General features: G+C 70.4%; 45 protein-coding genes and 1 riboswitch. Of the genes, 27 read left to right on the top strand and 18 right to left on the bottom strand.

What is annotated here, in order from left to right; all coding sequences use genetic code 11:
- Positions 1-44 precede the first annotated feature (44 nt).
- Positions 45-1175: a phosphoserine transaminase gene (gene serC / locus L0H79_RS01250; RefSeq protein ID WP_301482715.1), complete on the bottom strand. Its 1131-nt coding sequence runs from the start codon at positions 1173-1175 to the stop codon at positions 45-47.
- Positions 1176-1425: 250 nt separating this feature from the next.
- Positions 1426-2316 carry a hypothetical protein gene (locus L0H79_RS01245; protein WP_301482714.1) on the bottom strand — a complete coding sequence of 297 codons (891 nt, stop codon included), beginning with the start codon at positions 2314-2316 and terminating at the stop codon, positions 1426-1428.
- Between the two features lie 212 nt (positions 2317-2528).
- On the opposite strand from L0H79_RS01245, the gene L0H79_RS01240 reads away from it, so the two are divergent.
- Entirely contained in the window at positions 2529-3155 is a 627-nt protein-coding gene (locus L0H79_RS01240) for a pentapeptide repeat-containing protein (protein ID WP_301482713.1), read from the top strand.
- A gap of 15 nt (positions 3156-3170) precedes the next feature.
- On the opposite strand, the gene L0H79_RS01235 is transcribed toward L0H79_RS01240, so the two are convergent.
- A complete protein-coding gene (locus L0H79_RS01235) occupies positions 3171-3560 on the bottom strand; it encodes a hypothetical protein (RefSeq protein WP_301482712.1) in 390 nt (129 codons plus the stop codon).
- A 142-nt stretch (positions 3561-3702) separates the two neighbouring features.
- Here L0H79_RS01235 and pdxH point away from each other — a divergent pair, with 142 nt between their 5' ends.
- From pdxH to L0H79_RS01215, 4 genes are all read left to right on the top strand, one after another.
- On the top strand, positions 3703-4374 hold the full coding sequence (pdxH, locus tag L0H79_RS01230; RefSeq protein WP_367652419.1) for a pyridoxamine 5'-phosphate oxidase: 672 nt from the start codon (positions 3703-3705) through the stop codon (positions 4372-4374).
- A gap of 387 nt (positions 4375-4761) precedes the next feature.
- The gene (locus tag L0H79_RS01225; RefSeq protein WP_301482711.1) at positions 4762-5475 is read left to right on the top strand and encodes a metal-dependent transcriptional regulator; all 714 of its coding nucleotides are present in this window, start codon (positions 4762-4764) and stop codon (positions 5473-5475) included.
- 155 nt (positions 5476-5630) lie between these two features.
- Positions 5631-5820, top strand: a riboswitch (cyclic di-AMP (ydaO/yuaA leader).
- A gap of 1 nt (position 5821) precedes the next feature.
- Positions 5822-6697: a C40 family peptidase gene (locus tag L0H79_RS01220; protein WP_301482710.1), complete on the top strand. Its 876-nt coding sequence runs from the start codon at positions 5822-5824 to the stop codon at positions 6695-6697.
- A gap of 80 nt (positions 6698-6777) precedes the next feature.
- A complete protein-coding gene (locus tag L0H79_RS01215; protein WP_301482709.1) occupies positions 6778-7455 on the top strand; it encodes a DsbA family protein in 678 nt (225 codons plus the stop codon).
- 136 nt (positions 7456-7591) lie between these two features.
- On the opposite strand, the gene L0H79_RS01210 is transcribed toward L0H79_RS01215, so the two are convergent.
- From L0H79_RS01210 to L0H79_RS01200, 3 genes are read right to left on the bottom strand one after another with little or no spacing between them, the layout of a single operon-like run.
- The gene (locus L0H79_RS01210) at positions 7592-8647 is read right to left on the bottom strand and encodes an NAD(P)-dependent alcohol dehydrogenase (protein ID WP_301482708.1); all 1056 of its coding nucleotides are present in this window, start codon (positions 8645-8647) and stop codon (positions 7592-7594) included.
- 37 nt (positions 8648-8684) lie between these two features.
- Positions 8685-10142 carry a xylulokinase gene (gene xylB, locus L0H79_RS01205; protein WP_301482707.1) on the bottom strand — a complete coding sequence of 486 codons (1458 nt, stop codon included), beginning with the start codon at positions 10140-10142 and terminating at the stop codon, positions 8685-8687.
- Entirely contained in the window at positions 10135-10797 is a 663-nt protein-coding gene (locus L0H79_RS01200) for an SIS domain-containing protein (protein WP_301482706.1), read from the bottom strand. Before L0H79_RS01200 ends, xylB begins: the two co-directional genes overlap by 8 nt.
- Positions 10798-10991: 194 nt before the next feature.
- On the opposite strand from L0H79_RS01200, the gene L0H79_RS01195 reads away from it, so the two are divergent.
- Positions 10992-11942 carry a sugar-binding transcriptional regulator gene (locus L0H79_RS01195; RefSeq protein ID WP_301482705.1) on the top strand — a complete coding sequence of 317 codons (951 nt, stop codon included), beginning with the start codon at positions 10992-10994 and terminating at the stop codon, positions 11940-11942.
- A 14-nt stretch (positions 11943-11956) separates the two neighbouring features.
- Here L0H79_RS01195 and ctlX read toward each other — a convergent pair whose 3' ends face one another.
- Positions 11957-12985 carry a citrulline utilization hydrolase CtlX gene (gene ctlX / locus L0H79_RS01190; RefSeq protein ID WP_301482704.1) on the bottom strand — a complete coding sequence of 343 codons (1029 nt, stop codon included), beginning with the start codon at positions 12983-12985 and terminating at the stop codon, positions 11957-11959.
- A 2-nt stretch (positions 12986-12987) separates the two neighbouring features.
- Entirely contained in the window at positions 12988-14016 is a 1029-nt protein-coding gene (locus L0H79_RS01185) for an ornithine cyclodeaminase (RefSeq protein WP_301482703.1), read from the bottom strand.
- A 136-nt stretch (positions 14017-14152) separates the two neighbouring features.
- Between L0H79_RS01185 and L0H79_RS01180 the strand changes: the two genes are divergently transcribed.
- Entirely contained in the window at positions 14153-14584 is a 432-nt protein-coding gene (locus L0H79_RS01180; protein WP_301482702.1) for an Lrp/AsnC family transcriptional regulator, read from the top strand.
- A 51-nt stretch (positions 14585-14635) separates the two neighbouring features.
- On the opposite strand, the gene L0H79_RS01175 is transcribed toward L0H79_RS01180, so the two are convergent.
- Positions 14636-15256 (bottom strand): TetR/AcrR family transcriptional regulator, encoded by a 621-nt coding sequence (locus L0H79_RS01175; RefSeq protein ID WP_301482701.1) that lies wholly within the window; start codon positions 15254-15256, stop codon positions 14636-14638.
- A gap of 148 nt (positions 15257-15404) precedes the next feature.
- Here L0H79_RS01175 and L0H79_RS01170 point away from each other — a divergent pair, with 148 nt between their 5' ends.
- From L0H79_RS01170 to L0H79_RS01155, 4 genes are all read left to right on the top strand, one after another.
- Positions 15405-16745, top strand: a complete 1341-nt coding sequence (locus L0H79_RS01170; protein WP_301482716.1) for an ABC transporter substrate-binding protein — start codon at positions 15405-15407, stop codon at positions 16743-16745.
- Positions 16742-17665 (top strand): carbohydrate ABC transporter permease, encoded by a 924-nt coding sequence (locus tag L0H79_RS01165; RefSeq protein WP_301482700.1) that lies wholly within the window; start codon positions 16742-16744, stop codon positions 17663-17665. Before L0H79_RS01170 ends, L0H79_RS01165 begins: the two co-directional genes overlap by 4 nt.
- Positions 17662-18579 (top strand): carbohydrate ABC transporter permease, encoded by a 918-nt coding sequence (locus L0H79_RS01160; protein ID WP_301482699.1) that lies wholly within the window; start codon positions 17662-17664, stop codon positions 18577-18579. Before L0H79_RS01165 ends, L0H79_RS01160 begins: the two co-directional genes overlap by 4 nt.
- Before the next feature lie 92 nt (positions 18580-18671).
- Complete coding sequence (locus L0H79_RS01155; protein WP_301482698.1) at positions 18672-21821, top strand: glycoside hydrolase family 2 TIM barrel-domain containing protein; 3150 nt, start codon at positions 18672-18674, stop codon at positions 21819-21821.
- Positions 21822-21838: 17 nt separating this feature from the next.
- On the opposite strand, the gene arsM is transcribed toward L0H79_RS01155, so the two are convergent.
- Positions 21839-22600, bottom strand: coding sequence for an arsenite methyltransferase (gene arsM, locus L0H79_RS01150; RefSeq protein ID WP_301482697.1), 762 nt, complete (start codon positions 22598-22600; stop codon positions 21839-21841).
- Positions 22601-22714: 114 nt separating this feature from the next.
- Here arsM and L0H79_RS01145 point away from each other — a divergent pair, with 114 nt between their 5' ends.
- From L0H79_RS01145 to L0H79_RS01120, 6 genes are all read left to right on the top strand, one after another.
- The gene (locus tag L0H79_RS01145) at positions 22715-23023 is read left to right on the top strand and encodes a helix-turn-helix transcriptional regulator (RefSeq protein WP_301482696.1); all 309 of its coding nucleotides are present in this window, start codon (positions 22715-22717) and stop codon (positions 23021-23023) included.
- A gap of 166 nt (positions 23024-23189) precedes the next feature.
- Positions 23190-24620 (top strand): aminopeptidase P family protein, encoded by a 1431-nt coding sequence (locus tag L0H79_RS01140; protein WP_301482695.1) that lies wholly within the window; start codon positions 23190-23192, stop codon positions 24618-24620.
- 38 nt (positions 24621-24658) lie between these two features.
- Complete coding sequence (locus L0H79_RS01135) at positions 24659-25651, top strand: AMP-binding protein (RefSeq protein WP_301482694.1); 993 nt, start codon at positions 24659-24661, stop codon at positions 25649-25651.
- Positions 25648-26790 (top strand): thiolase family protein, encoded by a 1143-nt coding sequence (locus L0H79_RS01130; protein ID WP_301482693.1) that lies wholly within the window; start codon positions 25648-25650, stop codon positions 26788-26790. The genes L0H79_RS01135 and L0H79_RS01130 overlap by 4 nt, the downstream gene beginning before the upstream one ends.
- Positions 26781-27479, top strand: a complete 699-nt coding sequence (locus tag L0H79_RS01125) for an energy-coupling factor ABC transporter ATP-binding protein (protein WP_301482692.1) — start codon at positions 26781-26783, stop codon at positions 27477-27479. Before L0H79_RS01130 ends, L0H79_RS01125 begins: the two co-directional genes overlap by 10 nt.
- Positions 27476-28078, top strand: coding sequence for an energy-coupling factor transporter transmembrane protein EcfT (locus L0H79_RS01120; protein WP_301482691.1), 603 nt, complete (start codon positions 27476-27478; stop codon positions 28076-28078). Before L0H79_RS01125 ends, L0H79_RS01120 begins: the two co-directional genes overlap by 4 nt.
- A 128-nt stretch (positions 28079-28206) precedes the next feature.
- On the opposite strand, the gene L0H79_RS01115 is transcribed toward L0H79_RS01120, so the two are convergent.
- Both L0H79_RS01115 and pruA read right to left on the bottom strand, forming a co-directional pair.
- On the bottom strand, positions 28207-28800 hold the full coding sequence (locus L0H79_RS01115; protein WP_301482690.1) for a biotin transporter BioY: 594 nt from the start codon (positions 28798-28800) through the stop codon (positions 28207-28209).
- Positions 28801-28979: 179 nt separating this feature from the next.
- The gene (pruA, locus tag L0H79_RS01110) at positions 28980-30611 is read right to left on the bottom strand and encodes an L-glutamate gamma-semialdehyde dehydrogenase (protein ID WP_301482689.1); all 1632 of its coding nucleotides are present in this window, start codon (positions 30609-30611) and stop codon (positions 28980-28982) included.
- A 231-nt stretch (positions 30612-30842) separates the two neighbouring features.
- Between pruA and L0H79_RS01105 the strand changes: the two genes are divergently transcribed.
- The gene (locus L0H79_RS01105) at positions 30843-31277 is read left to right on the top strand and encodes an Hsp20/alpha crystallin family protein (RefSeq protein WP_301482688.1); all 435 of its coding nucleotides are present in this window, start codon (positions 30843-30845) and stop codon (positions 31275-31277) included.
- Between the two features lie 106 nt (positions 31278-31383).
- On the opposite strand, the gene L0H79_RS01100 is transcribed toward L0H79_RS01105, so the two are convergent.
- From L0H79_RS01100 to L0H79_RS01090, 3 genes are all read right to left on the bottom strand, one after another.
- The gene (locus L0H79_RS01100) at positions 31384-31806 is read right to left on the bottom strand and encodes a VOC family protein (RefSeq protein WP_301482687.1); all 423 of its coding nucleotides are present in this window, start codon (positions 31804-31806) and stop codon (positions 31384-31386) included.
- Positions 31807-31850: 44 nt separating this feature from the next.
- A complete protein-coding gene (locus tag L0H79_RS01095) occupies positions 31851-34442 on the bottom strand; it encodes a glycoside hydrolase domain-containing protein (protein WP_301482686.1) in 2592 nt (863 codons plus the stop codon).
- Between the two features lie 302 nt (positions 34443-34744).
- On the bottom strand, positions 34745-35812 hold the full coding sequence (locus L0H79_RS01090; RefSeq protein ID WP_301482685.1) for a class I SAM-dependent methyltransferase: 1068 nt from the start codon (positions 35810-35812) through the stop codon (positions 34745-34747).
- A 105-nt stretch (positions 35813-35917) separates the two neighbouring features.
- Here L0H79_RS01090 and L0H79_RS01085 point away from each other — a divergent pair, with 105 nt between their 5' ends.
- The 5 genes from L0H79_RS01085 to L0H79_RS01065 all read left to right on the top strand — a co-directional run bounded on the left by L0H79_RS01085 (position 35918) and on the right by L0H79_RS01065 (position 44471).
- Complete coding sequence (locus L0H79_RS01085; RefSeq protein ID WP_301482684.1) at positions 35918-38860, top strand: BTAD domain-containing putative transcriptional regulator; 2943 nt, start codon at positions 35918-35920, stop codon at positions 38858-38860.
- A gap of 201 nt (positions 38861-39061) precedes the next feature.
- A complete protein-coding gene (ygjK, locus tag L0H79_RS01080) occupies positions 39062-41641 on the top strand; it encodes an alpha-glucosidase (RefSeq protein ID WP_301482683.1) in 2580 nt (859 codons plus the stop codon).
- 91 nt (positions 41642-41732) lie between these two features.
- Positions 41733-42887: an FAD-binding oxidoreductase gene (locus L0H79_RS01075; protein ID WP_301482682.1), complete on the top strand. Its 1155-nt coding sequence runs from the start codon at positions 41733-41735 to the stop codon at positions 42885-42887.
- A 592-nt stretch (positions 42888-43479) separates the two neighbouring features.
- The gene (locus tag L0H79_RS01070; RefSeq protein WP_301482681.1) at positions 43480-44070 is read left to right on the top strand and encodes a nucleotidyltransferase domain-containing protein; all 591 of its coding nucleotides are present in this window, start codon (positions 43480-43482) and stop codon (positions 44068-44070) included.
- A complete protein-coding gene (locus L0H79_RS01065) occupies positions 44070-44471 on the top strand; it encodes a HEPN domain-containing protein (RefSeq protein ID WP_301482680.1) in 402 nt (133 codons plus the stop codon). The genes L0H79_RS01070 and L0H79_RS01065 overlap by 1 nt, the downstream gene beginning before the upstream one ends.
- 147 nt (positions 44472-44618) lie before the next feature.
- Here L0H79_RS01065 and L0H79_RS01060 read toward each other — a convergent pair whose 3' ends face one another.
- The 3 genes from L0H79_RS01060 to L0H79_RS01050 all read right to left on the bottom strand — a co-directional run bounded on the left by L0H79_RS01060 (position 44619) and on the right by L0H79_RS01050 (position 48052).
- Complete coding sequence (locus tag L0H79_RS01060; RefSeq protein WP_301482679.1) at positions 44619-45188, bottom strand: hypothetical protein; 570 nt, start codon at positions 45186-45188, stop codon at positions 44619-44621.
- 533 nt (positions 45189-45721) lie between these two features.
- Positions 45722-46729: a hypothetical protein gene (locus tag L0H79_RS01055; RefSeq protein WP_301482678.1), complete on the bottom strand. Its 1008-nt coding sequence runs from the start codon at positions 46727-46729 to the stop codon at positions 45722-45724.
- Positions 46730-47197: 468 nt separating this feature from the next.
- Positions 47198-48052 carry a hypothetical protein gene (locus tag L0H79_RS01050; protein WP_301482677.1) on the bottom strand — a complete coding sequence of 285 codons (855 nt, stop codon included), beginning with the start codon at positions 48050-48052 and terminating at the stop codon, positions 47198-47200.
- 328 nt (positions 48053-48380) lie between these two features.
- Between L0H79_RS01050 and L0H79_RS01045 the strand changes: the two genes are divergently transcribed.
- From L0H79_RS01045 to L0H79_RS01030, 4 genes are all read left to right on the top strand, one after another.
- A complete protein-coding gene (locus L0H79_RS01045) occupies positions 48381-50111 on the top strand; it encodes a hypothetical protein (protein WP_301482676.1) in 1731 nt (576 codons plus the stop codon).
- Entirely contained in the window at positions 50108-50464 is a 357-nt protein-coding gene (locus tag L0H79_RS01040) for a hypothetical protein (protein WP_301482675.1), read from the top strand. The genes L0H79_RS01045 and L0H79_RS01040 overlap by 4 nt, the downstream gene beginning before the upstream one ends.
- 611 nt (positions 50465-51075) lie before the next feature.
- Positions 51076-52236, top strand: coding sequence for an XRE family transcriptional regulator (locus L0H79_RS01035; protein WP_301482674.1), 1161 nt, complete (start codon positions 51076-51078; stop codon positions 52234-52236).
- A 28-nt stretch (positions 52237-52264) separates the two neighbouring features.
- Positions 52265-52780 (top strand): hypothetical protein, encoded by a 516-nt coding sequence (locus L0H79_RS01030; RefSeq protein ID WP_301482673.1) that lies wholly within the window; start codon positions 52265-52267, stop codon positions 52778-52780.
- The last annotated feature ends 277 nt before the right edge of the window (positions 52781-53057 follow it).

The following is a 53057-nucleotide window of genomic DNA, read 5'->3' as shown; positions in this document are numbered from 1 at the left end:
GTCAGATGCCGCGCCAAGTGGACTGGTGTCTCGTCTGGGTGTTCTCAGGTCAGCTGCGCGACCACGTGGTCGATGCATTGCGTCAGCTTCGTGACGTCCTCGGGCTCGACGGCGGGGAACGTCGCGACCCGTAGCTGGTTGCGGCCGAGCTTGCGGTACGGCTCGACGTCGAGCACGCCGTTGGCGCGCAGGATCCTGGCCACCGCAGCGGCGTCCACCGCACCGTCGAAGTCGATCGTGCCCACGACCTGCGAGCGAGCCGCAGGGTCGGCGACATACGGCGTGGTGTAGGAGGTCTGCCCGGCCCACTCGTAGAGGCGGGTCGACGAGTCCAGGGTCCGCGCCGTCGCCCAGTCGAGCCCGCCGTTGCCGTTCAGCCACTCGAGCTGGGACGCGAGCATCGCCAGGGTCGCGACCGCCGGGGTGTTGTACGTCTGGTTCTTGCGGCTGTTGTCGATCGCGGTCGGCAGGCTGAAGAAGTCGGGGACCCAGCGCCCGGTCGCGGCGACCTCGTCGACGCGGGCGAGCGCGGCGGGGGAGAAGAGCGCGAGCCAGAGCCCGCCGTCGGAGGCGAAGGACTTCTGCGGCGCGAAGTAGTAGACGTCGGCCTCGCGGACGTCGACCGGCAGGCCACCGGCACCGGAGGTCGCGTCTATCAGCACGAGCGCGTCCTCGTCGGCGCCCTCGACTCGCCGCACCGGGGCCATGACCCCCGTCGAGGTCTCGTTGTGCGGCCACGCGTACGCGTCGACACCCGCCTCGGCCTTCGGCTCGGCGAGCGTGCCGGGCGCGCTCTCGATGATCGTCGACTCGCCAAGGAACGGTGCCTTGGAGGTCACCTTGGCGAACTTGCTCGAGAACTCACCGAACGCCAGGTGCTGCGCGCGCTCGCGAACGAGCCCGAACGCGGCGATGTCCCAGAACGCCGTCGATCCACCGTTGCCCAGGACGACCTCGTAGCCCGCCGGCAGGCCGAACAATGCGGCGAGGCCCTCGCGGACGGTGCCGACCAGGTTCTTGACCGGCGCCTGACGGTGCGACGTGCCGAGCACCGTCCGGGCGATCGAGGCCAGGTAGTCGACCTGCTCCGGGCGGACCTTCGAGGGGCCGGACCCGAACCGGCCGTCGCTCGGGCGGAGGTCCTGGGGGATTGTTACGGCAGGGGTATCGGTCACGTTGTTGCCTTTGCTCAAAGGGGATTGCGGGCAGCGACGCCGTTGTCGCCGTCCATTGAAGCGCACATCCCAGCCCGTCGGACCACCCGGTCAGCGGGTGGACCCTCAACCCGGCCGGTATGACGCTGAGCCGCCGAACGCTCGCCCGCTGAGCGGCATACCGCCGGGTTGTCGGCTCCGCGAAAGCGTCGGCTCGCCGTGTCCGCGCCGTCTTGAGGCAGCGCAGACGCGTCAACGCGACGCATCTGCCTCACGCGGCGTCGTCCTGGAGGGCGGTCCGGATACGCCGGTCGATGAGGTAGGTGTCGTCCAGCTCGGACCAGACGAAGCGTTCGATGAGCCACCGTCTGCGACGGAACGAATCCTCGCGGCGCTTCTCCCGGAAGACGGCGTCCGGGCCGTCGTCGTCGCGATACTTGATCGCCCCGTCGAACTCGAGGAGCAGCCGGGTCCCCTTGATGCGGAAGTCGGCGAACTTGCGTCCCAAGTCGGTCTCGACCCGGAACTGGGGCTGCACGTCCCAGCCCAGGGACCGCACCCGGTGCCCGAGAATGCTCTCGCCGGGTGACTCGATCCGCGCGTCGGCCTCCGCAAGAATGGCGCGCACCGGACCGACGTTGGTGTGCCCGGCGAAGGTCGGGAGTGCTGCAGCCAGGTCACCGAGGCTCATCCGGCCGGTGTGGAGGGCGGCGTCGGCAGCGGCGAGCGCGGTCAGCGGCTGGTACTCGAGGCCGGACTGGATGACGGCATGGGCCACTGGGACGCGGTCGGACGCCTCGAGTCCCGGGATCGCGGCATGCAGCTTCACGGGCGGACGGATCCGCGATGAGCCGGGACCGATCCGCGTGAGGTGCACTCGGCCGAGTCCGGCATACACCGTCGGCAGGCGTTGCCAGATGAGGGCAGAGGTGTGGCTCGCCATGGCTCGTCGACCCATCCTCATGAACGCGGCCCGGGTGGCCAAGCGGTTCCAGTCGGTCTGGTCCTGTGGAGGACGCGTGGCGTACCAGCCGCGGATCAGCGGATGAGCCCCGCCCGTGCCGACGAGCCTGGCCAGGGCGTCAGAAGTGAACCCGGCGCGGCGTGCCTGGGCCGCCGAGAAGACCTCTCGGTGGGCGAACTCCGACGGCATCGCTGGCATGGGGCCAATCGTGGCCGAAACGGCGGACTCGCCGCTGGAGGCCTGTGGACAACCACACGACGGTGGCCAGCCGCGTCGAGTTGACGAGTCTGCGTCGCCAGCAGGCAGCGCAGACGCGTCAATGCGACGTACGTGTCGGAGCGCGGCGCGATGCAACGCCAGGGGAAGCACTTGGCCGACGGCCGGACAGACCAGCGGGTCATGATGGCACCATGCAGATCCCCGACCAGCGCCCGTTCCCGCATCCGAGCTTCGCGGGGCAGGACCTCGACCTGGACGGCTATCGGTTCGACGCCACGGACTTCACCCACGCGCACGCGCAGGGACGGACCTTCCTCGAGTGCACGCTGGTCGCCTGCGACCTCGGCGAGGCGGTCTTCCGGGGCTCGCGCTGGTCCCAGTGTGCCTGGGAGCGCGTGCATGGGGCCGGGATCTCTCTGGTCGAGGCGAGCCTGCACGACATCGTCATCGACCAGTGCCGGCTCGGGGCGGTCTCGGCGTGGGGATCGCAGTGGCGTGGGGTCACCGTGCGCGGCGGCAAGATCGACTTCCTCAACCTGCGTGGTGCCAAGCTCAAGAACGTCATGTTCGAGGACTGCTTGATCAGTGAGCTCGACCTGCAGGAGGCGACGGTCGATGCGGTCCGCTTCGACGGGTGCCGCCTCGTCGAGCCGCAGTTCGGGCGGGGTCGCTACACGGGGCTCGACCTCACCGGCGCCGAGCTCGTCTCACCCCAGGGCGTCGCCGGCCTGCGCGGGGCCCGGGTCAGCCGCCTGCAGCTGCTCGACCTCGGGCCCGTTCTCGCGCTCGAGGCCGGCATCGAGGTCGCTGGGCCGTGACCGGCGTCGCCGGGCTCAGTGCCCCCGCCGGAGTGCGGTCGCGGCGTGGTCCTTGACTCGAGCCTTCGCGGACACCCGCTCGTCGGTACGGATCCGTCTGGTGAGGTCGACGCCCAGGATGAGGTCACCGAGGGGGACGTCGGCCATGGGGTGCACCGTGACGGCCGTGTCGCCGGTGAAGACGACCCAGTGGGCCTGCTCGCCCCGGTAGACCTTGAGGATGCTGCCCTCCCAGATGGTGTGGGCGTGGGCGTACGCCGCTCGCCGGGCCTGCTCGCTCGCCATGATCTTCTGCGCGGCCTCCTTCGCCGGCTCGCGCAGCGCCTTGCCCGCGACCCAGATCTGGGGGCCATACTTGACGCCGAGGACGACGACGGTTGTCAGAACCTTGCCCTTGCGCGCCATGACTGTCCTCCTCGCTGCTCGGTGATCTGGTCTCGGTGATCTGGTCTCGGAAGCGACACCGGTGGGTGTCTGCCTCACCTGCCGCAGCAGCCCTCCGCAATGACCCTAGTCTGTGGCAATGACGGAAGGAGATGTGCAAGCCGTGCCTCGTGTCGACTACACCGGAGACGGGCTCGTCGAGTCCGATCTCGAGCCATCGCCCTACCTGCAGGCCCGCGCCTGGCTCGAGGAGGCGATCGGACGTGCGGGGGAGAGCCGGCTGTTCGCCGAGCCGACCGCGATCAGCGTCGCGACCGTCGACGCCGCCGGCCACCCCAACGTCCGGACCGTCCTGCTGCGGTTCTTCGACGAGCGCGGCCCGGGCTTCGTGACGAACCTGGAGTCGACCAAGAGCGCGGAGCTGCACGCCAACCCGCAGGTCGCTGCGGCGCTCACCTGGCCATGGCTCTACCGGGCGATCCGCTTCCGCGGGCGGGCCGAGCTGCTGGGTCGCGAGGAGGTGCACACCTACTTCGACCACCGACCGTATGGCGCTCGCGTCTCCGCGTGGGCCTCCCGGCAGTCGCGTCCCGCGACCGGCCGTGAGGAGCTCGAGCGGCGCTGGGCCGAGGCGCGGGAACGGTTTCCTGACACCGGCGACCCGGAGGACGTGCCGGTGCCCGACTTCTGGGGCGGGTGGCGGGTCCGGTGCGACGAGGTCGAGTTCTGGGCGGGCCGGGCGAACCGGCTGCACGACCGCATCGTGTTCACCCGGTCGGGAGGGGGCACGCTGGCCGACCCCGACTCGTGGCTCGTGAGCCGGCGTCAGCCGTGAGCCGGCGGCCCTGAGCATTGGGACTGAGCACTGGGGCTGGGGCAGGCGGGAACTGGTCCGAGGGCGATCTGTGACAAACCCCTTGCCTGACACGTGGCCCCGTCGTAGCGTCGGACCAAGAGCAGAGAAGGGAGGTGATCCGAGAAGTGACTTCTTCCGGAACGTGTGAGGTGGCTGCCCAGTAGTCGGGTTCCCACCGACACCAAGGACAGAGGGAGCGGGACGACTCGGATAGTCGTCCCGCTTCTCTTGCGCCGTTGCCTGGGGATACCTCGGGTGTCCCCGCGGGGCGCGTGAGGCGCACGATGAGGTTCGGCCCTGCCGTTCGGTGTGCCAACCCCTGATGAAGCTCCCGAGTATCCTCGTAACTCTGACCTTGGGAGGACCGTGACCGACCTCATCGACACCACCGAGATGTACCTCCGCACGATCTACGAGCTGGAGGAGGAGGGCATCGTGCCCCTCCGTGCGCGCATCGCCGAGCGTCTCGGACACTCGGGGCCGACGGTCTCGCAGACCGTCGGCCGGATGGAGCGGGACGGGCTGGTCAGCGTCACCGGCGACCGGCACCTCGAGCTGTCGACCGAGGGCCGGCTGCGCGCCATGCGGGTCATGCGCAAGCATCGGCTCGCCGAACGCCTGCTCGTCGACGTCATCGGCCTCGAGTGGGAGTACGCCCACGAGGAGGCCTGCCGCTGGGAGCACGTCATGTCCGAACAGGTCGAGCGCAAGATCCTGCACCTCATCGGGGAGGGCCGCGAGTCGCCATACGGCAACCCCATCCCCGGCCTCGACGAGTTCGGGGTCGCGGCGGGCGAGGACTTCCGAGCCGGGCTCGTCATGCTGCCCGAGGCCATGGCGCCGGGCGGCGACGACGCTCTGGCGGAGGTGACGATCCGCCGGATCGGAGAGCCGGTCCAGGTCGACCCTGCGGCCCTGGCCCTGCTGACGACCGCTGGTGTCCTGCCGGGCGCGCGAGTCGTGCTGCGGCCGGCCGAGGGTGGCGTCAGCGTCATCCGGGCAGGAGCCGACCCCGACTCCGGCGTGACGTTGCCGGGCGAGGTCGCCGCGCACGTGTTCTGCGAGCCAGCACGTTCCTGACCGCCCGCTCTTCCGGCCACAGTGCTGACCACGTGCTGACCACCTGCTGAGACGATCGAGGGGTGTTCCGTGACCTCAATGTGACATGAGCGTGTCTCTTCCGATACCTTTGGCTGGCTCCCCCGGACAGCGTGGGAGTGCCCGAGTCGGCTCGCCCAGTCCTGCCGTCGGCTCGCGGGTCCGAGCAACTCGTATGGCAGGAGCGGGGGAACCAGGTTTCCCGGGCGTCGTGAGACGTCCTAGGGGTGAAGTCCTCGGGCGGGACCGGATGGTCACGCGCGAGGGCCGGGCAAACCTCCCAGCCCGAACCCGACAGCTCACCCCGTAGGCGTGTGGAGAGGTAGTCGTGGCTCACAACCCCACCGGGCGCCACCGCGTCCCCGGTCGATTCAACCCGCTCGCGGAGCTCAGGCTCATCGCCAAGGAGTCGGCGCAGCCGGCCGTCAAGGGCGCCGCCATCGTCGCGGCCTCAGGTGGCCTCATCGCCACGGTGGCCGTTCCGGCCACCGCTGCCGAGGCCAAGCCGATGCCCGTGGTGGCTGAGCATGCGGCCGGCAGCTCCACGACGAGCGCGGCCGCAGTGATCGGTCCCGGCGCAGCGGTCACCAAGGCGGGCGACGCCCTCGCGACCATCGGCTTCAAGCCTGCCGCCGCGCGCAAGGCCAAGCCCATCGTCATCGAGGACCTGGTCGTCAAGAAGCAGCGTGCCGAGCGGGCCCGCCAGGAGGCCGCAGCCCGGGCCGAGGCCGAACGCGCTGCCCAGGCCGAGCGCGCTGCCGAGGCCCGCCGGACCGCAGCGGCTCGCTCCCAGACGACCTCCTCCCGTTCGAGCAACCGCAGTGCACCGAGCACGAACAATACGTCGAAGGCGGCGAGCAACCCGGCTCCACGCGCGTCCGGCATCGTCGGCATCGCGCAGTCGATGTTCGGGGTGCCCTACGTCTACGGCGGCTCCAGCCCGAGCGGGTTCGACTGCTCCGGCTTCACCTCCTGGGTCTACCGTCAGGCCGGGGTCTCCATCCCGCGCACTGCCTCGGCTCAGCAGTCGGCCGCGACGCGGGTGTCCTCCCCGCGACCGGGCGACCTGGTGTTCTTCGGCTACCCGGCCTACCACGTCGGCATCTACGTCAGCCCGGGCCGGTTGATCGACGCGCAGCGGCCCGGCACGACCGTGGGCAACCACTCCATCTGGACGACCCCCTCGGGTTACGGCCGCTTCTGACCGGCCCTGAGCCACGCCGGTCCCGGGCCCGCCCGGCGAGGCGTCCCCGGACCGTCGAGCCAGCGTGGTTGACTGACCGGATGACCGACCAACTCGCCGCCGACTCGACCACTCCGGTCACGTTCGACCTCTGGGTAGACCTCGTCAGCGCGTGGTGCTATATCGCCAAACGCCGGATCGAGGCCGCCATCGGCCTCTTCGAACGGCCGCACGACGTGACCCTCGTCTGCCGGTCCTGGCAGCTGCACCCCGACCTGGAGCCCGGCCGCGACGGGCCCGTGGAGCCCGACGTGCACCTTCCCGGCGAGCACCTGGCACCGGGCGAGCAGCGGGTGCTGATCGAGCAGGCCGCCGTCGACCACGAGATCCGTCTCGAGTGGGACCGGGCGGTGCGGGCCAACACCCTCGATGCACATCGTCTCTGCGCACTCGCCCTCGACGTGGGGGGCACCGCGCTCGAGTCGGCCATGGTCGAGCGGTGTTTCGCGGCGCACTTCACCGAGGGCCTCGCCCTCGACGACCTCGACGTCCTGCAGCGCATCTCAGCCGAGGCCGGCCTCGACGAGGGCCGCGTGGCAGCGGTGCTCTCCAGCGACGACTTCGCCGACCGGGTGCGGGCCGACGAGCACGCCGGCCGCCGCGCCGGCGCAACCACGGTCCCCTACCTCGTCGCGAACGGCACCGCGGGTCTGGCCGGCCTGCACAGCGTCGAGGCCTACCTCACCCTGCTGCGCGACGTGGCGACGGGCAGCCCCTGAGCGCGAGCGGGATTGCCCACGGGTCGGGGACCGCCCGCCGCGTCAGGGGTATCACTGCTGGATCAGCGCTGCCTTGATGTACATGTCGATGTATTGATGCGTTCTTCTTGGACAGCAGTCCGACTTGGGTCGGCGCTCATGCTCGAGCTCCCAGCTCCGGCTCGGCGACCCGGCGCACCCCCGGCAGGACGATGCGCTTGAGCGAGCCCGCGCTGCCCTCACCCGTGAGGGCCTCCTCGACCTGTTCGATCCCGTAGCGGTGGGTGACGAGTGAGTCGAGATCGACCTGTCCGGTCGCCACCAGGTCGCGGGCGATGGGCCAGGTGTTGGTGTAGCGGAAGGTGCCGGTGACGGTGACCTCGCGCATGGCGATCTCGGGGACCGACAGGGGGATCTCGTCGGCGCTGCCCACCAGCACGACCGTCCCCCCGGGACGGACCGAGCGGATCCCGTTCACGATCGCAGGCACCGCGCCGGACGCGTCGATGAACACGTGGGCGCCGAGCTGCTCGGTGGACTCCGTAGCGGGGTCGATGGCCCGGACGCCGTACTGGCCCGCGAGCTCCCGGCGGGCCGGGTTGATGTCGCTGACCACCACGTCGACGGCGCCGAACGCCCGGGCCACCTGCGCGGCGATGACGCCGATGGGGCCGCCGCCGGCGATCAGCACGGTGTCGCCGACCGTGATGCCGCCCTTCTGGGCCGCCGCGATGCCCACCGAGAGGGGCTCCATGAGCGCGGCAGCGTGGTCGCTGATCGAGTCGGGCACCTCGTAGGCGAAGTCGTCCTGGATCAGCACGTACTCGCAGAACGCTCCGTCGAACGGTGGTGTCGCGTAGAACTCGATCCGGGGACAGAGGTTGTAGGCGCCTGCCCGGCAGAACTCACACACCCGGCAGGGGCGCTGCGGCTCGATCGCGACACGCTGGCCGATCCGGGAGGGGTCGACACCGGTGCCGACGGCTACGATCTGGCCGCTCACCTCGTGGCCGAGGACGAGGGGCGACTCGACGACATACGGCCCGATCCGTCCGTGCGTGTAGTAGTGCACGTCGGAACCGCAGACGCCGACGCTGAGCACCTTGACCAGCACCTCGTCGGCTGCCGGGCGTGGCACGGGGCGGTCCTCGAGGACCAGGTCCTTGATGCCGCGCAGCACGCTGGCGGTCATCGTCGATGGGATCTCACTCATGGGTGTGCTCCTTCGTCGGTGTCTCTGTGTCGTGTCTCTAGAACGTCGTGCCGTCGGCCTGCAGGTCGGCCAGGTGGAGGTAGCGCTGCCAGATGTCGTTGCGGTCGGCCGCGGGGTCGGTCGCCGACGTCACCCGGGGTGCCCAGGCCTGGGTGACGGCGGCCACCGTCTCGCCCCGGGCGACGGCCGCGGCTTGGATGGCCGCGCCCCGGGCCGTGCCCTCGGGTGCCTCGACCGTCAGGCTCGGACGTCCGGTCAGGTCGGCGATGACCTGCCGGTAGGCCTGGGCACGGGCGCCGCCGCCGATGAGGATGGTGCGGCCACTGCTGGGGAGGCCGTGCGAGGACAGCAGTCGCTCCCCCCGGACCAGGCCGAGGGCGACGCCCTCGAACGCGGCCAGGGCCAGCTGCTCGCGGCTCGTTGCCGTGCTCAGCCCGGCCAGCATCCCGCGTGCCTGCGGCAGGCGCGGGGACCGCTCCCCGTCCAGGTATGCGGCCAGGACCGGACGGTTCGCATCCAGGGCAGCGGACAGCGCGAGCCGGCTGAGGGTGGTGTGGTCGACCGCCAGCAGGCGGGCGACGGTGTCGGTCACCTTGGTCGAGTTGAGCGTGCACACCAGCGGCAGGTAGCCGCCGGTGACGTTGGCGACGCCGTCGATGCCTCCGGTCGGGTCCTTGACCGGGTCCGGGGTGGTGGCGAACACGACTCCGGAGGTGCCGAGGCTGTAGCCGAGGTCTCCGATGCCGAGGCCGATGCCCTGCGCGGCCAGATGCTGGTCGCCGCCACCGGGCCCGACGACGGCGCCCTCGTCGATGCCGAGGTCGACGGCCGCCTCCGCGGTGATCTGTCCCGCGGCCTCGTCGGGGCCGAGCACGGTCGGCAGCATGGGCAGCCAGTCGCCCTCGCCGATCGTGTCGGTGAGGATGTCGGTCCGCCAACTCATGGTGTCGGCGGAGAAGTAGCCCGTGCCCGAGGCGTCGGACCGGTCGGTGACGTGGCGACCGGTGAGGCGGTAGGTGAGCCAGTCGTGCGGAACGGCGAGGTGGCGCACCCGGGCGAGGGTCTGCGGCTCGTGGTCGCGCAGCCACGCGAGCTTGGTGATGGTGATGGCCGCAGAGGGGGTGACCCCGATCTGTTCTGCCCACCATGGCGTGCCGTACTTCTCGACCAGGGCCGCCGACTGGGCCGCGGACGTCGTGTCGTTCCACAGCTTGGCCGGCCGGAGCACCTGGCCCTCGGCGTCCGTGGCGACGAGACCGTGACACTGGGCGCCGACGGCGATCCCCACGACGCGCGCGTCGAGGCCCTGCGTCGCGACGCGGACCGCGGCGACGAGCGCCTGCCACCAGGCGTCCGGGGGCTGCTCGCTGACCGGTGGGCGGGTGACTGGGTGCGGCGCGCGGCCGGTTGCGACCAAGGCGCCCGTATCGATCTCGCGCACCTCGACCGTGCAGGACTGCGTGGAGCTGTCCACGCCGATGACGACGTCAGTCATGGTTCACGCTGATGATCGAGGCGGCCGTGGGGACGTGCAGCAGCGGTAGGTCCGCCGGGAGGTCCTCGAGCTTGCCGACCGCACCGGCCGGGTGGGTGTCCATGAACTGCCGCCAGGTGTAACCCCTGCCGCGCATCAGGACCTCGGCCAGCGCGTCGCCCCAGGCTGACTGCGCGATGGTGATCCCTGTGGCGACGATCCCACCGAGCTCGGCTCGGGTGCCGACGGCGACGGCGACACTGAGGTCCGCGAGCCGAGCGAGCCGGGTCGTGTGACTGCGGGTCAGCGAAATGACCTTGGCGCCACGCCGTTGCACGATCTGAGCGGCCTTGATCACCTCATCGGACGCGCCGCCGTTGGAGATGAGCAGGACGAGGTCGGTCTGCGTGATCGCTCCGGAGGATCCGTGCAGGCTGTCCATGGGAGAGAACGCCACCGCTGGGGTGCCGGTGACCGAAAGGATGTGCGCCATCCGGCGAGCCACCGTGCCGGAGGTGCCCGAGCCGCCGATGAACAGCTTGCCGTCGCTCGCGAGGATCAGCGAGGCAGCGCGCACGAAGCTCGTGTCGAGCATCTCCGAGACCGCGCGGATGCCATCGGCCTCGGCGACCAGCCTTTCGCGCGCCACCGCCAGGATGTCGCCCTCCGCACCCACACTCGCTCCTTTGAACGTCAAGTCCGTCGCGCTTCCGTATGGCGCCTCCGTCCCGTGAAGTGTAGATTGCTCGAATGCGCGCTCGGATGAGCGGAAGTAGTGATCCATGAGCATACAGTTGTGAAGATGTGTCGGCAAGGGGAGCGTGATGGGGCCCAGAAACGAGGGACAAGATGGTCAGATATGCCGCACATTTGAGCGCACGGAATGACCACTCAGAAGCGGACCGTGCCCTGCTCGCCGCGGTGGCTCGAGCGCACTACCTCGAGGGCCGGTCCCGGATCGACATCGCCGAGACGTTCGGGGTGTCTCGGTTCAAGGTCGCCCGCCTTCTCGCGCGTGCCTCGGTCGAGGGGATCGTGACCATCCAGGTCAACGACGCGGGCTTGCCCGACAGTGCCCTCGCCGGGCGCCTCGGACGGGCGCTACGACTCGAGGAGTGCAGGGTCGTGCGCTCGCACGGCGACGACGACGCCGTCCGCCACCATGTGGGCGCGGCCGCGGCAGCACTGCTGTCCGAGACCCTGAGACCCGGCGAGGTCCTCGGCGTCGCGTGGGGACGCACGCTCACGGCAACGACCAGCCAGCTCGACCACCTCCCGCGCCTCTCGGTCGTGCAGCTCACCGGGGTCGTGGCCCGCGACATCGCGGCCTCCCCGATCGAGGTCGCGTGGCAGGTCTTCAGCCGCTCCGGCGGTGAGGTCCACCCGATCTTCGCACCACTGTTCGTGCCGGACGCAGAGACCTCAGCGAGCCTGCGTGAGCATGCCGACGTCCGTTCCACCACGACGCTGTTCCCCGAGGTCACCACAGCGCTGTTGTCGGTCGGGTCGTGGAACCCGCCGGACACCCAGCTGCTCGACGTGCTGCCGCCCGAGGTCTTGGCCCGCGCAGCCGGCCGTGTCGCAGCGGACATCGCAGGCATCCTGGTCACCGGCGAGGGCCTCCCCGTCGACCCTGCCCTCCAGGACCGCTGCATCACCATCTCGTACGAGCAGCTGCGCGCCGTGCCTCGTGTCGTCGCGGTCGCCGCCGGGGCGAGCAAGGCGGACGCGGTCCGCGCCGTCGCGCAGGCCGGGTTGATCACCGAGCTCGTCACCGACCACACCCTCGCCCTCGCGATCCTCGCAGATGCCGATGCTTGAGACAGCCGAGTCCTCTAGGGCCGCCCGGTCGGCCTCAGGTCACCCTCAGCCTCGCCGGACCGCAGCCACGTCAGCTGCGCATGTCCCGACGGGGCCGCAGCCTGCACCGGCGTCCCGGCCGGTCGCGGGTCGAGGTGGACCCCGACGACCATGCAGCGCACCGAACCGCCGGCCAGCTCGATGGTCGGCACGTCGAGCGGCAGGATCCGGCAGCTCGCCTCGATGGCCTCCCGCTGCTCGGGGCGCAGGCTCGCCAGCCCGCGGCGCGACATCGCGAGGACCCGACCGGTGGGGGTGCGCAGCTCGATGGCGTTGCCGGCGAAGTCGCAGACCTGCTCGTAGGTCAGGTCGATGACGGCCCGGCCGTACTGCCCGAGCCGCTCGGCGACCTCCACCCGCCGCTGCTGCGAGGCGATGAGATCGAGCCCGACGAGCGCGAAGTCCGTGCCGACGCACATCATGACGTTCGTGTGGTAGACCGGGACGCCCGCCGGGTCCGTGGCGTCGAAGACCATCGGCTCGTACCCGAAGGCGGTGCAGAACCGTTCCAGGGCAACGGGATCCGCGCGACGCGAGCGGGCGACATACGCGACCCTCGAGGCGTGGTCGAGGACCATCGCGCCGGTGCCCTCGAGGAAGACCCCGTCGAGCTCGAGGCCCGACGAGTCGATGACGTCCTGCACCCGGTAGCCGGCCTTGAGCGTCTCGATGATGTCCCAGCGTCGCTCGGTGCGGCGGTTCGGCGCGTACATCGGGTGGACGGCGATCCGCCCGCCCGCGTGCGTCGAGAGCCAGTTGTTCGGGAAGACGCTGTCGGGGCGGGCCGGGTCCTCGTCGTCGAAGAGGTGGACACGGATGCCCTGCGCCTGGAGCGTCTCCGCGACGCGCGTCACCTCGTCGTATGCCGCGCAGCTCAGCGCCGCCGCCGACGACCCGGGCGCGGGGCCGGCCACCTGGAAGACGTTGTCCGCGGCCGTCTGCGGGTTCGGGACGAAGTATCTGGGGCGGACGAGCAGGACCGCTCCCGGGGCCTGGGCTGACATCGTCAGCGGACCGGTAGCGGGGACATGACGAGGCCGAAGAGGTCCTTCGGGTCCTCCGGCGTGGCGACGAGGTCGAGGTCGTCGAAGAAGTCGGTCCCGTCGACGCTGTCGCGCAGGTAGCGCAGCGCCGAGAAGTCCTCGATGGCGAAGCCGACCGAGTCGAACAGGGTGATCTGGTCGGCAGCGGTCCGGCCGGGGCGGGCTCCCGCGACGACCTCCCACAGCTCGGTGACCGGGAAGTCGGCCGGCTGGTGCTGGATCTCGCCCTCGATGCGCGTCTGGGGCGTGAACTCGACGAAGACGTCGGCCCGGTCCAGGATCGCCGCCTCGAGCTCGGTCTTGCCGGGGCAGTCGCCGCCGATGGCGTTCAGGTGGACCCCGGGCTGCACGTCGGCGTCGCGCAGGACGGTCGCGAGGGCCTTGTCGGCGGTGCACGTCGTGATGACCTCGGCCCCGCTGACCGCGTCGCTCGCGCTGCTCGCGACGGTGATCTCGAATCCGAGCGGCGAGAGGTTGCGGACCGCCTTGTCCATCGCGAGGGGGTCGGTGTCCCAGATGCGCAGGGTGTCGATGCCGAGCACGGCCCGCATCGCGAGGGCCTGGAACTCGGCCTGGCTGCCCGAGCCGATCATCGCCATGGTTCGCGCGCCGCGGGGGGCGAGGTACTTGGCCGCCATGGCCGAGGTCGCAGCGGTCCGCAGGGCGGTGAGCAGGGTCATCTCGGCCAGGAAGGTCGGGTAGCCGTTGTGGACGTCGGCGAGGACACCGAAGGCCGTGACCGTCTGGAAACCGCGTGCCGGGTTGGAGGGATGCCCGTTGACGTACTTGAAGCCGTAGGTCTCGTAGTCGCTCGTCGGCATGAGCTCCATGACACCGAACGGGGTGTGGCTCGCGACTCGAGGCGACTTGTCGAAGACCGGCCAACGCCGGAAGTCGTCCTCGAGGTAGCCGACCATGCCGGCGACGATCCGCTCCGGGCCCTGTGCGGCCGTCCACCGGACCATGTTTCTGACGTCGACGAAGCGGGTCATGTGCGGGTTCCTTCCATCCACTGTGGTGTTGTGCCTCATAGCCTAGTTCTCGACGATATGAACAGTCCATTGCCAAGATGCAGAATTTCTGATGACGTACTGTGCATTCTGGTGCACCTGCTCATACACTCTGCTCATGAGCGTGCTCGACGAGCTTGACCGACGACTCATCGCCGCGCTCCGTGCGGACGGGCGGGCCCCGGTCGCGAGCCTGGCGCGCTCACTCGGGGTGGCCCGAGCCACGGTCAACAGCCGGATCGAGCGGCTCGTCTCGTCCGGCACCGTCATCGGGTTCACGGTCCGGGTCCGCGAGGAGCGCGACCCGCTCGCCATCCACGCGGTCGCCCTGGTCGAGGTCGAGGGGCGCAGCACCGACCGCGTCATCCGGCAGCTGCGCGGGTTCCCCGAGATCATCGCCTTGCACACGACCAACGGCGGCTGGGACCTCGTCGCCGAGATCCGCACCGAGACGCTGGCCGGCTTCGACGCAGTCCTCGGCCGGATCCGACGCATCGACGGGGTCGTCAACAGCGAGACGAGCCTGCTGCTCACCTCCGTCCTGCGCTGACCGAGCTCCCGGTCGAGCGGGCACCAATTCGCCGGGCCGACCGGGCACCGCTCAGCCGGCAGACTCCGACTCGGTCCCTGGCCGGATGATCAGGTCGAGGTAGTCGGCCAGGCAGGCCGCCATGTCGATGGAGCGGTCGAGCAGCCACTGCGCCTGGATGCCGTCCCACAGCGCGATGATCGAGGCCGCTGCGCGGTCGACGTCGACCCCGTCACGAAGCCGACCCTGCTCCTGAAGCGCCCGCAGCTGGTCGGCGTACTCGTGTCGCAGCCGCTCGAAGCGATCGGTGTAGTGGTCGCGGGCCGGATGGCCATCCGTCATCGCCTCCCCGCACAGGATGGCGTAGAGCTCGATCAGGCCGGGGACGCGTTCGTTGAGCCGTACCCGGTCCACGATCCGGGTGGGAAAGTCTCGCCCTTCGGGCGCGCGCGGCTCGGTCCGGCCGAGCTCGTCGCGGCGCTCGAGCACCGCGAGCAGCAGGTGCCGTTTCGTCGGAAAGTGGTGCAACAGGCTGGTCTGGCTCATGCCGACCGCATCGGCCACGTCCTGCAGCGAGCCGCCTTGGTACCCGCGGGCGGCGAACACGTCGAGAGCCGCGTCGATGATGCTCCGGCGACGTTCCGCGGACTTGGCATAGGGCCCCCGTCGGCGCGGCTGGCGGGTGGCCTCCATGGGGAGTACCGTACCGGGCACCCAAGGTACACATGAATCTCGAGCAAGCACTCGAAATTGTGCTACTGTGCTCGCGCGGCTCACCTATCGCGCCGCAGCAGGAGCCCTCCTCCGCTCAGTGTGGATCTCACGATGGAGTGACATGCCCATGACACCGTTGACCCGACGGCAGCTGTTGAAGTTCGGACTGGGCGCGGCGGGCGCCGCGGCGCTGGCCGGGTGCGGGACGCCCGGTCTGACATCGGTCAACGCGGCAGCGACGATCCCGCCGGCCAGTCCGAGCAGCCCCGTCACGCTGACCTACTGGGCCTGGCTCAAGGACCTGCAGAAGGTCGCGGACATCTGGAACGCGAAGAATCCCCACATCCAGGTCCGGACCGTGTGGATCCCGGCCGGAGCCCAGGGTGGCTACCCGAAGATGTACTCGGCGTTGGCTGCGGGCGGCGGCCCTGATCTGGCCCAGATCGAGCTGCGGACCATCCCCGAGTTCCTCCTCGTCAACGGCCTGGTCGACCTGTCCCGGTACGGTGCCGCCGAGCATGCCGCCACGTTCGACCCCACGCTGTGGAAGCAGGTGTCCTTCACCGGTGGCGTCTACGGCATCCCGCAGGACTCCGGCCCGATGGCCACCTTCTACCAGACCGAGATCTTCGAACGTGTCGGCGCGTCGCCGCCGACGACCTGGTCGGCCTGGGCCGAGGTCGCCGCCGAGCTGCGCAAGCAGAAGATCTACATCGACGTCTTCCCCTTCTCGGATGCGAGCGTCTTCACCGCCTACGCGACCCAGGCCGGTGCCACCTGGCTCACCCCCACGGAGGACGGCTGGGTCATCAACATGCGCGATGACGCGACGATGTCGACGGCCAGGTTCTTCGATGCAGCGCTGGACAAGGATCTCGTCTCGACCGCCTTCGAGGCCTACTCACCCGCCTGGTTCGCCGCCGCCGGGAACGGCACCATCGCCTCGCTCACCGATGCCAGCTGGGCCGACGCCCTGATCGAGGGGATCTCCGGGGGCAAGGGCAAGTGGCGGGTCGCGCCGATGCCCAGGTGGGAGCACGGTGGCTTCGGGTCGAGCGTGCGCGGCGGGTCCACGACGGCCGTTCTCGCCAACTGCCGGCACCCCAAGGAGGCGCTCGAGTTCGCCGCCTGGCTCAACGGCTCGCAGGAAGGGATCAACGGGCTGATCGAGCACTGTGGCATCGGTTGGTCGGCCAATCCCAAGTTCATCGGGACCTCCCGGATGGAGCCATCGCCCTTCTTCAGCGGACAGAACTACAACCAGGAGGTGTTCGTCCCGGCGAGCACCGAGCAGAACCCGGACTGGTCGTGGTGGCCCGTCACGCAACAGTCCCTCAACATCCTCGCCGACCAGTTCCGGCGCAAGCCGGGTGGACAGAGCCTGGTCGACGGGGTCGTCAAGGCCGAGGAGCAGATCATGTCCGTCTTCCAGAACAAGGGCCTGAGCATCCGTAAGGAGGAGGCATGACCGCGCCTGCCTCAGACCAGACCCGTACGCGTGGCCGCCGGACCGGCGAGCAACGCGCGCCGTGGATCCTTCTCGCGCCGTTCCTGCTGGTCTTCCTGTTCACCTTCATCCTGCCCATCCTCGCTGCCGTCGGCTCGAGCTTCATGCAGGTGACCCGTAGTGGGCTCTTCGGCGAGCAGGGCGTGACCCAGGAGTTCGCCTGGTTCCACAACTACGCGCTTGCCCTGGGCGACGGCAGCTTCATCACCTCGATCGGGCGGATGTTCCTGTTCGGCATCGTGCAGGTGCCGATCATGATCATCGCGGCCACGATCCTGGCCTTCCTGCTCGAGTCGGCCTCGGCCAGGTGGCCGGGGCTGTTCCGCGCAGCCTTCTTCCTGCCGTACGGCGTGCCGGGCGTCATCGCCACGATCCTGTGGACATTCCTCTATGTCCCCGGCCTGAGCCCGATCATCGACGTCGCCTCCTGGATGGGGATCGACATCGACTTCCTCGGCCCCAGCACGGTGCTGTGGTCCATCGCGAACATCGTGACGTGGAGCTACACCGGCTACAACATGCTCATCATCATCGCCCAGCTCAAGTCCATCCCCGGTGAGCTCTACGAGGCGGCACACGTGGACGGCGCCTCGCCCTTCCGTATCGCCCGCAGCATCCAGGTGCCCCTCATCGCCCCGGCGTTGATGCTCACCACCGTCTTCTCCATCATCGGCACCCTGCAGCTGTTCGCCGAGCCGCAAGTGCTCCAGTCGGTCTCGCCCGCGATCGACAGCCAGTACACGCCCAACCTCAGCGCCTACACGACGGCCTTCGCCTACAACGACTACAACGTCGCCGCCGCGCAGGCAGTCCTCATCGCCCTCGTCGCCTTCATCCTCTCCTTCGCGTTCCTGCGCCTGACGAACAGGAAAGACCAATGACCTCCACGAGCGTGACCAACAGCGAGGCGAAGGCCGACACACAGACCGCTTCCGCGCCCGCCAAGCGGGCGAAGGGCTCCGGGGCGTCATCGAAGATCATCGTGACCGCCATCCTGGTCGTGGTCGCCCTGTACTTCCTCGTCCCGGTCTACTGGGTCGTCGTCGCCTCCACGAAGACGACCGCCGACCTGTTCTCCACCAACGGGTTCTGGTTCGCGCCGACGTTCGCGCTGTGGGACAACATCAGCGCGGTGCTGACCTACGACGGTGGCATCTACATCCGATGGTTCCTCAACTCGATCCTGTATGCCGTCGTCGGCTCGGCTCTCGCCACCTACCTGGCGGCGGCCGGCGGCTACGCGCTGGCGAAGTACCGCTTCAAGGGCAACAACACGGTCTTCGGCATCGTCCTGGGCGGGGTGCTCGTGCCCGGCACCGCGACCGCGCTGCCGCTGTTCCTGCTCTTCAGCCAGCTCGGGCTCGCCAACACCTACTGGAGTGTGCTGATCCCGTCGCTGGTGTCACCGTTCGGTCTGTTCCTCTGCCGTATCTATGCCGACGCGACGGTGCCGGACGCGCTGATGGAGGCCGCCCGCCTGGACGGTGCGGGGGAGATCCGGATCTTCCACCAGGTGGGTCTGCGCATCCTGACGCCGGCCCTCGTGACGGTGTTCCTCTTCCAGCTCGTGGGGATCTGGAACAACTACTTCCTGCCCCTGGTCATGCTCTCCGACGCGAAGCTCTACCCGATCACTCTCGGACTGAACAACTGGCTCAGCCAGGTCAACCGTCTGCCGGAGTTCTACCAGCTCACGACGGGCGGGGTGCTCCTGTCGGTGATCCCACTCGCCATCGCGATGATCGTGCTCCAGCGGTTCTGGCGCGGAGGCCTGACCGAAGGCTCCGTCAAGTAGTCACCGGGCCCGGGTCGAAAGACCGGGTCGAGAGGCCGGGTCGAGAGGCCGGGTCGAGAGGCCGGGTCGAGAGGAAGGTGTACGGCACACAAATGACCTACGTCGCAGAGATCGGCCCGGGGCGCGGGGCGCGCCGGGCCGCTCGGTCGTGGCTGCATACCGATGCACCGACGCTGTCGCTGGCCGGATCGTGGCGGTTCCGGCTGCTCACCGGAGCGCCCGGAGAACCCGATGCCGCAGCTGTGCTCCCCGCCGGGGAGGCCCCCGAGGCCATGGCCTCCGACGGGTTCGACGACGCCGCCTGGGACGAGATCGCCGTCCCGTCGCACTGGGTGCTCGAGGGCGACGGGCGCTACGGGAGCCCGATCTACACGAACGTCCAGTTCCCGTTCCCCCTCGACCCGCCACGCGTGCCCGACGAGAACCCGACCGGCGACTACCGACGACGGTTCGACCTGCCGGCCTCGTGGTCGGCCGCGGCCGCCGTGGTCCTGCGGTTCGACGGCGTCGAGTCGCGCTACCGGGTGTGGGTCAACGGCATCGAGGTCGGCATCGGCACGGGCAGCCGCCTGCCCCAGGAGTTCGACGTCACCGAGATGGTCCGCACCGGCACGAACACCATCGCGGTGCGGGTCCACCAGTGGTCGGCCGACAGCTACATCGAGGACCAGGACCAGTGGTGGCTGCCGGGCATCTTCCGCGACGTCACCCTGTCGGCTCGGCCCGTGGGCGGCATCGAGGACGTGTGGGTCCGGGCGGGCCTCGCAGCGGACGGAACGGGTCGCCTCACCCCGGAGATCAGCGCCGCGCCGGACGCCTACCCCATCGCGTTGCGCGTCCCCGAGCTCGGGGTGCAGGCCCGATGGACCGGACCAGGAGACGTGGCGCCGCTGCTGACCGGTCAGGTCGAGCCGTGGTCTGCCGAGGTGCCACGCCTGTATGACGCCACCGTGACCTCCGCGGGCGAGACCGTCTCGCTGCGGCTCGGCTTCCGGACCGTCTCGATCGCCGAGGGCCGGCTCCTCGTCAACGGCACGAAGGTCGTCTTCCACGGTGTCAACCGGCATGAGTCGCACCCCGACCACGGGCGAGTCTTCGACGCCGACATCGCCCGCGCGGACCTGATGCTCATGAAACGGTTCAACGTCAACGCGATCCGCACCAGCCACTACCCACCCCATCCCGAGTTCCTCGACCTCACCGACGAGCTGGGGTTCTGGGTCATCCTCGAGTGCGACCTCGAGACGCATGGCTTCGAGCGTGAGGACTGGGCCGGCAACCCGAGCGACGACCCGGCTTGGCGAGGCGTCTTCCTCGACCGGATCGAGCGCACCGTCGAACGCGACAAGAACCACCCGAGCATCCTCATGTGGTCGCTGGCCAACGAGTCGGGGACCGGGCAGAACCTGGCCGCGATGGCGGCCTGGGTGCACGCCCGAGATCCGGAGCGCCCGGTCCACTACGAGGGTGACTACACCGGCGCCTACACCGACGTCTACTCCCGGATGTACGCCCCCGTGCCGGAGGTGGCGGCGATCGGCAGCGACCAGTCGCGCTCCCTCCTGCTCGGTTGCACGGCACCCGAGTCCGCCAGACAACGCACGAAGCCGTTCCTGCTCTGCGAGTACGCGCATGCGATGGGCAACGGGCCGGGGGCCCTCGACCAGTACGAGGACCTCGTGTGGCAGCACCAGCGGCTGCACGGGGGTTTCATCTGGGAGTGGCGTGACCACGGGCTGCGTGCTCACGACGAGGCCGGGACCGAGTTCTTCGCATACGGCGGCGACTTCGGCGAAGGTGTCCACGACGGCAACTTCGTCATGGACGGTATGGCCTTGACGGACTCGAACCCCACGCCTGGCCTCTTCGAGTACAAGCAGGTCTCCGCGCCCGTCCGTCTGGCCGTACTGCCCGCAACCGAAGCCGCCACTGGCGAAACGGCGCAGCAGCCCGACGCGTCCGGCCTGCGGATCGTCGTGACGAACCGGCGACACACCGCCGACACGGGCGACCTCGAGTTCCGTTGGCGTGCCGAGCTGGACGGCGAGCCCATCGAGCGCGGAGTGCTGGACATCGATCCGGTACCGGCCGGGGCAGCGGTGAGCATCCCCGCGCCGAGCATCGACCTCGCCTGCCTCGGCGCCTCGACGTCCGCGGAGGTGTGGCTCACCGTGGAAGCCGTGCTGCGCGAGGACGCGCCGTGGGCCCCGGCGGGCCACTGCATCGTCTTCACCCAGCACGACCTGACGCCACCAGACGTCCGCGACGGGACGCGGGGCCGCAACGGCCGACCGGCGCACGCGTGGCGTCGGCGGGGGAGCGGCTCCGGCGTGGCCGCGCGCCCACGCCGAGGCGGTCCTCACTCCGCCGGCGGCCTCGTCGCCCTCGGCCCGGCCGAGTTCGAGCATGGGCGACTGGTCCGGCTCGCCGGGCTCCGGACCGCCGGACCCTGGCTGGAGCTGTGGCGCGGACCGACCGACAACGACCGCCTGGACAGCCAGGGCTCGTACGAGCGGGCCGACCCGTGGGAGAACAACGGGGCGGGGCTGCCGGCCCCGCCGCACGCGGACGTATGGCGCGCAGCCGGGTTGAACCGGCTGACGGCCCGGGTCGAGGGCATCGCCCTCGACGATGGCCGTCTGCAGGCCCGGCGCCGCTGGGCAGCCGCGAACGAGCGCGCCAGCGTCGTCACGGCAGAGGACTGGCGGCTGCTCGACGACGAGCTCTGGCTGCGCGTCGACATCCTCCCGAGCACCGGCTGGGACATGGTGTGGCCGAGGGTCGGCGTGCGCTTCGACCTACCCGGGGACGTCGACGGGGCAACGTGGTTCGGCACCGGCCCCTTGGAGTCCTACCCCGACAGCCGGAACGCCGCCCGAGTGGGTCGCTTTGCGGCCTCGCTGGAGCAGCTCAACGTCAACTACTCGCGCCCACAGGAGACGGGACACCGCAGCGACCTGCGCTCGCTGACGGTCGGTGTCGACGGCGAGCCGTGGCTGCACGTCGACGCCTGGCCCGACACGCAGGGACGCCGACCCGGCTTCACGCTGACGCCCCACACCGCCCAGCAGCTCGATCGGGCCCGGCATCCGCACGAGCTCACCAGGACGGATGTGACCTACCTGTACCTCGACGCAGCCCAGTCCGGGCTCGGCTCACGTTCGTGCGGCCCGGACGTCTGGCCCGACTTCCTGCTCCGGCCGCAGGCCCGAACCCTGTTGCTGCGGCTGCGCGCCGGATGACCCAGCCTGACCTCGGCTCAGCCGCGGACGGCGCGGATGACCGCGGACTGGGCGTGCTCGTGGACCCGGTGGGTCAGCCGGACCTCCACGTCGGTCCAGCCGGCCCGAGCGAGCGCGTCCCGGTAGTCCTGCTCGGTCAGCGCTCCGGCGACGCACCCGGTGTAGGCGGCCAGATCCACGCGGGTCGCCGCGTCCATGTCCACGTCGGCGACCACGTCGGAGACGGCGAACCGGCCACCCGACCTGGTCACCCGGGCCGCCTCGGCCAGGACGACGTCCTTGTCCGCGGCGAGGTTGATGACGCAGTTGGAGAGCAGCACGTCGACGGACCCGTCGGGCAGCGGGATGTCCTCGAGGTAGCCCTGCAGGAACTCGACGTTGGTGACCCCGGCCTCGACCGCGTTGCGACGGGCCAGGTCGAGCATCTCCATGGTCATGTCGAGCCCGATCGCCCGACCGGATGGTCCGACTCGCCGCGCTGAGATCAGCACGTCGCCACCGGCTCCGGAGCCGAGGTCGAGGACGGTCTCGCCCTCGTGCAGGTCGGCCACTGCGGTCGGAACCCCGCACCCGAGCGAACCGGTGAGGGCTGCCCCCGCGTCGCCGGCCTCCGCCTCGGTGTACAGGCTCGACCCGAAGGTGTCCGCGTCGTCAACGGACCCGTCCGCGGGTGCGCAGCAGCCGGGGCCGCATGACCCGGCATCGCTGACGGCGATCTGCCGAGCCGACTCGGCGTATCGGCGACGGACCAGCTCTCGGATGTCGGTCTGTTCGGTCATGGCCACTCCTCGTCCTTGGTTCGATGAATGTCGATACAGGACAGGTTGCATCGTGGGTTCGACACTTGTCAATATAGGAGGGTGGTGAGAGTGAGGCCGGTCGAAGGTGCCGGCGTGACATGTGCGCCGGGCGGTTGTGCTGTCGCCCTGTCCGCGGCGGACGCCGAGCGGGTGGCCGGGATCCTCAAGGCACTCGCCGACCCGGTCCGGCTCCGGCTGTTCGCCAGCATCGCCGCATGTGGCGACGAGATCTGCGTGTGCGAGATCCCGGATGTCGGCGTCTCGCAGCCGACGGTGTCGCACCATCTGCGCAAGCTGCGCGAGGCCGGGCTCATCGACTCGGAGCGGCGTGGCACCTGGGTCTACTGCTGGGCCACCGATCTGGGCAGCAGCCTGCTTCGCTCGGTCGACGCGCTGACCTAGCCGGCCGGCGGACGCCGGCCCAGGCGCAAAACCCCTGGAGGGTTTTAACCAGGGGCAGGATACACCGCACCGGAAACCCCCCCGTAGCGTAGCGTCAGCCGGCATCCGACCGGAGCCGTTACGGTTGGACGGCACGATCGACGAGAAGGGTGAGGTGGGGGCTGAGATGAACCAGGTAGCTGCTGTGGGTGGGCGTGCGGGCAGCGTCGAGGCTGGCGCGCTCGAGACCGGCGCGCTCGAGACCGGTCGCGGCCTGCCGCCGCGGCTGGCCGAGCTCCCCGGCTTCGTCGAGTTCATGGGGACGGGGTGGGGCCAGGCGGATCGGGCCGCCACCCTCGCTCCCGGTGCCGCCGCGGCGGCTGCGACACACCGGGCTCGGCTGTCGGCGGCCCTGCCCGGCGAGACGATCGTCGTGCGCGCCGGAACCGCCCCGATGCGCAGCAACGACACCCCATACGACTTCAGGGCCGACAGCGACTTCGTCTGGTTGGCCGGGGCCGCGATCGAGGATGGCGTCCTCGTGATGATCCCGACCATGGGCGGTCACGACGCAGTCCTCTACATCCCGCCGCCGGCCCTGCCGGGGGGGCCCGGGTTCTTCGCGGACGCCCGGCACGGGGAGCTGTGGGTCGGCCCCGTCCCGGGGTTGGCCGAGTGGTCGGCCGTGCTCGACCTGCCGGTGCGACCGTTGGCGCAGCTACCCGAGGTGGTCGGTTCCGCCGCACCGGATGACGAGGCGGAGCTGCGCCGGGTTCTCGCCGAGCTGCGGATGATCAAGGACGCCTGGGAGGTCGAGCAGCTGCGCCGAGCCGTCGACGACACGGTGAGCGGCTTCGCGGCAGTCCTCGCCGAGGTCCCGCGGGCTATGACGGGGCCCGGGGAGCGTTGGCTCCAGGGCACCTTCGACCGGCACGCACGTACCGTCGGCAACGGTCCGGGCTACGCGAGCATCGTCGGCGGCGGCCACCACGCGCCGACCCTGCACTGGGTCCGCTGCGACGGCCCGGTCACCGACGGCGAGCTGCTGCTGCTCGACATGGGGGTCGAGACCCGCACGCTCTACACGGCCGACGTGACACGAACCTTCCCGGTCTCCGGCCGCTTCAGCGCGCCCCAGCGTCAGGTCCACGACCTCGTGGAGCGCTCGCACCGGGCCGGGCTCGCGGCCGTCGGACCGGGCCGGGAGTTCACCGACTTCCATCACGCCTCGATGGAGGTCATCGCCACCGGCCTGCACGACTGGGGACTCCTGCCGGTGTCCGTCGACGAGGCGCTCGCCCCCACGGGCCAGCACCACCGGCGATGGCTGGTCTGCGGCATCGGACACCACCTGGGGCTCGACGTGCACGACTGCGCGCAGTCCCGCCCGGAGGCCTACGCGGGCGCCCGGATGCGACCGGGGATGGTCCTGACCGTCGAACCGGGCCTCTACTTCCACGCCCACGACGAGCTGGTGCCACCGGAGCTGCGCGGCCTCGGCGTGCGGATCGAGGACGACCTGCTCGTGACGCCGACCGGTGCCGAGGTGCTCTCGAGCGCCCTGCCACTGGACGCGTCCGGCCTCGAGGCCTGGATGGATCACACGGTCTCGGGATAACTACTCTGGACGCGACGCGAGCGCGTGAGGAGGAAGCCGTGGAGGTGGTGCGCCCAGACGAGCACGACGATCCGGTCGCTGCGGTTCTGGCCGCGCACCGAGTCGGTGCGGTGCTCTCACTGGCGACCTCGGGGACGTCGGGGACGGCTCGGCGGGTGCTGCGCTCGACGGACTCGTGGTGGGCCGGCTTTGCCGCCTACTCGCGGCTGTCGCGGGTCGATGCCGGGGCGCGGGTGTGGCTGCCCGGGCCGGACACGTCGACGATGGTGCTCTTCGCGGCGGTCCACGCCGCGGTGGTGGGGGTGGTGCGGGTGCTCGAGCCGGGCGTGGCGACCCATGCCTGCCTGACGCCCGCGCAGCTCGAGCGGCGGGGGGGCGACCTGTCGGCCGGGACGATGGTCGTGGTGGCGGGCGCGCACCTGCCGGGTCGGGTGCTCGCGGCTGCGTTCGATCGCGGCCTGGGCGTCGCGCACTACTACGGTGCGGCCGAGCTGAGCTTCGTCGCTGCGGGCGAGGGCGCGGGTGGCCTGCGCCCGTTCCCGGGAGTGGAGATCGACCTGCGAGACACCCCGGCTCCGGGCACGATCTGGGTGCGCTCGCGGTGGGTGTGTGACGGCTACGAGGGGTCGCCGGGGGCGCTGCTGCGGGAAGGGGACTGGGCGAGCGTTGGCGATGTGGGGCGGCTGCGTGATGGGGTGCTGGAGGTGCTGGGCCGGCCGGACGCGGTGACGACGGCCGGGACGACGGTGCTGGTGGCCGACGTGGAGGCGGCGCTGGCTCCGGTCGCGCACGGCCCGTTCGCGGTCCATGGTGTCCCGCACGAGAGGCTGGGGGAGGTGCTCGCGGTGACCGTGGTCGATCCGGCTGATCGGGCGCGGCTGCAGGATGCCGCCCGGCGGCTGCCCGCGGCGCATCGCCCGCGGCGGTGGCGGACCGTCGGGGCGTTGCCGCTGACGGCGGCCGGCAAGCTGGACCGGGGCGCCCTGTCGGTCGGGTCAGCCGCCGCCGAGCGGGCGGGGGGCCGGTCGTGAGCGCGGTGATCGTGGCCGCCCGCCGCACCCCGATCGGCACGGCCGGGCACGGGCTTGCCCAGGTGCCGGTCGCCGACCTGGCTGCCGCGGTGCTGGGCGCCGTGCTCAGCGACGTGGGCCGGGTGCCGGACGAGGTGCTGCTGGGCAACTGCACGGGACCGGGTGGCAACGTGGCCCGGGTCGCCGCGCTCAGCGCGGGCCTACCCGATGCGGTCCCGGCGCTCACGGTGGACCGGCAGTGCGCGAGCGGGCTCGCGGCGATCGAGCTGGGTGCGCGGCTGGTGCAGGCCGGTGCGGGCATGGTCATCGCCGGTGGTCTGGAGAGCGCGTCGAGGGCCCCCTGGCGGTTGTGGCCGCCGCGCGACGGTGCCGGGCCGGTGCGTTATGAGCGTGCCCCGTTCGCGCCCGAGCCGCGGGATGTCGACATGGGGCGGGCGGCCGACCTGCTTGCGCTCGAGCGTGGTGTCTCGCGCGGGCGACAGGACGAGTATGCCGCTCGCTCCCATGAGCGGGCCGTGGCGGCCCGGGAGCGTGGCGAGTTCGACGAGGAGCTCGTCCCGGTCGGGGGTCTGGGCCGTGACGAACGGCCGCGGGCCGGTCTGGGGGTGGCGCAGCTCTCGCGGTTCCGGCCGGTGTTCCGCGATGGTGGGACGGTGACGGTGGGCAACTCGTGCGGTATCAACGACGGTGCCGCGGCGGTGGCCATCGTCGCCGAGGAGGCTCTCGCGGCAAGGGGTGGTGGCGCGACGGGCGGCGGCGCGGTGGCGGGCCTGCGGGTGCTCGGCGCGGCGAGCGTCGGGGTCTGCCCGGAGCGGCCCGGCATCGGGATCGTGCCCGCGGTCCGGGCGGCGCTGAGGCAGGCCGGGCTGGGCCTGGACGATGTCGACGTCATCGAGTTCAACGAGGCCTTCGCGGGGCAGGTGCTGGCCTGTTACGACGAGCTGGGGATCGACCCGGCCCGGGTGTGCCGCGATGGTGGGGCGCTGGCCCTGGGGCATCCGTGGGGCGCGAGCGGCGCGGTGCTGGTGGTGCGGTTGTTCACCCAGCTCGTGCGGCGTGGCCGCGGCCGGGTCGGGCTCGCGGCCATCGCGGCGGGTGGGGGTCAGGGCACGGCGCTGGTGGTGGACACGTGCCGGTGATCGAGTTCGCCGGGGTCAGCCATGCGTACCCGGACGCGGCCGGGCAGGCCACGACGGTGCTGCGCGAGGTGAGCGTCCGGTTGACCGAGCACCGGATCGGGGTGATCGGCGCGAACGGCTCCGGCAAGTCGACGTTCGCGCGGATGCTCAACGCGCTGGTCGTACCGAGCGTCGGCAGCGTGCGGGTCGACGGGCTCGACACGGCCCGCGAGGCCCGCGCGATCCGGCGCCGGGTCGGGTTCTGCTTCACCGACCCGGACGCGCAGATCGTCATGCCGACGGTGCAGGAGGACCTCGCCTTCAGCCTGCGCCGACGGCACCTGCCCAAGGACGAGGTCGCCCGGCGTGTCGAGGCCGCGCTGGACACGTACGGCCTGGCCGCATACCGCACCCAGCCGGCGCACCTGCTCTCCGGGGGCCAGAAACAGCTGCTCGCGCTGGCGGCGGTGCTGGTCACCGATCCGGCGCTGGTGGTCATGGACGAACCGACCACGCTGCTCGACCTGGCCAACGCGGTGCGGGTCCGGGAGCGGGTGCGCGCCCTGGCGCCGCAGGTGGTGCTGGTCACCCATCAGCTGGACCTGCTCGATCAGTTCGACCGGGTGCTGGTCTTCCACGAGGGGCGGCTGGTGTTCGACGGGGCGCCGGCGGACGCGGTCGCGCACTACCGCGGGCTGGTGCTCACATGACGGTGCTGGCCACCTATGTCGAGCGCGACTCGCCGGTGCACCGCCTGCCGGCCGGGGCCAAGCTCGGTGGGCTCGTGGTGATCGCTGCCCTCAGTGTCCTCGTGCGGCACTGGTGGCAGACGGCCGCGCTGCTCGTCGTGGTCGCTCTCCTGTATGCCGCCGCGTACATCCCGTGGCGCGCCGCCGCCGCGCAGCTACGACCGGTGGCCCTGCTCGTGGCCGGGATCGGGGTCTTCCAGGTGTTCGTCGCGGGATGGGAGCGGGCCGTGCTCGTCTGTGGCGGGATCACCGCGCTGGTCGCGCTGGCGGCGCTGGTCAGCCTGACCACCCGCACCGATGCGCTCGTCGAGGTGGTGGTGGGTCTGGCCGGCCCGCTGCGCCGCTTCGGGCTCGACCCGGAACGGGTCGGGTTGCTCGCCTCGCTCGGGATCAGGTCCGTGCCCGTGCTCGTCGGGCTGGCCCGCGAGGTCCGCGACGCGCAACGCGCCCGCGGCGCCGCGACCCGTCCGGTCGCGTTCCTGGCCCCGCTGATGGTCCGCAGCCTGCGACACGCCGACCAGGTCGCCGAAGCCCTCGCCGCCCGCGGCATCGACGACTGATCGCTTGCGCGCCCGATCCCGCGGGCATGGCGCGGTCTCGGGCACGCCGGGCCTGGGGAACCCAGCCACCCAGCAGACCGCTGGGGACCCTGGGGGACTGCGCTGAGCGGCATACGGTCGGGGTGTGGTCAGGCGGTGTGCCCGGTGAGCGCCCGCTCCGACCGGCGCGGCAACAGCCGCGGGTCCGCTCGGTGCACCGCGCCCGCGACGACCGCGGCGAGCACGGCCTTGGCGAGATCACCGACGAGGAACAGCGCGCTGCCGGCCATGGCTGCCGGGAGGCTGATCCCGGCACGCCACGCGGTGACCGGGACCCCGACCGCGTAGAGCACGACGATGCCGCCGATGACGATCGACACGAGCCCGTACCCGATCTGGTAGGGCGCGCCGCGCCGATAGACCAGGACACCGGTCACGTACGCGGCGATCGGGAAGCCGAGCAGATAGCCGGCGCTCGGCCCGGCGAACACGCCCAGGCCGCCGCGGCCCCCGGCCAGCAGCGGCAGGCCCAGCGCCACCAGCAGCAGGAAGAACATCACTGCGGCCACCGCCCGCCTGGGACCGAGCACCGCACCGACCAGCATGATCCCCAGCGACTGCAGCGTGATCGGCACCGGGAACCCCAGCGGCGAGAACGCCGGAACGAGACCGAGGACCGCGATGAACCCCGCGAACGTCGCCGTCAGCGCGAGGTCCCGGGTCCGACTCTGGGCAGCTCTCAACGGGTCTCCTCATCTTGTGGCCGAAGCGATCATACGGGCCACGCTGTGGCGGCCGGGAACCCAAGTCGCGGGACAAGTGACCGGAACGACGGTGGGGGACCGCTGTGCGTTGAGCACGGCGGAGCGTCGGGAGGGCTGTTCGTTCCGGTCACTTGGCCCGTCAACCGTCGGGGGCTGTCTCAGCCCATGTGCGGATAGGTGTGCGTCGTCGGCGGGACGAAGGTCTCCTTGATCGAGCGGACGCTCGTCCATCGCAGTAGGTTCTGGGCGGCGCCGGCCTTGTCGTTGGTGCCGGAGGCGCGCGCGCCACCGAAGGGCTGCTGCCCGACGACCGCGCCGGTCGGCTTGTCGTTGATGTAGAAGTTGCCGGCGGCGAACCGGAGCCGCTGCGTCGCCTCGGCGATGGCGTGCCGGTCCTGCGCGATGATCGAGCCGGTCAGGCCGTACGAGGAGGCCGACTCCATCTCGGCGAGCGCCCGGTCGTAGTCGGCGTCGTCGAAGACGTGGACGGCGAGGATCGGGCCGAAGTACTCGGTGCGCAGGGCCTCGTCCCCGGGGTCGGTGACCTCGAGGACCGTCGGCCGGACGAACCAGCCGACCGAGTCGTCGTACCTGCCCCCCGCGACGACCTCGATGCCGGGCGTGGCGTGAGCCCGGTCGATGGCGGCCTTGTGCTTGGCGAAGGCCCGGTCGTCGATGACGGCGCCCATGAAGTTGGTCAGGTCGGTGACGTCGCCCTGGGTCAGGCTCTCGGTCACCTCGACGAGCTCGTCCTTGACCTGCTTCCACACCGACGCCGGGACGTAGCTTCGCGAGGCGGCCGAGCACTTCTGGCCCTGGTACTCGAAGGAACCGCGGACCATCGCGGTGCGAAGCACGGCCGGGTCGGCAGACGGGTGGGCGAGGATGAAGTCCTTACCGCCGGTCTCCCCGACGAGCCGCGGGTACGTGCGGTAGCGCTCGAGGTTGGTGGCGACCTCACTCCACAGGTGCTTGAAGGTCGGGGTAGACCCGGTGAAGTGGATCCCGGCCAGGTCGGGGTCCGTGAGGGCGACCTTCGAGACGTCGATGCCGTCACCGGTGACCAGGTTGACCACGCCCGGCGGCATACCGGCCGCCTCGAGCAGCTCCATCGTGACCTGCGCCGCGAACTGCTGCGTGGGCGAGGGCTTCCAGACGACGGTGTTGCCCATCAGGGCCGGGGCCGTCGGCAGGTTCCCGGCGATGGCGGTGAAGTTGAACGGGGTGATCGCGTAGACGAAGCCCTCGAGCGGCCGGTAGTCCGCCCGGTTCCACACGCCACGCGAGTTCAGCGGCGGCTGCTCGGCGAGGATCTGGCGTGCGAAGTGCACGTTGATCCGCCAGAAGTCGATCAGCTCGCAGGCGCTGTCGATCTCGGCCTGGTAGGCGGTCTTGGACTGGCCGAGCATCGTCGCCGCGTTGAGCCGGGCGCGCCACGGGCCGGCGAGCAGGTCGGCGGCCTTGAGCAGGACGGCCGCCCGGTCGTCGAAGGACAGCTCCCGCCAGGCGGGAGCCGCGGCTTTCGCGGCGTCGACGGCGCGGCGAGCGTCCTCGACCGTCGAGCCGCGCAGGGTGCCGAGCACCTTGGCGTGGGCGTGCGGCTGGCGCACGGTGAACTCGGCGCCGCCGCCCATGACGCGCTCCCCGTCGATCGTCTGGGGGAGGTCCCTGGGGCCGGCGCTCTGCAGCTCGGTGAGGGCTGCCTCGATCAGGGCGCGTTCGGGGGAGCCCGGGGCGTAGTCGAGGACCGGCTCGTTTGCCGGTGCGGGCAGGTGGGTCACTGCATCCATTCTCGATCCTTCGTCTGTCAGAGGAGGTGGCGGTCTGGTGGAGACAAGGCTACGCGGCAAGGAGGCGACATTGGCGGTCGCCGGGCGGCACCTGCACATCAGCATCCATGGGCCGCCGAGCACGTTCGGCCAGCGGGAACAAGACTTGAAGTTGAGTCGTTATCACTCATGTATCTTGACGCAGCGCCATGCAAGAGTTGCGTCAGCACCCCGAGGGACACAGGAGTGACCATGCCCAACCAGTTCGACCCCTTCCGCCAGATGGACCGCCTCTTCACCGACACGTTCCGCAGCGCGAGCAACGCGCTCATGCCGATGGACCTCTACCGCGCCGGCGAGCTGTTCACCGTCCTCGTCGACCTGCCCGGGGTCGACCCCGCGACGATCGACATCGACGTCGAGGACCGCACCCTGACGATCCGCGCGGCTCGCAAGGACGTCGAGGCCGAGGGCGCGAAGTGGCTCTCGCACGAGCGGCCGAGCGGCACGTTCGCCCGGCAGCTGGCGCTCGGCAGCGGGCTCGCCCTCGACAAGATCGAGGCGGACTACCGCGACGGCGTCCTCAAGCTCACCATTCCCGTCGCCGAGGAGGCCAGGCCACGGAAGATCTCGGTGACACACGGCGCCGGGCACCTCGACCCCGCCATCCAGGGCTCCGAGCAGTGACCCGGGCGCTCTTGCGACTTCACGCGTGACCGAGGGGTATGCCGCCCAGCTCAGCGAGCTGGGCGGCATACCTCTGTTCGGGGCTGGTGGCCGGCGGGGCTTGTCGTCAGTCGGGGGCCGGAGCATCCTTGGGCCGCGTCCACCAGAGCTCGAGCTGGATGTTGTCCGGGTCGCGGAAGACCAACGCGGTGCCCGAGCCCGACGTGGAGTCGGTCACGGGGGAGTGGTCGACCCCGAGGTCGGCCAGCCGCTGTTGCCATCGCTCGAGCTCGGTGCGTTCGGAGACGGTGAAACCGACGTGGTCGAGACCCGGTCGGTGTTCGTCGAAGCGGTCCGCGGTCTGCTCGTCGTGCTGGTTCAGCCCGATGATCAGGCCGGTGGGCGGGTGCAGCAGAACGATCATGATGCGCCCGTCGAGGTCTGCCCGTCGGATGCGTCGCAGACCCAACGTCTCGACGTACCAGTGCGCGCTCCGTTCCGCGTCCGAGACCGTCAGGTCGAGATGGCTGATCGCGCTGAATGCCGGCATGTGTCTTCGTCCTTCCTGGCGTCGCCCACGGTACTCGGTGGACCTCAGGGCATCCCCGGGAACCCGGTCCTCGGGTCGCCGTTCGCGGTCATCCGGGTGTAGTCGGCGTCCGCCCCCGACGGCGGGGTCAGCGCATCCGCCGCTGCCCACTGTGACGGGCTTGCCCCGAGGGCGAAGTCCAGCTTCGCCCCGTACCGGAGCTGTCGCAGCGGGAGCCACGAGGCCGGGTAGGCCCGCCAGTTGAGCCGCAGCGACTGGATGAAGGGCGCGGTGGAGGCGTCGGCGTCGGTCGTGATGCGCACCGGCCGGTCTCCCACCCACATGGTCGTCCGGGGGAACTGCGGGGTCGACAGGGACAGTCCGGGCGCCGAGGCCACCGTGGGGAACATGCCCAGCGCGGCGAACACGTACCAGCTGGAGGTCGCGCCCATGTCGTCGTTGCCGGGCAGGCCGTCGCGGCGGGTGCTGAAGGTCAGGTCCATGATCTTCTGCACGACGTACTGGGTCGAGGCCGGGGCGCCGGCCCAGTTGTAGGCCCACGGTGCCGGATAGCCCATCTCGTTGCCGATGTAGAACCCCTGCGAGTCCTGCCCACCGTTGAGCTGGGCGGCCGTCGGCACCCTGGTCAGGGCGGTGTCGATCGAGAAGAGCGCGTTGAGCCGGTCGACCGCAGCCTGCTTGCCGCCGATCGCGTGGATGAGGTCGGTCCAGGCGTAGCCGAAGGACCAGAAGTAGTTCGGCTCGGTGGACTCGTGGAACCAGCCCGTCGTCCACTCCCCGAGTGTACCCGGCGTGGTCGGCGCCTCGCGGGCCGCGATCGCCTTGGTCTCCGGGTTGAGGATGGTTCGCCACCAGCCTGCCCGGTCGTGGAGCTTGGCGATGTCGGCGTCGGTGACCGCCACCTGCGGGTTGGTCCGGATCGACCTGGGCAGCGCGTCGAGGTAGGCGGCCGCGGCCCGGTCGCTGTTGTAGCGCTCGATGTTGGGCGACGACGTGTCGGGGAAGTACCCCGTCTGCAGGTAGTCGGTCATGCCCGAGAAGCTCTTGTTGTTGTTGCAGGTGCTGCCCGGGTCGAAGGCCGACTGCTTGACCAGGCGCGCGGCACTGACCAGGTCGTAGTCGCGGACCCCGAACTGGTAGGCGCCCGCGATGAGCGGGAGCGCGTTGTCACCCGACATCGGGGTCGAGTCGTCGCTGGCGTCGACCCAGTGCGGGAAGGCGCCGCACTGCTTCGCGTCGACGACCAGGGACTGCATCATCTCGGCCGACTCGCGAGGGGCCAGCAACGCCAGCAGCTGTGCCTGCGACCGGTAGGTGTCCCACATCGAGAACCCGCTGTAGTGGGTCGAGTAGCTGCCGATCCGCCCGTCCGGCCGCCGCCAGGTGTAGTCGCGGACGTTGGCGACGGGGCGTTGCTCGACCGCCCCGCCCAGGTCGGGGCTGCCAGGTGCCGGGGTCGAGCCCTGCATGCTGCGGAAGTCGCCGTTGACGTCGGAGTAGGTCGTCGGGCCGACGAAGACACGGTAGAGGGAGGAGTAGAACTTGACGAGCACCTCACGCTGGGCGGGGCTCAGGGCGCGCGGGTTGGCGGCCCGGTCGATCTGGATCGTGTTGAGCCGGGCGTTCCACTTCTTGTCGGCCTGGGCGCGCACCTGCTCGAACGTGGATCGGGCGTTCTCGGTCTTGAGGTTGAGCCGGGCGTTGTCGATGCTCACCGCCGAGATCCCGACCCGCATGGTGAGGGTCGGGTCCGCAGCTGGCAGGTCGTACTGGAGCAGCGCGGAGCCGTCGTCGACGGTGTTGACCGTGCTGGCCCCCGACTGGGAGCGCAGCGGCTTGTCGAGCTCGGCGTAGAAGTAGACCGCCGAGTTGTACGGCGTGCCGTAGGGCGTGCAGAACGCCGGCGCGATCGACCGGCCGGTGAGGGTCCTGCCGTTGTCGCTCACGGCGAGCGAGACGTTCTTGGCCTCGATCCGCCCGGCCGTCCAGGACGCGTTGCTGTTCCCGTTCAGCCGGGTGTCGAGCGAGAAGTAGCCGGCGTCCTTGCCCGGGTAGGTGAACCGGGCCATCCCGGTGCGCTCGGTGGCGGTCAGCTCCACCTTGACGTCGTTGTCGAGCCCGACGGAGTAGTACCCGGGAGCGGCCTTCTCGGTGGCTGTGGCGAACCGGACGCCGAGCGGGCGCCCGTCTGCGGTCGACACGGCAGTGGGCGTCGATGCGGGCATCATGCCGACCGTGCCCTGACCCGGACAACCGACCCCGTTGAGGTGGGTGAGGCTGAAGAAGTTGACTCGCTCGGAGGTGGAGTCGGCTGCGGTGAGATAGCCGCCCGAGCCGTTGAAGTTCGTCCGCGGCATGTCCGGGCCGAAATGGGTGAACCCGAAGGGGACCTTCGCACCGGGGTTGATGTTGCCGGCATACCCGCTCGTCCGTGGCACGGCGCCGCCGATGACCGGGTCGACGTACTGGGTGAGCGGCAGCAGTGGCCGCTGGATCGACGGGAGCGCGGCCGACGGGTTGTCCGACGCTTCCGTCGGTGAGGGCGTGGCCCCGTTCGCGTCGGTGGCACCGCCGAGGACCATGGCCGCAGCGACAAGACCGGCCCCGAGGCGGGGACCGATTCGCTTCAATCTCATGACACCGACTCCTTTGTCAGCAACTGACCCGTGGGAGGGCTCGCAGGCCCGGCGGGGAGACTATGGGCGCCGCCGGGAATGTCCAACTCCTGCGGGTATGTCTGTCCGATCATCAGTCTGGATCGGACCGGGCTGCCTCGCCACTTGACTTTCGCGACCCGCGCGCCTCCAAGTGCGTGGGTATGCCGCTGCGCCGGCGAGCGTCCGCCGGCCCAGCGGCATACTGGCGCGGGAGCACATCGGCACATGCGCGGAGCACGCACGCGCGCCTCACCCGCTCGACCGGCGTGTCGCCGCGCCGATCAAGGCTTCGCTTCGAGGACCATGTTGAAGGGGTTCTCCGCGACACGCCGGATCGTCTGGAACCCGGCGTCGACGAGCACCTCCCGCAGCCTTCGCTCGCCGGTCAGCGCGCCGAGCGCGGCACCGCCGGGCTGGGACAGCGAGTTCGGCATGCACAGGAACGTCGAAGCCGCGTAGCCCAGGGCGGCTACCGGCACCGTGGCGATGGTCGTGGTCAGGTCGTCGCCGGCCCGAGGCTCGACGAGCATCAGGGTGCCGTCCTCGGTGAGCGCGGCCCTGGCGTAGGCTCCGGCTCCCAGGGGGTCGCCGAGGTCGTGGAACGCGTCGAAGAACATGACAAGGTCGTAGCGGTCCTGTGGGTAGCCGTGGCAGTGCGCCACCTCGAAGGTGACGCGGTCGGAGACGCCTGCGTCCGCCGCCCGCTTGCGTGCGGTGACGACCGACGGTTCGTGGACGTCGAACCCGACGAACCGTGACTGCGGGTAGGCGTCCGCGAGCAGGATCAGGGCGGCCCCGCGACCGCAGCCGATGTCGGCGGCACAAGCACCCGTCGTGAGCTTCTCGTGCACCCCGGCAAGTGCCGGGATCCACTCGGGCACAAGGCTGTTGCGATAGCTGGTTCGGAAGAAGCGCTCGGTCTGCTCGAAGATCGTGGGGTCCTGTTCGGCCCACGGAATGCCGTCTCCGCTGCGGAACGCCGCGACGACCTCGTCGATGCGACGATGCAGACCTGTGGCCAGGGGTGCCGCGCCGATCATCGCGGCCGGTGAGTCGTCGGACGCGAGCACGGCAGCGTGCTCCCGAGGAAGCGTGAAGGTCTGCTCGGTGGCGTCGTGGGTCACGAACCCGACGGCGGTCTGCTGTGCGAGCCATTCGCGCACGTAGCGTTCGTGGGTGCCGGTCTGCTCCGCGAGCTCGGTGGACGTTGCAGGGCTGCTGCGCGCCAGTGCGGCGTAAAGGCCGAGACGGTCGCCGAGCACCATCATCGCCGTGGTCGCCCCGCCGGTGATAACGCCACCGACCTGCTCGGCGAACGCACGGATCCTGTCGAGGTCTGGGGTGGTCATGATTTCCTCCTTGTGTCACCTGCTGGCGTTGCTGGAGGAACCACCGTGCGCCGTCAGCCTTTCATGGACCTTTCACGTCGCGTGGCCGGCAGGCAGAGTAGAGCGATGGCCAGCCTCCGCTTCGGCGTCCTGGGCCCTCTCGAGGTGCATCTGGACGGCGTAGCCGTGCGCGTGTCGCCCGGACGACAGCGGGCGATGCTGGCGTGTCTGCTCGTGCGCGTGGGTCGCCCGGTCCCGGCGGACGTGCTCATCGAGGCGGCGTGGTGCGATGACCTGCCGCAGGACCCGCGGGCCGCAGTTCATACCGTGGTGTCCCGGCTGCGCAGCACCCTGGGGACGGGCGTGATCAGCTCGGCTGCCGCCGGGTACGCGCTCGCGGTCGCCGCGGACGAGGTCGACGCGGGTCTGTTCGAGGCACTGTGCGCGGACGCATGGTCCGCCCCGGCGGAGCGGGCCGCCGGACTGCTGCGCGAGGCGCTCGGCCTCTGGCGCGGAGCGGCGTACGAGGAGAGCGCCGACCGTGACTTTGCCGCTCCTGAAGCACAGCGTCTGGAGCGGTTGAGGCTCGACGCGACCGAAGAACACGCTGCCGCCGTCATGGAACTCGGCAGGCACGAGGAGGCCGTCGCCGAGCTGGAGGTTCTGCTGGCCCGGCAGCCCTTCCGAGAGCACGCCGTCGAGCTGCTCATGACGACGCTCTACCGGGCGGGTCGGCAGGCCGATGCCCTCGCGCGGTACCGAGCCCACCGCGAGCTGCTCGCCGAGGAGCTGGGGCTCGAGCCGTCGCTCGTCCTGCGTGACCTCGAGTCGCGGATCCTCGGGCACGCCCTGCCGGTCGGATCGGACTCGAGGACCCCCCTGGCCGCCCCCGCCTGGATGGACCTGTCAACCGGCTTCTTCGACCGTGACCGGGTGCTGGCCGATCTCGTGGCCGCGGTGGGGACCAACCGGCTGGTCACCGTCACCGGAGTGGGAGGCGTGGGCAAGACCCGGCTCGTGGCGCAGGCGCTACCCATCCTCAGCGAGCAGGCGCGAACGCCCATCACCGTGGTCGAGCTCGCGCGGGTGCAGCCGGGCCGGGTCAGCACGGCCGTGGCAGATGCCCTCGGACTGGGCGTGCCGTCACGCGCAGTCACCGACGACGTGCTCGAGTACCTGGGCTTTGCCAGGGCCACGCTCGTGCTCGACAACTGCGAGCACCTTCGCGACGAGGTCGCCCGGTTCGCCGATGCCGTTGGGCGGCAGTGCCCTCGGGTGTCGCTGGTGGCCACGAGCCGGCACCGGCTGGGGACGTCGTTGGAGCGAGTGGTGCCGCTCGTGCCGTTGCCAACTGTCGTTCGTGGCGCTGGTGTAGGGGCGGCCGCCGGTGACCCGGCCGTGCGATTGTTCACTGACCGGGTGACCCGGCTGCGTCCCTCGTTCGCACTCACGCCGGAGAACGTCGGCTCCGTCGTCGAGATCTGCCGGCGGCTCGACGGGCTCCCCCTGGCGCTCGAGCTTGCGGCCTCCCGGGCCGCCACCCTGGGCGTCGAGGCGGTGCTCGGCCAGCTCGACACCGACCCGTCGGCGGCCCCCCTGCGCGACCTGCGGAGCGTCGTGGGATGGTCGGTCGGGCTGCTCACCGGCGAGCAGCGACGCCTGCTCGCCCGCCTCACGGTGTTCGCGAGGTCCTTCGGTTTCGAAGATGTCGTGCGTGTGGCAGCCCAGCTCGGGTCGTGTGAGGGTGAACGGGGAGTGTTGGGCGCGCTCGAGGAGCTCGCTGAGTCGAATCTGCTGGTCAGCGAGTTCCGTGGTGCCGACGTGCGCTTTCGGATGCTGGCGCTGGTCAGGGCATATGCCGCCGAGCTGCTGTCCGCGTCTGGGGAGGAAGGGCCGGCAAGACTCGCCCATGCGCAGTGGGCGCGCTCGGTCGCCGAACGGGCCGCCTACGACTGGGTCTCCGGGAAGGCCGCTGCCGCGAGCAGGCGGCTGGGCGACGCCGGCCCTGACCTGAACGCTGTGCTGCGGTGGGCCCTCGAGGTGGGACGGCTCGACTTGGCCGCGGCGATCACCGGTGCGGTGGGCCGGTGCATGCATTGGCTTGCCGGTCTCGAGCTCGGAGATCTCGCCGTCGAGACTGCGCGGCGATGTGAAGCCGCAGGGGCCGGCCCCGAGCTTGCCCCGGGCCTGGCCGCCGGGGCCATGACGAGTGCCCTTCGCGGCGATCTGGACCAGACCCGGCGGTTCGCGGAGGCTGCCTTCGACTCGTCTCAGGCGGACGAGGTCGGTCTGCTCGCCGGCATCGCGCTCGCCGTGGCCACGTTCTACACCGGGGATCATGAGGAGTCGGTCTCCCGGCTGCAGGCAGTCTCGAACCTGGCCGGGCTGCCGGCCGGCTACCTCGCCGAGGCGCACGTCACCCGGTCGCTGCTGGCTTGCGCCCACGATGACCCGAGTACCGCGCGTGAGGAGGTCTCGACGGCCCTGTTGTGCGCCGAGACGGCGAGGGCCGAGGCGCCACGGGCCTTCGCGCTGTACGCATCCGGCGAGATCGAAGCGCGGGAGGACCCGGAGCGTGGGGCGGCCCAGTTCCGTGAGGCGGCCGCGGAGGCGGACCGGATCGGGGCGGCCCAGGTCAGCCAGGTGGCCCGGCTCGCGCTGTTCGCGGTACTCGTGCGACGCGATCGGCATGACGAGGCACTTCACCTCGTCGTGCCGCTGCTGCGCGACGTCCTGCGGTCCGGGACCTGGCCCCAGGTGTGGACCTCGCTGCGCGTCGCGGCTGAACTGCTCTCGGAGCGCGGTCGGCGCGAGGACGCCGTGCTGCTGCTCTCTGCGGCCGACGCTGCGCCGAGTGCGCCGCCTCTCGTCGGGGACGACGTCAGCCGATACGCCACGCTGACGGCAGGGCTGAGAGCCGGCCTTGGCTCGGCGGTGGTCGACCGGATCAGCGCAGTGGCAGCCGTGGTGCCGCGCTCCCGCGTCGTCGACCGAGCCCTGGGGCTGCTCACCGATCTCGACGAGCTCACCGGGGGGACGCGTCCTGATGGATCACCCGCTCCCGGGTGACTCTGCCGGTGGGCTGGCCAGTGCGACGCGCATGTGCCGAGCATAGGTCGCGCTCGGCACCGCGGGTTGACCGCCGCATCGGCTCGGTGGGAGCATCGGCGAGCGCCTGGGTGCCATCGCTCTCAGTCGCGGTCATTTCCTTCCGAGGCCGGTTGGTCCTGACGCACCTTCACCGGCCGCGTCGCCGTCGAAGGAGTTTCCATGCGACCAGTCTTCACGGTCACTGCTGTCGCCGGCCTGCTCGCGAGCGCCGTGCTCGCTCCTGCTGGCCTCGGCATCGCACAGCCCGGGCTGCCGGAGTCCGGCACGCGCGCGCACGCACGCGCGTCCGCGCCCACACACGCGTCCACGTCCGGTTCCGGCACGCCGGACGGCGTTGTCGGCACGCGGCATCGACCCCACCAGCGACCCACTGCCCGCACCGCCGGGCAGTACCGGGACGTCATCGACCGGACCGGGAGCCCGCAGGCCTTCCGTGAGTTCGACCGGGTGGGCAACCAGGTCTTCAACCCACTGCTCGACCTGGGTGCCTGGCATGGGTTCACGCTGCCTGCCCGGGCGGACGAGTATGGCGGTTTCACGGGCCCGATGGTGATCTCCGAGGAGTACAGCCTGTTCTTCGCCCATGAGCTGGACCGGCTCGCCATCAGTGCCGACGGCAGACCCGTGGACCTGTCCACCGCGAGGTCGCGTGAGGTCTTCGCCATCCCCGGCGCGCTCATCCAGCGCTACGACTTCGGTCGCTTCGGGCTCGACCTCGAGCTGCGCTACGCCGACTCGCGCAGCGCGATCATCCGCACCAGCCTCACCAACCACGCGAGGTCGAAGCTCCGGCTCGACCTGACCTGGCAAGGCCGGCTCCTGGACCGCTGGGACGCCACCACGACCGTGGCGGAGAAGTACCCGGACTGGACGCGTTCGGTCGCCGCCACGGACACCGGTGTCAGATTCGCCTTCGGGCGGCTGCGCAGCATGTGGAACATCATGCAGAGCGGCAGCGCCGAGTACCGGATCGACCGCACCATCCCGACGCGCACGAGCGTCGACGCGGCATCCCTGAGCTACGCCAGCACCGGCAGCATCAGCATCCCTCCACTTGGCTCGACCGAGTTCTACACGCTGCAGGGCTACGTGCACTCGGCCGCCGAGGCGTCGGCTCATGCCCCGGCGCGCGCGGGCATCCTGCGCCGTCCTGCCTCGTACTTCGACTCCTCGATCCGCAGGTGGGAGCGCTACCTGAAGGCAGGACTCTCCGAACGGACGTCGACGAAGGCGCAGCGACGGGTTGCGGTCAAGGCCATCGAGACCCTCAACGGCAACTGGCGCTCGCCGGCCGGCCAGATCAAGCACGATGCGGTCACCCCGTCCAACACCGCTCGCTGGTTCGACGGGGTGTGGGCCTGGGACAGCTGGAAGCATGCCTACGCGATGGCTCACTTCAACCCCGAGGTCGCCAAGAGCAACGTGCTCGCCATGTACGACTACCAGATCACCGCCGATGACCCGGTCCGGCCGCAGGACGCGGGGATGGTCATCGATGCCGTCTTCTTCAACAAGCTCGCGGACCGAGGCGGCGACGGCGGGAACTGGAACGAGCGCAACACCAAGCCACCGCTGTCGGCCTGGGCGGTCTGGGAGATCTACCGGGCCACCGGCGACAAGGGATTCGTCGCGGAGATGTACCCGAAGATCCGCGCCTACCACGACTGGTGGTACCGGGCCCGGGACCACAACCGGAACGGGATCGCCGAGTATGGAGCCACCAACCATCCTGAGCACAACGACAAGAACGGCAACATCACCTTCACCGTGCAGTACCCCGCTGCCCCGCCCGAGTCGGTGGACCTCGGCGGCTGCCAGAGGGCCGAGGACGCCAACACGTTCGCGTGCGCCGGGGATTCCCTCTACCGAGCCGTCCTCGCGGCCGGCGGCTACGAGTCGCTGTACATCGGAGCCCAGGACGGAGCCGGCTGGGAGTCCGGGATGGACAATGCCGCGCGGTTCGGTTTCATCGACAACGACCAGCTGCAGCGGTATGCAGACCGGGAGTACGGCGGTGACGTGGAGCGGGCCCGCAAGGACTGGCAGGTGCTGTTCCTCGAGAACCGCGCCCCGGACGGCAAGCTGATCGGGTTCTCGATCAACCAGGAGTCCGTCGAGCTGAACGCCTACCTGGCCAAGGAGAAGCAGATCCTCGGCTCGATGGCGTGGCTGCTGGGTCATCGTGACCAGGCCAGGAAGGACCGTCTCGACGCCAAGAGGATCGCTGCCTACATCAACGCGTGCATGTTCGATGAGACCACCGGGTTCTACTACGACCGTCAGATCACCGAGGAATCCGTCGAGCCGGGTAGCTGCACCGGCGCGCTGCTCACCGCGCGGGGCCGCGGGCCGGAGGGCTGGAGCCCGCTGTGGGCCGAGATCGCCTCGGACGACCAGGCCTCCCGCGTGCGTGCGGTCATGCTCGACGCCGACGAGTTCAACACGAAGGTGCCGCTCGGCACGGCGGCGCTGACCAACCCCGCCTACGACCCGCAGATCTACTGGCGCGGTCGCGTCTGGGTGGACCAGTTCTACTTCGGTGTGACCGGGCTGACCAACTACGGGTACCGCGACGACGCCGCCGCGCTGGTCGACAAGCTCTACGCCAACGCCGAGGGCCTGACCGGCGACGGACCCATCCGCGAGAACTACAACCCGGAGACCGGCGCGGTCCAGGGAGCCACCAACTTCAGCTGGAGCGCCGCCCACCTGTTCATGCTCTACCGGGACTTCCGCTGACCACCGGGTATGCCGCTCAGCCCGTTCGCCGCGCCTCCGCGCTCGGGTGCGGGTGCGGGCGTGAAGGGCGGGGTCTGACGAGCAGGGCCCGATGAGCCCAGCGCTGCCCAGTCGCGCCGACGCGGTCGTGATCGGCGGCGGTGTCATCGGGCTGAGCACCGCGTACCATCTGGCGCGGCGCGGCATCGGTGTGGTCCTGGTCGAGATGGGCGCGCTCGGGTCCGGGTCGACGTGCAAGGCGGCGGGAGGCGTACGGGCTCAGTTCAGCGACGCCGCGAACATCGTGATGGGCCAGCACGGGCTGGCGGTCTTCGAGAGGTTCGGCGAGCTGTTCGACCAGCGGATCGACCTCGTCCAGCACGGCTACCTCTTCCTGCTCGACGACGCGGCGGACGTCGCCGACTTCGAGCGCTCCGTCACGCTGCAGAACTCGCTCGGCGTCGACAGCCGGATGGTCACGGCTGCCGAGGCGAAGCGGCTCGCGCCGGTCATCTCGGGCGATGGAATCCTCGCGGCCGCCTACGCTCCCCGGGACGGGCACTGCAGCCCGGAGTCGGTCGTCCTCGGGTACGCGCGAGCCGCTCGCCGCGCCGGCGCCACCCTCGTCCCGCACTGCCGGGCGACCGGGGGTGAGGTCGTCGACGGGGCGATCCGGGCGGTCCGCACCGAGGCGGGGGACATCGCCACGGACACCGTGGTCTGCGCTGCAGGCGCGTGGTCGCGGACGATCGGGGAGTGGTTCGGGGTCGACCTGCCCGTCGACCCGGTGCGCCGCCAGATCCTCGTCACCGAGCCGATCCCGGACCTCCCGGCCGGGATGCCGATGACGATCGACTTCTCCACGAGCCTCTACTTCCACGAGGAGGGACCGGGCCTGCTCATCGGCATGTCCGACCCGGACGAGACGGTGGGCTTCAGGCTGGGCCGGGACGACGCCTGGCTGCCGCGCCTAGCGGCGACGATCGAGCGGCGGGTGCCGGCGCTGGCCGAGGTCGGCATCGCGAGCGGCTGGGCGGGCCTCTACGAGGTGACGCCCGACCACAACGGGCTGATCGGCGAGGCGCCCGGGGTGAGCCGATTCCTCTACGCGACCGGGTTCTCAGGGCACGGCTTCCTGCTCGGACCGGCGGTGGGCGAGGTGATGACGTCACTCGTGGCGGGCGAAGCGCCCTTCGTCGACGTGTCGCAGTTCGACGCCCGGCGCTTCGAGGCTGCCGGGCCGCACCCTGAGACGCACATCGTGTGACTCACAGGAGGGGCCGCGCGTTGATGGACGTAGGTCGAGTCCTCGCAGGTGTCAGGGGTCGCAGTCAGCACCACGTAGAACGTTCGCAGAACCCCTCCAAGACCCTGTCGATCCTAGGTCGTGGTGCCCGGCTGGCTGCGGTTCCGAGCGGTTGTCCGGGGGCGGTTCGGGTCCCGAGGGCCCTCCCAGGTCGGGCCACGGAGCCACTGTCCCGGTGGCTCGCGAGGTGCTGACCTGCGCCGGCGTCACCCGAGCCTCGCGCCGCACGCTCTGGATGAGTCCCGCTTTCCTGAGCCGTGACTCATCGGGCCGGGGGAGTGGTCACCTGACCTTGGCTCGCGCTTGGCAATTGCGGTTGATTGTGCGAGCGGCTGCGCGTCGTTGCCCGGGAACAGAGCGCCACGTCGATGCGCATCGAGGGCCGGTCGTTCCCGTCGGCTGCGGCCGAGCATCGATGCGACGCACTCTCGAGTGAGCCGCCCGATGGGTCGGTGCCCGACGAGCATGCGGTGGCCGGCGACTACGCTGCGACGTGACTGGCCAGCAGGTCATGTGACTGGTATTCCGATCACAGGACGGATAGAGTTGTGTCGTGTTCTTGGGTGAGCCGTTCGGCGGGGTGCTTCCGGGGGGTCGGGGTGCGGTTCTTGCGGTGCTGCTGCGCACCGGGGAACCGCTGACGGGCCGGCAGGTCCATGGTCTGCTCAGTGACGAGCACAGTCTGTGGTCAGTGCAGGAGTCCCTGCGGGCTTGGGTGCGGCTGGGCATCGTGGAGGCGCGCTCGGTCGGCCGGGCGACTTTGCACACGGTCAACGGAGCGCATGCCGCTGTCGCGTCGCTTCGGTTGCTGGCCGATCCGGTCGCGCTGCTGACCGGCGTCGTCGGTGAGTGGGTCGACCCGGCGGTTGGGGCCGTCATCCTCTACGGGTCGACCGCCCGCGGAGAAGCGCGGCCCGACAGTGACATCGACCTGGCCGTGATCGCGAGCTCGGCGTGGGATCGGCGGGTGGAGCTGCAGGAGGCGGTCCGGGCCGGGATTGGGAACGACTGCGACGTGCTGGTCTTCACCCCGGGGCGGTTCCGCCGTCTGGTGGCCTCGGGTGAGCCCGTGGTGACCGACATCCTGCGCGACGGGATTGCCCTGATTGGGTCGGTGCCGCGGGTGAGACGCGGGGTCGCCTGATGGCCACCCTCGAACATCGGGCCCATGCGCGGGCCTTTCTGAAGAAGGCTGAGGAGTACTTGGCCTCGGCACAGGACAACCTCGACCTCGAGCGGTTCACATCTGCGGCGGGCGACGCGATCCATGCGGGGATCAGTGCGAAGGACGCCATCGTGGTGTCGCTGACCGGATCGACGATCAAGAGCAAGGACCACGCGACCGCCGCGAGGGAGCTCGGCCGCGCCCTGGGACAGCGACCGGGTGCGGAGAGCGTGACCCGCGCGCTACGGGAGTTGGTCGCAGCCAAGGCTGATGTCGAGTACGGCACTGACCTGGTCACCCGGGCCAAAGCGGCCGTCCTCGTCCGGCGTGCCGCAGCCGTGGTCGAGTCCGCGACCCAGATCGTGCGGCTCGGCAGGTAACCGGCGCTCCGACAGGACTGGCAGACCCAGGCTCGGCTCGGCGCGCCGGCCCTACACCAGGGGCCGGCAGCGCGTTGCTCGGATCACGGACACCCGCGTCACCCCAGCACTTCGATCGTGTGGCGGAGTGCTGTCATGTCCTTGTGCCTACGGAAGTGCGTGGCGAGGCCGAGCAGACGCGATGGTTGCCCGCCGCGGCGTAGCCAGACGCGATGGTTGCCCGCCGCGGCGTAGCCAGGCGCTCAGCGCCTGTTGGGCCAGCTCGCCTCGGTCATGTTCGCGCAGCCGGAACGCGTCGATGATCGAGCGTTCCGCGCCGTAGATCCGGATCCGCGTCGTCGCGTCGAGCCGGATCGTGGCCCGCCCGAGATCGAAGGTGACGCGGTCGAACTGGTGCCAGGCGACTGGGATCGTCGTGTTCAGCGGTCGGGTGCCGCGCGGCACGGCGATGGTGCGCCGGGCCGGGTTCTCGTCGAGCAGCCCGTGGTGGGCGACTGCAGGCAGAGCGTCGCGCGGGGACGCGCGAGCTCGGTTCTCGACGAGTTCCTGGCCTTCGTCGGCCGAGGTCTTGCGGTATACGCCGCGGGCCACCCGGACGATCAGGGCGTGGGCGAGCAGGTCGCGGAACTGCCGTTCGGTGAGCAGCTGCCGGGTGTGGCTGTAGCGGAACGTGGTGGACAGGCGTTGCAGTGCGGCCCGGTCGCGTCGGCTCGCCATCGCCACCCTCTCATCCGGAGGGAACTGCAGCCAGGCTGGAGCTTGGGACTAGGCCGACGAGGTGACTGGCCAGGAAGTCATGTGACTGGTATCCCGATCATGGGGCCAGCAGGGTTGGGTCGTGCTTCTTTGGTGAGCCGTTCGGCGGGGTGTCTCCGGGGGCTCGTGGTGCGGTTCTTGCGGTGCTGCTGCGCACGGGGGAGCCGCTGACGGGCCGGCAGGTCCTCGGGTGAGCCCGCGGTGACGACATCCTGCGTGACGGGATTCCGTTGTTCGGGTCGATGCCGCCGGGAGGCGTGGGATCGCCTGATGGCCACCCTCGAGAGCGGAACGCGGCGCGAAACCCGAGGCCACGAAGGTTCGACCTGCTCATCTCCGCCGTGGCGGACACCAACAACCTGCCATTGCCCACCCGCAACGCTGCGGACTTCACCGGCATGCATCAAGCCCTGGTTGTCATCCCGATCACCACGACTGTCTGAGGCCTCAGTCGCGCTGCAGCTCAAACGGCCCGACTCATCGGTGTGGTGCCGTCACGGCAGGCAGGCGCGGTCGAACTCCTGTTGGAGGCGGGTGCGCCGGCGGTGGGTCTCGCGCAGCTCGGCGATGAGCGCGTCGACCTCGACCGCCTTGTCGGTGCCGGCGGCGAGGCCGCGCATCCTCGCCAGCCGACGGGCCGCGTATCGGTAACGTTTCGCGTCGGCGACCTCCAGCTCGCCGAGCGTCAGCAGGGTCAGGACCGGCAGGACCGCGAGGGGGTCGAGCTTCTCGTAGGCCTTCGCGAGATCGGCCCAGAGCCGGTCGTCCTCGAGCGTGAGGGAGTGCGCCACCTCCCATGCGAGCGGCACGTCCCGGAGCGTGTAGAGGGCGAAGGACACCGCTTCCCGGGGGCGGGCGGACAAGGTGGTCATGACCTCGTCGGTGTGCTCCCCCCACGCGCTGCCCGCTGCCGTGCGGAGCGCGTTCGCGTGCGACGAGGTCGGCCACCGCCGGAAGACCGCCAGCCGGGCTGCAAGCAGCTCGCTCCGCCGGTGGGTGGCCAGCAGCTCGCACCAGTACTTCGCCGCGTGGACCGACTGGTGGCCGTCGTCGAAGTCGGTGGCCCGCTGCGCCCACTCGATGGCCAGGTCGATCTGCTCGATCTCCGCCAGGGCCCGTGCGGTGTCCTCCAGCCAGGCGGCGACCCGCTGGTCGCGGGCGTGGGTCCAGATCACCTCGGCCACGTCGCGGTCGAGGACGGCCAGCCGTTGCTCGTTCCAGTCCAGCGTGAACCGGGTGTGCGAATCGGGGGAGGACCACCTCGTCGTCGCGTCCTCGGCCGGACGCGGACCGAGCTCGGCGGCGATGTCGGCGAGTCGGCCCCGGTAGCGGGCCATCCCGCTCGCGCCGAGCGCCGGGGCGTACGCGACAGGGTCGAGCTCGAAGAAGTCGACCACGCCGTCGAACTGGAACGTGATCATCCAGTCCGCGAGCCGGGCCGGTGAGACCAGGGCCCGGGCGGGCCGCGACGGGATGCAGGGCGAGCAGGCGCCGACAGGCATCGCCGATGATCCCGGACGAGTCGTCCGCCCTTGCTATCACCGCGAGCGCGCTCGCCAGTGCCTTGTGGGTCACGGCATACACATCGCCCGGGTCGGCGTCCTCCGCGGCGGCCTCGAGCAGGTCGATGCCCTCGTGCATCGACCGCCCGTGGGCATTCGCCGCGCTCCACCGGTGCAGGTCGGCGCGCGTGCGGATCAGCGGGAGGACGGCCTCGGCGAGCGCGGTCATGGCCCCCATCCTCTCCCACTGCCGCCCGTCCGCCTTCCGCGTCGGCACTGGCCGCGGGGATTCCCGGCCACGAACACAGGCCAGGTATGTTGCTGAGCTGGCTCGGCGGCATACCGTCACGTCTGCACGGGGTTGGCTGGGGGACCGGGCGCGCCAAGCCGTGAACTCGCCCGCCAGATCCGGGGTCGTATGCCGCCGTGCTCAGTCAGGCTGGGGCGTGCGGGTGGCGCGGGGCTGGTTCAGCGCGCGAGCTCGACCCCGGTTGCGAGCCACTCCATTCGCGCACGCGTCAGGGGCAGATACCTGGCGACGTCCTCGATCTGGTCGTCGGCCATCGGGCGTGGTGGCGCGGCCAGTGCCGTCCGGAGTCGTGTGACGAGGGTGTCGGCGTCGAGGTCGATGACGTAGGCGTCCTCCGATCCCGCGGCCATGGACTCGAAGTGGCCGCGCGCGTGTCTCGCGCGGCGGTGCCCCTCGGCCACCCAGCAGTCCTTGATACCGCCGCCGGCAAAGAAGTCGATCAGGACCATGAGCGCATGCTCGCGGCCCTGGTAGTCGAAGAGTGCGCCGATGGAGATCTGGGCCCCGAGCGTGTTGCCACTCTCCCAGGCCATCAGCAGCTTCGGTCGTCCGACCCGGGCCGCCCAGGGTCGATCCGCGACACCACGCTGCGCCAATCGCGCGGCAGCGTGGGCGGCTGCGGCCCGTGTGGACGCCTGGCCCAGGAAGGAGCAGACGCGCAGCAGCGCCAAGGCCTCGGCATCTCCCAGCGACTCGGCATGGTCGATCAGCTGAGTCACCAGCGCCCGCTCAGCCTCGAGGCGCTGTGGCTCGCGTGCGTTCTCGGGCGCGGCGAGTCGCATCGCTCCCAACGCGTTGCAGAGCACGAGCTCAGCCGCGAGAGGGGTGCGTGCCTGGGCCACCTCGGCCATCAGCGCGACCGTGGCCCCTGCCGCCAGGTCGTGGGCCTGGTGTGTGAGCAGGTCCGTGAACGATCCTGCGCTGGCCGTCCGGGCCGACTCGGCAGCGACGGGCTGTGGTGGCGGTTTGCGCGTGGCGTTGCGCTTCGCGGTCCGGTTCCTGGACTTCGACATCCGCCCAGCATGCCAGTGCCCGCCACCCGTTCACGCAAGTGGGGCCGAAGAGGCAGGCACCGTCCCCGCAGCCTTGGACGCGGCGCGCGCGCTCGACCTTGCGATCCCCTGGGCGCGGTGGGCGCGTCGGCGGACCCTCGAGGTGCACGCGGAGCGTGCCGGCGGGTTGAGGGCGCTGCCCTCGTCGCGAAGGACCTTCGGCAGTGGCCGCGTCCGCGGGCTTCCGTGACGTTCTACGATGACGCGATCGTGCTCATCGGAGGAGGAGTCTCATGCGTCCGGCTCGAACTTTCGCGTCCTGTGCAGCCGACAGCGTGGCGGACTGACCATGGCTGGGAACACGCCGAGTCTGCAGCGCTTCCTGAACTCGCTGGAGCAACGGCTGCTGGGGATGTCAGCGGAGGAGATCCGTGCCGTCCTGTTGGCTCACGCACGCGACCTGCCGGGCGCCGAGCGCGCGGCCTTCCTGTCCATCTTCACCGAGACCGCCTCCACGGGCAAGGACCATGAGCCCCCGGACACCACCTGGCCCGTGGTCGATGACCCGCTCCTCGACGAGATCGATGCGTTCGTCGATCGTCTCGCGTCGGGCGACTTCTATGACGGCTACGGCTGGGACCCGGAGATCCGTGCCGAGCGTTCGTTCGGTGATGAGTCCTGGACCTGGGAGATGGACGACCTGTTTCGTGGCGCACAGGACGCCTTCCTCGCCGGCGACCTCGGACTCGCGAGGACCGCATACCAGCGGTTGCTCGAGAGTTTCGACCTGGAACAGGAGGGCGCGACCTTCAGTGGCGCCCTATCACCGGTCGACATGGTGCGGACCGACGTGCGGGAGGCTGAGGCCCGCTACCTGCGTGCGGTCTACGAGACTACGCAGGCGGCGGAACGGGCCACCGTCCTCGGGGAGGCGTGGTTCGACCTGCCCACGTGGGGGCCGGTGCCCAGCCTGGCCGCCATCCGCGAAACCCGTCGGCAGGACCTGCCCGGGCTCGTCGAGTTCCTGCCGGCGTGGATCGCGCTGCTCAACTCGACCACGGCTGGCCACCGCGACGTGCGGCCACTGCTGACCGAGGCCACCGAGCTGTCCGGCGGTGTCGACGGGCTCGGTGCCTTGGCTGGTGACGCCGACCCGCCTCGGGCCGACCTCTACCTCGACTGGGTCGAGGCGCTGCGTCGAACCGGCCGGCAGTCCGACGCCGCTGCCGCCGCACGGAAGGCGCTGGAGGCGGTGGACTCGCAGGGCGTCACCGCGGCGCGGATCGCCGAACTGTTGACCGACGCTGTCGCCGATGACCCCGAGGAGGTGCTCGAGGCTCGCAGGGTGGCCTGGCGCGCTGCGCCGACGCAGGCTCGGCTGCTGGCGTTGCACCATGCGGCGACCGTCGCAGGCCGGGCGGCTGCCGAGGCCCTGGCAGCCGAGATCGACCACCTGGATTCCGACCACATTTCCGGAGCCCTGCACGCCTCGGTGCTGCTGCTCTCGGGTCACGTCGACGACGCGATCGACCTGCTCCAGGAGCCGCTCGGGCACAACCCGTTGCAGAGCGCGAGCTACGTGGCGCTGCCCTACCTGTTGGCATCGGCGTGCGCCGGGCCTTCCCACCCCGGGTGGGCCTCCTCCCGGGTCGCAGGCCTGCTCAAGAACGTCGACAACGCCGACCTCTGGGCATGGACCGACTACGACCTGGCCGACAGCAAGGAGATGACCGATGACGTGTTCCCATCGTTGTCGGGGCTGCTCACCGAGCGCATCTCGGCTGGAGGGGACGACCCCGACCTGCGCTTGGAGCACCTGCGGGCCGCGGAGGAAGAGGTCAAGCGCCGGGTCGACGCGGTCGTCTCCGGCAAGGCACGCGGCCAGTATGCGAGAGTCGCCCGGCTGGTCGCCTGCTGCGCGGAGGCCGTCACGCTGGCTGAGGACTCCCGCAGCGGCACCGCCTACCTGGGACTGATGAGGGACCGCTTCACTCGCCACGTCGCCTTCCGCCGCGAGCTCGATGCCGCCGTCGAGCAGACTCCCCTGGTCACTGCCCCGCCCTCCAGGGGGACTCGGTGACGGACCTTCACGCCCTTGACCGCCTGGTCGCGGTGATGACGGTCGACGCCTACGACGTGGACGAGCAGATCATGGCGTTCCACGCAGTGTTCGAGGATGAAGCGGGGTTGCCCGTCTCGGCCACGGTTGTCGGCGTTCCCGTCCTGGTCACAGACGTCGGCATCCGCGCGAACGGCATCGAGCTCACCGCGCACTGCCGGCGCGAGGAAGTCGGGCAGGAGATCTCGCTCACCGACCTGGTGTTCCCACCGGACACGCAGGCGGCTTGGGTCCACGCCGCATACCGTCGGTGTCTCGGCCTCGCACCGTTCCCAGCCGCGATCCCCGAAGCCTGGCAGCCGGACATGCTGTGACCAGCGTTGCCGCGACCGCATCTACCGATGTTCCGAGGCGGCCTGTCAGTGCGAAGGACGCCATCGTGGTGTCGCTGACGGGATCGACGATCAAGAGCAAGGACTATGCGACCGCCGCGAAGGAGCTGGGCCGGGCCCCGGGCCGCCCCGGGCCAGCGGCCCGGGTGCGGGAAGCGTGACCCGCGCTGCGGGAGCTGACAGGCGCCAAGGCTGATGTCGAGTACGGCGCCGACATGGTCACCCGGGCCAAGGCGGACGTCCTTGTCCGTCGTGCCGCCGCCGCCGTGGTCGAGTCAGCGAGCCAGATCGCCCGGCTCGGCAGGTAGGAGTCGCGGTCCTCGCGCTGGGCTTGGCAACTCGGGTTGGGCGGGCTCGCCGGAGTGCATGGGCCCCGCGTTCCAGACGGGGCTCGTTTGGCCCGTTACCGCACCCGTCGCCAGTGTGCCGCAGGTGAGTCCCGCTTTCCCGGCCAGTGAACTCGCGGCCGGGGGAGTGGCCACCTGATGGTGGCTGATTGCGGTTCGTTGCGGCTGCTGAAGGTCGGCTCGTTTCACGTCGTGGTCCTCGAATCGTTCGGACGCGGGTGATGGCGGATCTCCGCTCACTCGCTGGTGCAGCCGATCGTGGTGTGTGCGAAAATCCCACATATGGACAAGGTGGCTCTTGGTCAGCGGCTCGCGGAAGCCCGGGACCTGGCGGGTATGACGCAGGAGAGTGTCGCGCGGGCGGTGGACCTGGACAGGACTGCGATCGTCTTACTCGAGAAGGGTGAGCGCAACCTCAAGGTTCCCGAACTCGTGCAGATCGCCGCTGTGCTGGGACGTCCGTTGTCCTACTTCGTTGAACCCCCGGTGCCTGCGGCGGTGAGCCGTCGGTCGGCACCTCAGGCCGCGCATGACTCTTCGCGCTTGCTGGACGTGGAGATCGAGCAGTTCGCGGCCGATGTGCGAGGGCTACTGGAGCTGGGTTTGCTGGAGCCGGTCCCTCGCAAGGGGGATGCGCGTGTTCCACGAACGCACCTTGAAGCCGAGCGGGCAGCGGCATCGTTCCGCAAGCAACTGGGTCTGAATGCCGAGCCCATTGAGGACCTCGGGCGTACGTGCGAGGCGTTCGGGCTGTACACGTTCGCGGCGGGCCTGGGTGATGCTGGACCAGACGGTGGATGTGTTGAGGTACTCGTCGATTCGGGTGGCGTGGGCGTAGCGGTCATCAATGGAGATGCGGGTTCGGGGCGGCGGCGCATGACCTTGGCCCATGAGCTCGGGCATTGGCTCTTCGGCGATGCCTATGACACGCAGGCAGTGCTGGACAACGAGCCTATGATCAACTCCTTCGCTGTTCACTTCCTTGCCCCACGCACCGCAGTCGCCAAGGTCTGGTCGAAGCAGAGCGGTTGGCCCACGCGCGATCGCGCGCTCGCGGTGGGAGTGGCATTCCGGCTGAGCTGGTCGGCGGTCATCGCACAGCTGCGCAACCTCGATCTCATCTCTCACGAGGAGCGCGACCAACTGGGCAGGATCGAACCGCGCGCGGGTGATTACCTGCGGCTTGCACTGTCGTGGGTCGACGAGCTCAGCCATCCATACCTGTCGCCCGACTTCGTCGCCGCGTGCCTGAAGGGTTACACCGCCTCGACTATCACCGAGGCCAGGGTCCTGGAACTCTCGCGTGGCGTGTTGGGCGCTGATGATCTGCCGCAGGCTGAGCTGTTCTCACGTGATGACCTGCGTCGATCCTTCACCGGGCACGCCAGCTTCACGCCGCATGTCTGAGGCGAGAGCGTGGGTTACCGACACTAGCGTGTACACCCACCTCGGGCGCGCTGGCCATACCGACATACTGCGAGACCTGGCGCCCGGCGGCGTCATCCTGGTGCCGGACGACGTCGACCGGGAGATCCAGCGCGGCCAAATGAGATATCCGGGAATCGTGAGCGTTGCCGATACGTCCTGGACGCACCTTATCGTCCTGACCGAGGACGAGGTAGGCACGCAACTCTTGGTCAAGGCCGCGATGGGCGGTGGTCCTGATGAGCACCTCGGGGAGGCGGCAGTCATCGCCTGCGCGCGGTACCGCGACCTGACCGCCCTGTTGGACGACAGGCATGCGATTGCCCAGGCGGATCTTCGAGGTGTGCCGAGCCATGACACGTTGTGGTTAGTGGTGGAGGCATACGCCACCCGGTTTGGCTATGACCGTGACCGCGCAGCCCGGGTGGTGGACGACCTGCTCGCCACCGACATGTATCTGCCCATCGACTCCGGCCAGAGCCTGTTCGCGTGGGCGTATGAGGCCGGTCTGCTGCCCAAGGAATGATCGGCACTAGGCGTTTGGTCCGGCGACGCCGCCGGCCCGGTCGGTTCGGTCGGCTCGTCGCAGACCAGGGGGCGGCCCCCCACCGCTGCGGTGAACGCGCTGGGCCGTGCCGCGCGCCACGTCGATGGCGTCCGTCTCACTGCTGGACTTCGAGGGTGGGTTGCCCGCCGCGGCGTAGCCAGGAACGCAGCGCTGCGTGGCCCCACTATGACGTAGGTCGAGGAGCGGGGCCCTGAACACCGCCGCGTTCGAGGATGTGCATCCTGCGTCTTCGGTA

This window comes from Intrasporangium sp. (genome assembly GCF_030452765.1).
GTDB lineage: Bacteria > Actinomycetota > Actinomycetes > Actinomycetales > Dermatophilaceae > Intrasporangium_A.
Note: the sequence above shows the minus strand (reverse complement) of the source record. Positions and strands in the feature narration are given on the sequence as shown.

Coding starts and splice junctions, on each gene's coding strand:
- L0H79_RS01235 (WP_301482712.1), bottom strand. CDS start 3,560: ATGGCGCGCAAGGGCAAGGTTCTGACAACCGTCGTCGTCCTCGGCGTC.
- L0H79_RS01095 (WP_301482686.1), bottom strand. CDS start 34,442: ATGAGATTGAAGCGAATCGGTCCCCGCCTCGGGGCCGGTCTTGTCGCT.
- L0H79_RS01180 (WP_301482702.1), top strand. CDS start 14,153: ATGAGCGTGCTCGACGAGCTTGACCGACGACTCATCGCCGCGCTCCGT.
- L0H79_RS01050 (WP_301482677.1), bottom strand. CDS start 48,052: ATGTCGAAGTCCAGGAACCGGACCGCGAAGCGCAACGCCACGCGCAAA.
- L0H79_RS01090 (WP_301482685.1), bottom strand. CDS start 35,812: ATGACCACCCCAGACCTCGACAGGATCCGTGCGTTCGCCGAGCAGGTC.
- arsM (WP_301482697.1), bottom strand. CDS start 22,600: ATGACCGAACAGACCGACATCCGAGAGCTGGTCCGTCGCCGATACGCC.
- L0H79_RS01170 (WP_301482716.1), top strand. CDS start 15,405: ATGACACCGTTGACCCGACGGCAGCTGTTGAAGTTCGGACTGGGCGCG.
- xylB (WP_301482707.1), bottom strand. CDS start 10,142: ATGACTGACGTCGTCATCGGCGTGGACAGCTCCACGCAGTCCTGCACG.
- L0H79_RS01105 (WP_301482688.1), top strand. CDS start 30,843: ATGCCCAACCAGTTCGACCCCTTCCGCCAGATGGACCGCCTCTTCACC.
- L0H79_RS01245 (WP_301482714.1), bottom strand. CDS start 2,316: ATGCCAGCGATGCCGTCGGAGTTCGCCCACCGAGAGGTCTTCTCGGCG.
- L0H79_RS01155 (WP_301482698.1), top strand. CDS start 18,672: ATGACCTACGTCGCAGAGATCGGCCCGGGGCGCGGGGCGCGCCGGGCC.
- L0H79_RS01175 (WP_301482701.1), bottom strand. CDS start 15,256: ATGGAGGCCACCCGCCAGCCGCGCCGACGGGGGCCCTATGCCAAGTCC.
- ygjK (WP_301482683.1), top strand. CDS start 39,062: ATGCGACCAGTCTTCACGGTCACTGCTGTCGCCGGCCTGCTCGCGAGC.
- L0H79_RS01045 (WP_301482676.1), top strand. CDS start 48,381: ATGGCTGGGAACACGCCGAGTCTGCAGCGCTTCCTGAACTCGCTGGAG.
- L0H79_RS01160 (WP_301482699.1), top strand. CDS start 17,662: ATGACCTCCACGAGCGTGACCAACAGCGAGGCGAAGGCCGACACACAG.
- L0H79_RS01140 (WP_301482695.1), top strand. CDS start 23,190: ATGAACCAGGTAGCTGCTGTGGGTGGGCGTGCGGGCAGCGTCGAGGCT.
- ctlX (WP_301482704.1), bottom strand. CDS start 12,985: ATGTCAGCCCAGGCCCCGGGAGCGGTCCTGCTCGTCCGCCCCAGATAC.
- L0H79_RS01100 (WP_301482687.1), bottom strand. CDS start 31,806: ATGCCGGCATTCAGCGCGATCAGCCATCTCGACCTGACGGTCTCGGAC.
- pruA (WP_301482689.1), bottom strand. CDS start 30,611: ATGGATGCAGTGACCCACCTGCCCGCACCGGCAAACGAGCCGGTCCTC.
- L0H79_RS01185 (WP_301482703.1), bottom strand. CDS start 14,016: ATGACCCGCTTCGTCGACGTCAGAAACATGGTCCGGTGGACGGCCGCA.
- L0H79_RS01240 (WP_301482713.1), top strand. CDS start 2,529: ATGCAGATCCCCGACCAGCGCCCGTTCCCGCATCCGAGCTTCGCGGGG.
- L0H79_RS01065 (WP_301482680.1), top strand. CDS start 44,070: ATGGCCACCCTCGAACATCGGGCCCATGCGCGGGCCTTTCTGAAGAAG.
- L0H79_RS01075 (WP_301482682.1), top strand. CDS start 41,733: ATGAGCCCAGCGCTGCCCAGTCGCGCCGACGCGGTCGTGATCGGCGGC.
- L0H79_RS01085 (WP_301482684.1), top strand. CDS start 35,918: ATGGCCAGCCTCCGCTTCGGCGTCCTGGGCCCTCTCGAGGTGCATCTG.
- L0H79_RS01210 (WP_301482708.1), bottom strand. CDS start 8,647: ATGAGTGAGATCCCATCGACGATGACCGCCAGCGTGCTGCGCGGCATC.
- L0H79_RS01060 (WP_301482679.1), bottom strand. CDS start 45,188: ATGGCGAGCCGACGCGACCGGGCCGCACTGCAACGCCTGTCCACCACG.
- L0H79_RS01055 (WP_301482678.1), bottom strand. CDS start 46,729: ATGCCTGTCGGCGCCTGCTCGCCCTGCATCCCGTCGCGGCCCGCCCGG.
- L0H79_RS01165 (WP_301482700.1), top strand. CDS start 16,742: ATGACCGCGCCTGCCTCAGACCAGACCCGTACGCGTGGCCGCCGGACC.
- L0H79_RS01215 (WP_301482709.1), top strand. CDS start 6,778: ATGACCGACCAACTCGCCGCCGACTCGACCACTCCGGTCACGTTCGAC.
- L0H79_RS01120 (WP_301482691.1), top strand. CDS start 27,476: ATGACGGTGCTGGCCACCTATGTCGAGCGCGACTCGCCGGTGCACCGC.